At 66.3% G+C, this 56,385-nt stretch carries 54 protein-coding genes (2 of these 54 cut by a window edge); 23 read left to right on the top strand and 31 right to left on the bottom strand.

Going from position 1 to position 56,385, the window contains the following annotated elements:
• Positions 1-693: the 3' portion of a tryptophan synthase subunit alpha gene (trpA, locus tag AC6I6X_RS13020; protein ID WP_497930952.1), read on the top strand. It extends 207 nt beyond the left edge of the window; only the last 693 of its 900 coding nucleotides appear in the window; its start codon lies off the left edge, out of view; the stop codon is at positions 691-693.
• A gap of 24 nt (positions 694-717) precedes the next feature.
• The gene (locus AC6I6X_RS13015; RefSeq protein WP_497930951.1) at positions 718-1,518 is read left to right on the top strand and encodes a 2-amino-3,7-dideoxy-D-threo-hept-6-ulosonate synthase; all 801 of its coding nucleotides are present in this window, start codon (positions 718-720) and stop codon (positions 1,516-1,518) included.
• Positions 1,519-1,631: 113 nt separating this feature from the next.
• Here AC6I6X_RS13015 and AC6I6X_RS13010 read toward each other — a convergent pair whose 3' ends face one another.
• Complete coding sequence (locus tag AC6I6X_RS13010; RefSeq protein WP_497930950.1) at positions 1,632-3,089, bottom strand: amidase; 1,458 nt, start codon at positions 3,087-3,089, stop codon at positions 1,632-1,634.
• Positions 3,090-3,191: 102 nt separating this feature from the next.
• On the opposite strand from AC6I6X_RS13010, the gene AC6I6X_RS13005 reads away from it, so the two are divergent.
• Positions 3,192-3,788: a poly-gamma-glutamate hydrolase family protein gene (locus AC6I6X_RS13005; protein WP_497930948.1), complete on the top strand. Its 597-nt coding sequence runs from the start codon at positions 3,192-3,194 to the stop codon at positions 3,786-3,788.
• On the opposite strand, the gene AC6I6X_RS13000 is transcribed toward AC6I6X_RS13005, so the two are convergent.
• Positions 3,785-4,771, bottom strand: coding sequence for a phosphorylase family protein (locus AC6I6X_RS13000; RefSeq protein WP_497931291.1), 987 nt, complete (start codon positions 4,769-4,771; stop codon positions 3,785-3,787). The genes AC6I6X_RS13005 and AC6I6X_RS13000 overlap by 4 nt on opposite strands.
• 95 nt (positions 4,772-4,866) lie before the next feature.
• Between AC6I6X_RS13000 and AC6I6X_RS12995 the strand changes: the two genes are divergently transcribed.
• Both AC6I6X_RS12995 and AC6I6X_RS12990 read left to right on the top strand, forming a co-directional pair.
• Positions 4,867-5,436, top strand: coding sequence for a SprT family zinc-dependent metalloprotease (locus tag AC6I6X_RS12995; protein WP_497930947.1), 570 nt, complete (start codon positions 4,867-4,869; stop codon positions 5,434-5,436).
• A 61-nt stretch (positions 5,437-5,497) separates the two neighbouring features.
• On the top strand, positions 5,498-6,040 hold the full coding sequence (locus AC6I6X_RS12990; protein WP_497930946.1) for a hypothetical protein: 543 nt from the start codon (positions 5,498-5,500) through the stop codon (positions 6,038-6,040).
• A 39-nt stretch (positions 6,041-6,079) separates the two neighbouring features.
• On the opposite strand, the gene AC6I6X_RS12985 is transcribed toward AC6I6X_RS12990, so the two are convergent.
• Positions 6,080-6,751, bottom strand: coding sequence for an HAD family hydrolase (locus AC6I6X_RS12985; protein ID WP_497930945.1), 672 nt, complete (start codon positions 6,749-6,751; stop codon positions 6,080-6,082).
• A gap of 139 nt (positions 6,752-6,890) precedes the next feature.
• On the opposite strand from AC6I6X_RS12985, the gene AC6I6X_RS12980 reads away from it, so the two are divergent.
• On the top strand, positions 6,891-7,757 hold the full coding sequence (locus AC6I6X_RS12980; RefSeq protein ID WP_497930944.1) for an HFX_2341 family transcriptional regulator domain-containing protein: 867 nt from the start codon (positions 6,891-6,893) through the stop codon (positions 7,755-7,757).
• 114 nt (positions 7,758-7,871) lie between these two features.
• Here AC6I6X_RS12980 and AC6I6X_RS12975 read toward each other — a convergent pair whose 3' ends face one another.
• Positions 7,872-8,453, bottom strand: a complete 582-nt coding sequence (locus AC6I6X_RS12975; RefSeq protein ID WP_497930943.1) for a hypothetical protein — start codon at positions 8,451-8,453, stop codon at positions 7,872-7,874.
• Positions 8,454-8,672: 219 nt separating this feature from the next.
• Here AC6I6X_RS12975 and AC6I6X_RS12970 point away from each other — a divergent pair, with 219 nt between their 5' ends.
• On the top strand, positions 8,673-9,869 hold the full coding sequence (locus tag AC6I6X_RS12970; RefSeq protein ID WP_497930942.1) for a 3-dehydroquinate synthase II: 1,197 nt from the start codon (positions 8,673-8,675) through the stop codon (positions 9,867-9,869).
• A 215-nt stretch (positions 9,870-10,084) separates the two neighbouring features.
• Positions 10,085-11,314, top strand: coding sequence for an NADH dehydrogenase subunit (locus AC6I6X_RS12965; RefSeq protein WP_497930941.1), 1,230 nt, complete (start codon positions 10,085-10,087; stop codon positions 11,312-11,314).
• 100 nt (positions 11,315-11,414) lie between these two features.
• Here AC6I6X_RS12965 and AC6I6X_RS12960 read toward each other — a convergent pair whose 3' ends face one another.
• From AC6I6X_RS12960 to AC6I6X_RS12945, 4 genes are all read right to left on the bottom strand, one after another.
• Positions 11,415-11,576: a DUF7331 family protein gene (locus AC6I6X_RS12960; protein WP_497930940.1), complete on the bottom strand. Its 162-nt coding sequence runs from the start codon at positions 11,574-11,576 to the stop codon at positions 11,415-11,417.
• Positions 11,577-11,710: 134 nt separating this feature from the next.
• Entirely contained in the window at positions 11,711-12,148 is a 438-nt protein-coding gene (locus AC6I6X_RS12955; protein WP_497930939.1) for a zinc ribbon domain-containing protein, read from the bottom strand.
• A 187-nt stretch (positions 12,149-12,335) separates the two neighbouring features.
• Entirely contained in the window at positions 12,336-13,022 is a 687-nt protein-coding gene (locus AC6I6X_RS12950) for a type I 3-dehydroquinate dehydratase (protein ID WP_497930938.1), read from the bottom strand.
• Between the two features lie 79 nt (positions 13,023-13,101).
• Positions 13,102-14,082, bottom strand: coding sequence for a transcription initiation factor IIB (locus AC6I6X_RS12945; protein ID WP_497930937.1), 981 nt, complete (start codon positions 14,080-14,082; stop codon positions 13,102-13,104).
• 219 nt (positions 14,083-14,301) lie between these two features.
• Here AC6I6X_RS12945 and yjjX point away from each other — a divergent pair, with 219 nt between their 5' ends.
• The 3 genes from yjjX (at position 14,302) to AC6I6X_RS12930 (ending at position 16,044) form a co-directional block, all read left to right on the top strand.
• On the top strand, positions 14,302-14,820 hold the full coding sequence (gene yjjX / locus AC6I6X_RS12940; RefSeq protein WP_497930936.1) for an inosine/xanthosine triphosphatase: 519 nt from the start codon (positions 14,302-14,304) through the stop codon (positions 14,818-14,820).
• Between the two features lie 204 nt (positions 14,821-15,024).
• Positions 15,025-15,246: a DUF7123 family protein gene (locus AC6I6X_RS12935; RefSeq protein ID WP_497931290.1), complete on the top strand. Its 222-nt coding sequence runs from the start codon at positions 15,025-15,027 to the stop codon at positions 15,244-15,246.
• Between the two features lie 129 nt (positions 15,247-15,375).
• On the top strand, positions 15,376-16,044 hold the full coding sequence (locus tag AC6I6X_RS12930) for an HAD family hydrolase (protein ID WP_497930935.1): 669 nt from the start codon (positions 15,376-15,378) through the stop codon (positions 16,042-16,044).
• Positions 16,045-16,075: 31 nt separating this feature from the next.
• Here the strand turns inward: AC6I6X_RS12930 and AC6I6X_RS12925 are convergent, their stop codons facing one another.
• The 5 genes from AC6I6X_RS12925 to pyk all read right to left on the bottom strand — a co-directional run bounded on the left by AC6I6X_RS12925 (position 16,076) and on the right by pyk (position 21,053).
• On the bottom strand, positions 16,076-16,693 hold the full coding sequence (locus AC6I6X_RS12925; protein ID WP_497930934.1) for a winged helix-turn-helix transcriptional regulator: 618 nt from the start codon (positions 16,691-16,693) through the stop codon (positions 16,076-16,078).
• Positions 16,694-16,828: 135 nt separating this feature from the next.
• Positions 16,829-18,001 carry an SPFH domain-containing protein gene (locus tag AC6I6X_RS12920; protein WP_497930933.1) on the bottom strand — a complete coding sequence of 391 codons (1,173 nt, stop codon included), beginning with the start codon at positions 17,999-18,001 and terminating at the stop codon, positions 16,829-16,831.
• An 89-nt stretch (positions 18,002-18,090) separates the two neighbouring features.
• Positions 18,091-18,702, bottom strand: coding sequence for an NfeD family protein (locus AC6I6X_RS12915; RefSeq protein ID WP_497930932.1), 612 nt, complete (start codon positions 18,700-18,702; stop codon positions 18,091-18,093).
• Between the two features lie 56 nt (positions 18,703-18,758).
• Positions 18,759-19,181, bottom strand: a complete 423-nt coding sequence (locus AC6I6X_RS12910) for a DUF7312 domain-containing protein (protein WP_497930931.1) — start codon at positions 19,179-19,181, stop codon at positions 18,759-18,761.
• Positions 19,182-19,280: 99 nt separating this feature from the next.
• Positions 19,281-21,053, bottom strand: coding sequence for a pyruvate kinase (pyk, locus tag AC6I6X_RS12905; RefSeq protein WP_497930930.1), 1,773 nt, complete (start codon positions 21,051-21,053; stop codon positions 19,281-19,283).
• Between the two features lie 133 nt (positions 21,054-21,186).
• Between pyk and AC6I6X_RS12900 the strand changes: the two genes are divergently transcribed.
• Positions 21,187-21,474 (top strand): GYD domain-containing protein, encoded by a 288-nt coding sequence (locus AC6I6X_RS12900; protein ID WP_497930929.1) that lies wholly within the window; start codon positions 21,187-21,189, stop codon positions 21,472-21,474.
• A gap of 24 nt (positions 21,475-21,498) precedes the next feature.
• On the opposite strand, the gene AC6I6X_RS12895 is transcribed toward AC6I6X_RS12900, so the two are convergent.
• Positions 21,499-22,239: a potassium channel family protein gene (locus AC6I6X_RS12895; protein ID WP_497931289.1), complete on the bottom strand. Its 741-nt coding sequence runs from the start codon at positions 22,237-22,239 to the stop codon at positions 21,499-21,501.
• Positions 22,240-22,545: 306 nt separating this feature from the next.
• Between AC6I6X_RS12895 and AC6I6X_RS12890 the strand changes: the two genes are divergently transcribed.
• Positions 22,546-24,264, top strand: a complete 1,719-nt coding sequence (locus AC6I6X_RS12890; protein WP_497930928.1) for a formate--tetrahydrofolate ligase — start codon at positions 22,546-22,548, stop codon at positions 24,262-24,264.
• A gap of 4 nt (positions 24,265-24,268) precedes the next feature.
• Here AC6I6X_RS12890 and metG read toward each other — a convergent pair whose 3' ends face one another.
• Positions 24,269-26,365 carry a methionine--tRNA ligase gene (gene metG, locus AC6I6X_RS12885; protein ID WP_497930927.1) on the bottom strand — a complete coding sequence of 699 codons (2,097 nt, stop codon included), beginning with the start codon at positions 26,363-26,365 and terminating at the stop codon, positions 24,269-24,271.
• A 247-nt stretch (positions 26,366-26,612) separates the two neighbouring features.
• On the opposite strand from metG, the gene AC6I6X_RS12880 reads away from it, so the two are divergent.
• Positions 26,613-27,959, top strand: a complete 1,347-nt coding sequence (locus AC6I6X_RS12880; protein WP_497930926.1) for a sodium-dependent transporter — start codon at positions 26,613-26,615, stop codon at positions 27,957-27,959.
• A gap of 323 nt (positions 27,960-28,282) precedes the next feature.
• Here the strand turns inward: AC6I6X_RS12880 and AC6I6X_RS12875 are convergent, their stop codons facing one another.
• The 5 genes from AC6I6X_RS12875 to AC6I6X_RS12855 all read right to left on the bottom strand — a co-directional run bounded on the left by AC6I6X_RS12875 (position 28,283) and on the right by AC6I6X_RS12855 (position 33,157).
• A complete protein-coding gene (locus tag AC6I6X_RS12875; protein ID WP_497930925.1) occupies positions 28,283-28,618 on the bottom strand; it encodes a hypothetical protein in 336 nt (111 codons plus the stop codon).
• 140 nt (positions 28,619-28,758) lie between these two features.
• Entirely contained in the window at positions 28,759-29,844 is a 1,086-nt protein-coding gene (mfnA, locus tag AC6I6X_RS12870; RefSeq protein WP_497930924.1) for a tyrosine decarboxylase MfnA, read from the bottom strand.
• 160 nt (positions 29,845-30,004) lie between these two features.
• Entirely contained in the window at positions 30,005-32,338 is a 2,334-nt protein-coding gene (ppsA, locus tag AC6I6X_RS12865; RefSeq protein ID WP_497930923.1) for a phosphoenolpyruvate synthase, read from the bottom strand.
• Between the two features lie 398 nt (positions 32,339-32,736).
• On the bottom strand, positions 32,737-32,898 hold the full coding sequence (locus AC6I6X_RS12860) for a DUF7576 family protein (RefSeq protein WP_497930922.1): 162 nt from the start codon (positions 32,896-32,898) through the stop codon (positions 32,737-32,739).
• Entirely contained in the window at positions 32,891-33,157 is a 267-nt protein-coding gene (locus AC6I6X_RS12855) for a HalOD1 output domain-containing protein (protein WP_497930921.1), read from the bottom strand. The genes AC6I6X_RS12860 and AC6I6X_RS12855 overlap by 8 nt, the downstream gene beginning before the upstream one ends.
• Before the next feature lie 261 nt (positions 33,158-33,418).
• On the opposite strand from AC6I6X_RS12855, the gene AC6I6X_RS12850 reads away from it, so the two are divergent.
• Complete coding sequence (locus AC6I6X_RS12850) at positions 33,419-33,901, top strand: Lrp/AsnC family transcriptional regulator (protein ID WP_497930920.1); 483 nt, start codon at positions 33,419-33,421, stop codon at positions 33,899-33,901.
• A 105-nt stretch (positions 33,902-34,006) separates the two neighbouring features.
• Here the strand turns inward: AC6I6X_RS12850 and AC6I6X_RS12845 are convergent, their stop codons facing one another.
• The gene (locus tag AC6I6X_RS12845) at positions 34,007-34,906 is read right to left on the bottom strand and encodes a PhzF family phenazine biosynthesis protein (RefSeq protein ID WP_497930919.1); all 900 of its coding nucleotides are present in this window, start codon (positions 34,904-34,906) and stop codon (positions 34,007-34,009) included.
• A gap of 64 nt (positions 34,907-34,970) precedes the next feature.
• Entirely contained in the window at positions 34,971-36,404 is a 1,434-nt protein-coding gene (gene thiC, locus AC6I6X_RS12840) for a phosphomethylpyrimidine synthase ThiC (protein WP_497930918.1), read from the bottom strand.
• 175 nt (positions 36,405-36,579) lie between these two features.
• Here thiC and AC6I6X_RS12835 point away from each other — a divergent pair, with 175 nt between their 5' ends.
• On the top strand, positions 36,580-37,278 hold the full coding sequence (locus tag AC6I6X_RS12835; protein ID WP_497930917.1) for a phosphoribosyltransferase: 699 nt from the start codon (positions 36,580-36,582) through the stop codon (positions 37,276-37,278).
• Position 37,279: 1 nt separating this feature from the next.
• On the opposite strand, the gene AC6I6X_RS12830 is transcribed toward AC6I6X_RS12835, so the two are convergent.
• The 4 genes from AC6I6X_RS12830 to AC6I6X_RS12815 form a co-directional block, all read right to left on the bottom strand.
• On the bottom strand, positions 37,280-38,713 hold the full coding sequence (locus tag AC6I6X_RS12830; protein WP_497930916.1) for an MATE family efflux transporter: 1,434 nt from the start codon (positions 38,711-38,713) through the stop codon (positions 37,280-37,282).
• 305 nt (positions 38,714-39,018) lie between these two features.
• A complete protein-coding gene (locus tag AC6I6X_RS12825; RefSeq protein WP_497930915.1) occupies positions 39,019-40,059 on the bottom strand; it encodes a segregation/condensation protein A in 1,041 nt (346 codons plus the stop codon).
• Entirely contained in the window at positions 40,052-43,624 is a 3,573-nt protein-coding gene (smc, locus tag AC6I6X_RS12820; protein WP_497930914.1) for a chromosome segregation protein SMC, read from the bottom strand. Before smc ends, AC6I6X_RS12825 begins: the two co-directional genes overlap by 8 nt.
• Before the next feature lie 84 nt (positions 43,625-43,708).
• On the bottom strand, positions 43,709-44,014 hold the full coding sequence (locus AC6I6X_RS12815) for a DUF7518 family protein (RefSeq protein ID WP_497930913.1): 306 nt from the start codon (positions 44,012-44,014) through the stop codon (positions 43,709-43,711).
• 281 nt (positions 44,015-44,295) lie between these two features.
• Between AC6I6X_RS12815 and AC6I6X_RS12810 the strand changes: the two genes are divergently transcribed.
• The 5 genes from AC6I6X_RS12810 to AC6I6X_RS12790 are packed head-to-tail and all read left to right on the top strand — an operon-like array spanning position 44,296 to position 49,242.
• Complete coding sequence (locus AC6I6X_RS12810) at positions 44,296-45,624, top strand: ABC transporter substrate-binding protein (RefSeq protein ID WP_497930912.1); 1,329 nt, start codon at positions 44,296-44,298, stop codon at positions 45,622-45,624.
• 28 nt (positions 45,625-45,652) lie between these two features.
• Positions 45,653-46,573: a branched-chain amino acid ABC transporter permease gene (locus tag AC6I6X_RS12805; RefSeq protein ID WP_497930911.1), complete on the top strand. Its 921-nt coding sequence runs from the start codon at positions 45,653-45,655 to the stop codon at positions 46,571-46,573.
• Positions 46,570-47,712 (top strand): branched-chain amino acid ABC transporter permease, encoded by a 1,143-nt coding sequence (locus tag AC6I6X_RS12800; RefSeq protein ID WP_497930910.1) that lies wholly within the window; start codon positions 46,570-46,572, stop codon positions 47,710-47,712. The genes AC6I6X_RS12805 and AC6I6X_RS12800 overlap by 4 nt, the downstream gene beginning before the upstream one ends.
• 1 nt (position 47,713) lies before the next feature.
• Positions 47,714-48,487 carry an ABC transporter ATP-binding protein gene (locus AC6I6X_RS12795; RefSeq protein ID WP_497930908.1) on the top strand — a complete coding sequence of 258 codons (774 nt, stop codon included), beginning with the start codon at positions 47,714-47,716 and terminating at the stop codon, positions 48,485-48,487.
• On the top strand, positions 48,484-49,242 hold the full coding sequence (locus AC6I6X_RS12790; protein ID WP_497930907.1) for an ABC transporter ATP-binding protein: 759 nt from the start codon (positions 48,484-48,486) through the stop codon (positions 49,240-49,242). Before AC6I6X_RS12795 ends, AC6I6X_RS12790 begins: the two co-directional genes overlap by 4 nt.
• A 116-nt stretch (positions 49,243-49,358) precedes the next feature.
• Here the strand turns inward: AC6I6X_RS12790 and AC6I6X_RS12785 are convergent, their stop codons facing one another.
• Positions 49,359-50,075 (bottom strand): helix-turn-helix domain-containing protein, encoded by a 717-nt coding sequence (locus AC6I6X_RS12785; RefSeq protein WP_497930906.1) that lies wholly within the window; start codon positions 50,073-50,075, stop codon positions 49,359-49,361.
• A 252-nt stretch (positions 50,076-50,327) separates the two neighbouring features.
• Here AC6I6X_RS12785 and AC6I6X_RS12780 point away from each other — a divergent pair, with 252 nt between their 5' ends.
• Positions 50,328-51,185 (top strand): SDR family NAD(P)-dependent oxidoreductase, encoded by an 858-nt coding sequence (locus AC6I6X_RS12780; RefSeq protein WP_497930905.1) that lies wholly within the window; start codon positions 50,328-50,330, stop codon positions 51,183-51,185.
• Between the two features lie 5 nt (positions 51,186-51,190).
• A complete protein-coding gene (locus AC6I6X_RS12775) occupies positions 51,191-53,209 on the top strand; it encodes an AMP-binding protein (protein ID WP_497930904.1) in 2,019 nt (672 codons plus the stop codon).
• Positions 53,210-53,221: 12 nt separating this feature from the next.
• Here the strand turns inward: AC6I6X_RS12775 and AC6I6X_RS12770 are convergent, their stop codons facing one another.
• The 4 genes from AC6I6X_RS12770 to AC6I6X_RS12755 all read right to left on the bottom strand — a co-directional run.
• Positions 53,222-53,656, bottom strand: a complete 435-nt coding sequence (locus tag AC6I6X_RS12770; protein ID WP_497930903.1) for a PIN domain-containing protein — start codon at positions 53,654-53,656, stop codon at positions 53,222-53,224.
• The gene (locus AC6I6X_RS12765; protein WP_497930902.1) at positions 53,657-53,902 is read right to left on the bottom strand and encodes an AbrB/MazE/SpoVT family DNA-binding domain-containing protein; all 246 of its coding nucleotides are present in this window, start codon (positions 53,900-53,902) and stop codon (positions 53,657-53,659) included.
• 80 nt (positions 53,903-53,982) lie between these two features.
• Positions 53,983-56,214, bottom strand: a complete 2,232-nt coding sequence (locus AC6I6X_RS12760; RefSeq protein WP_497930901.1) for an LUD domain-containing protein — start codon at positions 56,212-56,214, stop codon at positions 53,983-53,985.
• Positions 56,207-56,385: the final stretch of an LUD domain-containing protein gene (locus tag AC6I6X_RS12755; RefSeq protein WP_497930900.1), read on the bottom strand. Its footprint extends 349 nt past the window's final position; 179 of the gene's 528 nt are visible here — the last part of the coding sequence; its start codon lies beyond the right edge, outside the window; its stop codon occupies positions 56,207-56,209. The genes AC6I6X_RS12760 and AC6I6X_RS12755 overlap by 8 nt, the downstream gene beginning before the upstream one ends.

Raw genomic sequence — 56,385 nt, 5'->3', positions numbered from 1 at the left:
GCGGCGATCAACCGGGCGCTGGAGGCGGGTACGACCCCCCAGGGCTTTTTCGAACTGGTCGATGACCTCGAGACCGAGGCGCCGCTGCTGGTGATGACCTACTACAACATGATCCTGCAGTACGGTCCCGAGGCCGACGTTAGGCCCTTCGTCGAGCGCGCGGCCGAGGCCGGCCTCTCGGGGATCATCGTCCCCGACCTCCCCGCCGAGGAGGCCGACCCGTTGCGCGAGGCCTGCGACGAGCACGGACTCGATCTGGTTTTCATCGTCGCGCCGACGACCGAGGGCGATCGGCTCGATCGGATCATGTCGCAGGTGTCGGGCTTCGCCTACGTCCAGGCCCGACTCGGAACCACCGGCGCGCGGGCGAACGTCTCGACGGCGACCCACGACAGCCTCGCGCGACTCTCGGCGTACGACGTACCCAAGGCGGTCGGGTTCGGCGTCAGCGAGGGCGAACACGCCGCCGAGATAATCGAGGCCGGCGCGGACGGCGTCATCGTCGGCAGCGCGCTCGTCGACATCATCGCTGAGCACAGCGCAGCAGGCTCTGGGACGGAGTCCCAGAACGTCGCCGAGCACGGCACAGAGGGGGACGCCGCGGCCGAACTCGAGGCCACGGCGGCGGAACTCAAACGCGGCGCGCGACGCGGCGCGACCGCGGAAGATGCACCGGAACCAGAACAGCCATAACTGCAAGCTTGCTACTGTCCCGCAATGACCACATCCACCGGAATCGACGCACGACTCGATCGCATCGGCACAGACGGTACCTACATGATCATCCCCATGGACCACGGCCTCACGATGGGCGCCGTAACGGGGCTCAAGGATATCGAATCGACCATCGACGGCGTCACCCGCGGCGGTGCCGACGCCGTCCTCACGCAGAAGGGGATCGCGCCCCGCGTCCACGACAACAAGAACGGCAAGGGCTACATCGTTCACCTCAACGGCTCGACGACGATCGGGCCCGACGAACAGGACAAGCGACTGACCGGGACCGTCGAAGAGGCAGTCCGCGTCGGGGCCGACGCCGTCTCCTTCCACATCAACGTCGGCTCGAACTACGAACCAGACCAGATCACGCAGCTCTCGGAGGTCACGCGGGAAGCCGAACGGTACGGCATGCCCGTTCTCGCGATGGCCTACGCCCGCGGCCCGGGCGTCGACTCGACCGATCCCGAGGCGCTCGGCCACGCGGTCCGTCTCGCCGAGGAAGTCGGCGCGGACATCGTCAAAACGGGCTACAGCGGCGACGCCGAGAGCTTCCAGCACGTCGTCGAGTCGACCCGGCTCCCCGTCGTCATCGCCGGGGGCTCGAAAGGGACCGATCGCGAGACGGTCGAGATGGTCCGCGGCGTAATGGACGCCGGCGGCGCGGGCATCTCCATGGGCCGATCGATCTTCCAGCACGAGGACCCCGAGGCGATCGCGACGGCCGTCTCGGGCGTCATTCACGACGACCTCTCGACCGACGAGGCGCTGTCGACGGCGGAACTGGCGATCGAGGCCTGAACGCCGCGCCCTGATTTCTCCGACGGCTCTCGGTCTCGGTGCTCTATAGCAGCAACTGAAAGTCACTGCACACCTGATCGCAGGGCGGCTGTGCGATCAGTGTGTAACTCGTTTCAGTTGCTACTATATTCGTCCGGATAGTGCCCGACCCAGGGCCGTTCGCGCTCGATCGCCGCGGCGACGGCCAGAACGTCGGATTCGGCGTAGCGGCGACCGACGACCTGGCAGCCGATCGGTACCCCGTCCGGGCTCAGACCGGCGGGAACCGACGCGGCGGGGTGGCCGGTCATGTTGAACACCCACGTCAGCATCGCGTCGGTCGGAATTCCGTCGACGGACTGGCCGTCGATCTCCGTCGGGTAGCGATCGCTGAGGCGCTTGCCGTACGGCAGAACGGTGAGCGTGGGCGTCACGAGGACGTCGTGGTCGCCACCCGCCGCCTCGATCGCGTCGTAGGCCGCGGTCCGGGGGACGTTCGCCAGCCGTTCGTCGATCGCGCTCGTGTCGTCGGCCAGTCCGATCGTCGACAGGAGCGTCTCCTCGACGTCGGCGCGCTCGAGATCGATCCCGAATCGCTCCTCGATCTGGGCGGCGACCGCGGCGAAGTAGCTCCCGACCTGCGTATAGTAGGCACTCCGGAGGTCGCGGTAGTCGGGAAGCGTGACGTCGACGCGCTCGACCGTCGCGCCTGCGGCCGCGAGGTCGTCGACGGCCGCTCCGACGGTCTCGCGGACGATCGGGTCGACGGGCTGGAGGTCCAGGTCCGGACTGTAGGCGATCGAGAGGTCGTCCGTCGGGCGATCGAGCGCTGCGAAGAAATCGTCGTCTCCGTCGGGGACGGCGAACGGATCGCGGTGATCCTGCCCCGACAACACGTCGAACGCGAGCGCGACGTCCGCGGCGGAGCGGCCGATCGGCCCGCCGACCATGAACGGCGCGTGGGTCCCGAACCGGTCGGTCCGGGCGTTGACCGGTACGCGCCCGAAGCTGGGTTTCAGCCCGATCACGTTACAGCAGGACGCTGGTACCCGGAGGGAGCCGCCGATGTCCGATCCGGTGGCGACCGTCGCGAGGCCGGCCGCGACCGCCGCCGCGGACCCACCGGAGGAGCCGCCGGCCGATCGCTCGTCGTCGAACGGGGTCGGCGTCGCCCCGACGAGGCGATTCTCCGTCTTGATCGTGTGGGCCAGCGCGGGCGTGTTGGTCGTCCCGACGATCACCGCACCCGCGGCCTCGAGCCGTTCGACGGTGATCGAGTCCTCGCCGGCGACGTTCTCCGAGAGCGCGGCGAGCCCCATCGTGTTCCGGACGCCCGCCTTGCGATCGCGGACGTCCTTGATCGCGACCGGGACGCCGTGCAGCGGTCCGAGATCCTCGCCGTTTTCGGCCGCGCGGTCGGCCTCGCGGGCGCGTTCGCGGGCTTTCTCTTCGAGTACCGTTACGTAGGCGTTCAGGTCGTCACGGGCCGCGATGCGATCGAGGACGCGATCGACGAGGTCGAGCGACGACCGATCGCCGTTCCGGATGGCCGACGCCAGTTCCCGCGCCGACGTCGTCTGAACGGGAGTCACGACCGGCTAGACCGAACAGCTGCTAATAAATTCCTGGGCCGGTTCCGGATCCCGGTCCCGGACGGCCAAGAGCTATTTTGGCTCGTGCCGTACCCCTGCGACGTGTCGGGATCGACGTTCCGAACCCACACCGTCGAGCGCACCGAGACCGGCGGACTCACCGAACTGCTGTACGACGACGGCGCGAACGACGAGGTGCTGGTCTGTGCGGCCCACGGCGGCCGCGTCGAACCGGGAACCGCCGAGCAGGCCGTCGACCTCGCCGCTCGGCTCCCGAACGCCAGTTGCTGGGCCTGTCTCGGCTACGACGAGGTCCATCGCGAGTTCGACCTGTGGCACCCGCCGTCGTCGGCCATCGCGCCCGACGAGTACCCCCTACTCGGGGAGGTCGCCGATCGCGGCTTCGAGACCGTGATCAGCCTCCACGGGCTCGGCGACGATCGCGTCGTCGTCGGGGGTGGGATCGACGACGGGAGCAAGGGACTGGTCGCCGATCGTCTCGAGGGAGCCGTGTCGCACCCGGTCGAGGCCGTCGACGGCGGCCCATACGGCGGAGTCAGCCCGAACAACTTCGTCAACTGGCTCGCAGCGGGCGATCGGGGCGGGGTTCAACTCGAGCAGAGCCTTCCCGTCCGGACGCGGGAGGCCGACGCCGTCGTCTCCGCGCTCGAATCGCTCGTCCGCGACGGCGTGCTCTAATCCGTCGCTTCGGGATCGGGCCCGGCGATTCCGAGCGGATCTGTCGTCACGAGCCGATCGACGACGGCCGCGCCGACCCGCTCGGCGTTGTCGATCGCCAGCGCGAGGCTCGCCTCGCTACCCTCGAAACTCTCCTCGACCGACCCGCCGGGCGGCGCTCGATCGTAGTTCGCGATCGCCCGCACGCTCAGGTAGCGATCGAGCAGACCGAACCGTTCGAGCGCGGTGGCGGTCGCGGCGTCTTCCATCTGGGTGGTCGCGTAGGGCGCGGCGTCGTACTGCTCGCAGAGCCACTCGACCTGCCGCGCGTAGCGGGGGCCGTGCCAGAACTCGTCGCCACAGACCGTCGTCCCGGTCGTGACCGTCGGATCCGAATCCGATGCGGTCGGGTACTCCCGCTGGTACTCCCGGGCGGCCGGATCCGCCCGGAGATCGGCCTCCCGGGCCGCGTCGATGCCCGCCTCCACCATCCCGTCGTCGAGGTGCCAGACGTTGTCCCACGGTCGGTAGGCGAGGAGGTCGATCGGCCGGTCGGCCTTCGCCTCGGGAGTCGTCTCGGCCCCGTCCGTTCCCGTGGTCGATCGATCCCAGCGGTGTTTCCGGTCCCAGTCGACGACGGCGTCGGCGACGACTACCGAACCGAGGGCGGCAGTGTCCGGCGATGCGCCCCCGATCCCCGCCGTGACGACGTACGCGGAGTCGAGATCGAGGCCGGGGGCCGCGAGCAGCGACGCCGTCGTCGTCGCGGCGTCGCTCTTGCCGAGACCGGTGGTCGTGAGGGCGATCCCCTCGGCCGTCAGGTACACCGGCGTCTCCGCGCCGGGGACCGCCAGCGCGTCGACGATCTCGTGGCGATCGAGCCACGGTTCGCGCTCGTTCAGCGGTGGGTCAGCGACCGCGGGCAGGACCAGCGCGGCCGGATCGACGGGATCCGCGGGGTCCGGGGCGCGCGGCTCCGGGAGACGTGGATCGCTCTGGGTCATGTCCGATCGATCGTCGCGGGTGCGCAAAGGGCCACCGGAGTCGGCCGACCCGTCGGACCGGAAGAATTTCGGTTCCGGTCCCCCTGGCTCGACCCGTGAGCGACGAGGGGTACACGCTCGCGGACGAGATCGTCGCGCGAGCGCGGATCCACGCCCGGGAGGTCCTCGCCGAGCACGACCTGCCGATCGATCGCGACGCCCTCGAGTGGACGGTCTCCGAGCGGGCCAAGCGACGCGCCGGCGCCTGCCGGTGGCGCCCCGATCGCGAGGCGGCCACGATCGTCCTCGCGCGGCGGGCCTACGAGGCGTACGACTGGCCGGAGTTCGCGGCGGTCGTCAGGCACGAACTCGTCCACGCCTGGGAGTTCCAGCAGTTCGGCGAGTCCGGCCACGGGCCGCGGTTTCGCGATCGGGCGGCGGCCCTCGACGCGCCGCGTCACTGCCGATCGTTCTCGGAGCCGCGGTACGTGCTCCGGTGTCGGGACCCGGACTGCGAGTGGGAAGCGACGCGCCACCGCGCCTCGAAGCCGGTGAAGGCGCCCGATCGGTACCGCTGTGGGGGCTGCGGCGGGACCTACGAGGTCGAACACGTTGCGAGCGGCCGAACGTGGACGACGGCGAGCGGCTACGGCGGTGCGAAGGCCGCGCTGGGCGCGGAGTGGTGAGCGACCGGGTGCGACGAAAGAGCACGGAACACTTATTCCGCCGTCGCTTGCAGGTCCATTCATGGGAATACTCGAGTTGATGCTGGGGCAGTCGTCGTCGGGTGACGGTGCGACCATGGCGAACTCGTACGTGCTCGCCGAGGAGACTCACGACGAGGTGTACCCGGTCGCCGCCCGTCGAGCGGAGATCGAGGCGCTTCAAGCGGCGAGCGACGCGCTGGAGGCCGCACCGTCGCTCGAGGCGAACAGAGACGAACTGGAGCAGGTGTTCGAGGGCTTCGGCGACGACGCCGCGATCGACGTCGACGACCTCGTCGAGCAGACCCGATCGCCGCGGCAGGCGATCGAGTCGCTGATCGAGACCTGGGACGAACAGGTCCCCGACGGGACGGACCTCGGCGTCGTCTACCTCCCACCGAGCGCCGTCGGCGACGTCCGGTCGTTCGTCGCCGTCTGCAAGCAACGCGCCGACCACGAGCACGACCCGTTCGAACTCCCGGACAGCTTCGGCCGCGTCGCGGCCCTGCTGAAGCGAATCGAGGACGTCGCGGCCGGCCAGTACCGGGCCGTGGTTCACGTCGACCTCGTCCCCGCGGAGGAGTAGGCGGTCTGCTGGCTGGGGTTCCGGTCGGTCTTCGACCACTCAGACGATCCGATCGAACGTCTCGAGCGACGCGAGTTCGTACGTCGGCTCGTGGGCGGCCGATCGGCCGTGTCCGGTGTCGATCCACGCCGAATCGATTCCCATCGCGTTCGCCCCGGCGACGTCGGCGTGCAACGAGTCGCCGACGTGGATCGCCCGATCGGGGCCTGCCTCGAGCGACGAGAGGGCGCGCTCGAACGGGGCCGTGTCGGGTTTCGGGAAGATCCCCGCACTCGGTTCGGTGAACACCCGGACGTCGAAGGCGTCCTCGATGTCCAGCGCCCGGAGTTTCTTCGTCTGGGTCTCCCGGCCGCCATTGGTAATGAGGCCGACCCGGCCGCGTTCGCGGGCGTGCTCGAGGGCGGCCTCGGCGCCCGGTTTGAACTGGACGGCGGTCGGATCCCGCAGTTCGAGATACCGGTTCGCGAGCGACGAGGAGACGTCGGGGTCGACGTTCGCCCTGCTCGCGACTTCGGCGAAGAGGCGCTCGTAGAACTCGCGATCGGTCTCGACCGTCGGCAGCGACGGCACGGCTGCCCGGAGTTCCGCCGACGTACAGAACTGGTCGACCCCGGCGCGAGCGAAGGTTCGCTCGAGGAGCGTCTCGGCGTCCCGGCTGGGTTCGCACAGCGTGCTGTCGAGATCGAAACAGATCGCGTCGTACGCGGCCATTCGTCTACCATAGGCGGGCGATCGTTCTCAAGCTTTCGCACGCAACGAAGGCCGTTCGTGACGGCGGGGGACGATTCGCTGACGTCCACGAGCGCTGACGTTTCGATGGCTACTATAGTCTCCCGTTCCCTGACGGCGTATGGACGTCGTCAAGCGAGTCCACGTCGTGCCGCTGGGCTACGAGTACGATCGGATCGTCGAACCGATCCGGGACCAGCGGGCCGATCTGGTCTACCTGCTCCAGGGCGAACACGCCGGCGGTGGGACCGGCGACGAACGTCGGGGCGAGACCGACGGGGGACACACCGAGGGAAACGCGACGGCGACCGCGGACTATCACGACGAGTTGCGCGAGGAACTCGCGTCGATCGTGCCGGAGATTCGAACCCGGGAGTGTGATCTGTCGGACGTTTACGCCGTCCTCGGGGACGTGACGACGATCGCCGACGAGCACGCCGACGACCAGGTGTACGTCAACGTGTCCGGAGCCGGGACGATTCCGGCGATCGGCGCGACGATCGCGTGCATGGACGTCTCGACGAACGCCCACGCCTACTACGTCGAACCGTCGACGTACGCCCACGACGGGACGACCGAACCGGTCTCGTTCGGCGTCGACGAGATCGAATCGGTGCCGACCTACCCGATCGAGTCGCCGACGGCCGACCAGGTCGCGATCATGGCGTTCCTGGCGGATCCAGCCGCCTGGGACGGGTACCACGACGATCGGACGGCCCCACCGAAGAAGAAGGACCTCATCGAGTACGCCCGGGACAACGACCTCTCCTTCATGGCCGATCGGCGCTCGCCCGACGAGCGCGCCGGCGAGGACAAGGGGGCGTTCCGCGTGCTGGATACGCACGTCCTCGACCCGCTCGCCGAGGACGGCTACGTCACGATCGAGTCGGTCGGCCGCCGGCGCGTCGTCGAATTGACCGAGCGGGGCGAAAACGCCTATCGGGCGTTCCGACACAAGATCGCGGACGACGCCGGCGAGCCACGGTAGGCGGCCGGTGACGGGGAGGTGGGCCGAAGGCGATTCGTACGGATTGCTGTACCGATAGATCGACGTATCCGCGTTCCGTTCGCGCGCGCCGGGACTGACGGACAGCAGTCCGTCTCAGTCGGCGTGAATGAGCGCGTACAGTTTCGTCCCCAGCCGAGCCAGTTCGAGGTCGGCCTCGAGGCGCTCGACGTGGTCGCGAAGCGCCGCCGCGTCGAGTCCCCGGAACTCGCGATCGGTGCGGGAGTCGAGGTGACTGCTCGCCCGCGCGAGCAGGAAGGGCGCGGCGTCAGCGAGGTGCGAGCCGGGGAGCTCGGGGCCAGCGGTGCGGTCGCGCTCGACCGCGGCCAGGACCTCGCGGGCCACGATGAGCGTCCGTCGCAGCGACCGGATCTCGTCGGCGTCGGCGGGCGGACTCAGGTACCGCGCCTGGAGGTCGTCAGCCGCGACGACCCGATCCGGGTCGACGTCGAACACGTCCGCGACCCGTTCGCGGTCGAGGTCGCCGACGTCGGTGCGGCGAGCGGCGAGCCGTACGGCTCCGAGCACGGCCGCCGTCCGACCGTACTCGATCGTCGCCAAGTCGCCCGCGTGGTCGAACACCGCGCGGGCGACGGCGGCCACGGGATCCACCTCGAGTCGGTGGGCGGCGCAGTCGATCGTCAGTTCGGCGTCCGGTTCGAGGTGGCGCTGGCCCATACTCGATCGATCGGCCGGGTAGATATTATCAACTTCTGTGAAAGTATCCGAACTATCGTTACTATCGTGGGTATCGATACTATATGTTCTAATTCGACAATACGGCGATCGATCAGAGTACCGGCACCTGCTGACGCCGATCGCGTTCCGGACCCCGCGGCGTCTGACGATCCTGCGCGATCCGCCACGTTCAAGCCGATTCCCTTCGAGAGTCGTGATATGACGAGAGCTGTCTGGGTCAAGGCCGACGACGCCGTCGGCGACTGGGACGATCGCCGGGCGCGGATCACCGCCGCGCTCGAGGCGGGCGCCGACTGGGTACTGGTCGACGAGGACGACGTCGAGCGCGTTCGCGAACTCGGCGACATCAACGTCGCGGCGTTTCGCACCGACGGCGACGTGACGCTGGTCGACGACATCGAGGACGCCGAGGCCGACGAGGACGACGAATCGGACGCACGGCCGGACGCGGTCATCGTCGGGAAAGATGGCGAGGGCGACGCGTCGATCGATCTTCCCGAGGACTTCTCGGGGTCTGCCGACCTCTCGACGCTGCGTCGCGACGGCGACCTCGATCGTGGTGCCTACGTCCGCATCCTCGGGAAAGAGTACGAGGCGTTCGCCGAGACGGCCGCCGAGGAGGCCGATCACACGATCGTCGTCGGCGAGGACTGGACGATCATCCCGCTGGAGAACCTGATCGCCCGGATCGGCGAGGAGACCGACCTCGTCGCGGGCGTGACCAGCGCCGAGGAAGCCAAGACGGCCTTCGAGACACTCGAGATCGGGGCCGACGCCGTCCTGCTCGACTCGGACGATCCCGACGAGATCCGGGGCACGGTCGAGGTTCGCGACGAGGCCGAACGCGAGTCGCTCGACCTAGAGTACGCCGAGGTGCTGGACGTCGAACGCGTCGGCAGCGCCGATCGGGTCTGTGTCGACACGGGCAGCCTGCTCGAACACGACGAGGGGATGCTCGTCGGGTCGATGGCTCGCGGCCTCGTGTTCGTCCACGCCGAGACGGCCGAGTCGCCGTACGTGGCCTCCCGACCGTTCCGGGTCAACGCGGGCGCGGTCCACGCCTACGTCCGCACCCCCGACGGCGGTACGAAGTACCTCTCGGAACTGCAAAGCGGCGACGAGGTCCAGGTGGTCGACACCGACGGTAACACCCGCGAAGCGATCGTCGGCCGGGTCAAGATCGAACAGCGGCCGATGTTCCGGATCGCCCTCGAGACCCAGGACGGCGATCGGATCGAGACGCTCCTCCAGAACGCGGAGACGATCAAGGTGCCGACGAGCGAGGGGCGGACGGCCGTCACCGATCTCGAGGCCGGCGACGAACTCCTGCTGTACTACGAAGACACCGCGCGCCACTTCGGCGAGGCCGTCGAGGAGAGTATTATCGAGAAGTAGTGAGGTCGCGCGACGTCTCGCTCGGCCAACACTGGATAATGATGTCATACCACATGCCTCTGGACTGGCTGACGAGTATCGCCAGTTCGAGTGATTCCTTTACGAATTGTTAGTCGATATCACAGCTAAAATCCTTTTAACGCGTAGTATTTTCAGTATTTTACGCCACCTGTTGGCAAATACTATGCCAATAGGTGCCGTTGAACACGGTGGCCATGAGCGTCACTCGAGACCGGCTTCGACAGCTGGAACTGCCCGAGTTCGCGGTGACACTCCGCAACGCCGGCCTGGCGGGTGCTGGCGGTGCTGGATTCCCCACGTACGCCAAGTGGGAGCGACTGGACGAGGTCGACTCGTTGCTGGTCAACCACCAGGAGAGCGAACCGAACTACTACATCGACAAGTGGCTGGGCCGCGATCGAACCGAGGAACTGGCGACGCTGTTCGACGGCCTGCTCGATCGGGCGTTCGATCGGATCGTGATCGCCGCCAAGGAGACGGACCGCGAGGCGTGGCTGGAACCGCTCGAGACCGCCACCGGCGCCACGGTCTACGAACCCGAGGAGTTGCCGCTCGACGGGGACGAGACGGGGATCGTCGTGGCCTACACCGACGACAGGTACGAGTACGGGATGGAGAGCGTCCTCATGCGCCTCGTCGCGGGCGTCGTCCTCGGTGGCGACGACCTCCCCATGGACGAGGGCTGGATCGTCCAGAACACGGAGACGCTGCTGAACGTCTCTCGGGCGCTCGCTGACGGCGAGCCGATGACGCGGAAATTCGTCCACGTCGACGGGCGGGTGCCGCGTCACCGCTTCCTCGAGGTCCCGATCGGGACGCCGGCGACGGACCTCCTCGAGGCCGCGGGCCGAACGGACGACCTCGACGAGAACGAGGTCCTGTTGGACGGCGGTCCGGGGTGGTCGTTCGAGATCGATCGCGCACCCGATCGGTTCGGCGTGCGCAAGCGGACGAACTGCCTGCTGGTGATGGAGGAGTCCGTCGTCGAGGAGAACAAACTCGGCGGGGGTCGGGTCAACGTCCTCGCGCCGGCGGCCTGGAAGGAGAGCGTCCACGAGACGGAGCCGACCGAGACGCTGGATCCTGATCGGGTCTCAGTTCCGCTGATCACCAACCCCGACTTCGAGGGCATCGTGACCCCGAGCGAACCGATCGTTCGCACGGGTGACGAACTCGAGGCCGGCGAGATGATCGCCCGACCGGGTGACGGCATCAGCGTCGCCCAGCACGCGCCGATCGACGGGACGGTCGCCAGCGTCGGAGACCGGTCGATCACGATCGACGGTCACGACGATCCGGCGTCAGCGGCGGACGAGGCGTACCGGATCTACTGGACGTGGTGTGCCGAGTGCGGCCGCTACCTGCCGGAACCGCAACTCGAGGCGACGGACTCGTCGACGTTCGTGTGCGGTCGCTGTCGGTGAGGCGGTCGCCGTCCGTGAGGCGGTCGCTCCTCGTCGCGCGTTCGGACGGCGATGGGCGCCACCGGGGGATCCGTCGAACGGGGAATTCCCCCGAACGGCACTACCGCCGGCAGGGAACCAGTTCGGTCGCCCGGATCCAGGCGGCCGGGTTCGATCGATCGCAGACGACCGTGCCGTCGTCGTCCTCGTAGGTCACGTACTGGTCGAACCGGACCGATCCCGCCGCGTGCTGGCGGTCCGGCGTGGAGAGGTGGTCAGTCATTGAATTCGTGTCGCGATGGGTGTCGCTGGTCCCGGTATCCGCGGACCGCGGAAAAAGCCTCCGTGGAAGTACTACTAGTGTGATTATATCCCGCGACTCGCGTTCGCAGCCCCCGGTAGTTCACCGATCGCCGGCTAGGGCTGGGTCGGTTCGTCCTCCCGGTCGTCGACTGCGGGCCGTTCCAGCCGCGTCGTACACCAGTGACAGAACGTGAGATCCTCGTCGAGTTCCTTGCCACACTCGGGACAGGTCGGGCCGTCGGCGGGATCACCCGCGTTCGGCGGGAATCCCATCGCCCGGAAGGCCGCGTCGATCGTGGCAAACAGCACGATAAACGAGAGGACGAACCGACTCAGCGTACTGGTTTCTTCGGTCATGACGTCCATCCCCTCCGTTACCGTGCCAGCAGCGACGAGCTGTTCGGTGGGGAAAAGAATCACGAACGCCGAGAGGAAGAGACCCGAGAAGACCAGCGCACGGATCCAGTCCCGGATGAGAGCGTGACCTGCGCCAGGCATGACCACGGAGAGACCGGCAGCGGCGAGCGCACGAAGCCACGTCGTCCACGTCATTGTAGGGTGGTAGGGGACCCGCGCCCTTAACATTCCGATTTCGATTGCAGTTTCGAAATCTGTCCAGTGAGACGGACTCCTGCTCGTCAGTTCCGGTACAGCCCCTGGACGGTCGCCGTTTCACCGGTCCCTCGGCACGGCAGACTGTCTGCGGGCCGGCCCCAACCCCGAACCGTCGTCGTCCCGATCACGAGAGCCGATCGACGAGTCGCGAGAGCGTCTCGAGGTCGTACTGTCCGGGCGCGGTCGCGTCGGACGGATCGACGGGCGCGTACCCGATTCGGGAGCCGTACACCGGTGCCACGGCCCGCGTGTGACGTCCCGCCTCCCCCATCGCCATCGTCGCCACGGTGTCGCCGTGGGCCGTCAACTGTTCCGTCGCCGAGAGCAGGGCGAGCGTGTCGGCCCTCGATTCCGCGGTCACGGCCAGTTTCGCGACGTCGCCGTACTTGCCGGCCTCCGTCAGCGTCCGAACGAGTTCCGGGCGGGGCGGCGTTCCCTCGAAGTCGTGGGCCGAGACGACGATCGAGACGTCCCGATCGCGCGCGGTCTCGAGGAGGTCCTCGGCGTCGCCGTCGAGGACCGCGGCGAGTTCGACGTCGATCGCGTCGACCGCGTCGATCGCCGTCGCGTCGGCGAGCGCGTCGAGCCGATCGTCGTCGCTTCCCGCCCACTCGCCGCCCTCCCAGTCGGCGCGGTTCGTCGCGAGGATCGGCAGGTCGCCGTCGTACGCTTCGAGTGCGGCCAGGGGGTCGTCGTCGAGATCCATCCGGTACTCGATCGCGTCGGCGTGCTCGCGGGCGATCGGATCGGCCGCGTCCGCGAGATCGGCGGTCGAGGCGGCACAGACGAAGGTGTCGAACGAAAGCGTCATTGCTGGTCGATACTGTGGCCGACGGCGCGAAAAACGGTGTCGTTCCGGCGAGTTCCGCGGGGACCGGGCGAAACGGCCGTTACGCGAGACCGAGCGTCTCTTCGGCCTCGAGCAGTTCGTGGTAGCGGTTCCGGATCGTGACCTCGGAGATGTCCGCGACGTCGCTGACGGCCGCCTGCGTGGTCTTCTCGTTGGTCAGCAGGGCGGCGGCGTAGACCGCTGCGGCGGCCAGACCGACCGGCGACTTGCCGCTATGGACACCCTTCTCCTTCGCGTTCTGGAGCAGGCCGCGCGCGCGGTGTTCGGCCTCGTCGGAGAGGTCGAGTCCCGACGCGAACCGCGGCACGTAGCTCTCGGGGTCGGCGGGCTGGACCTCGAGGCCCAGTTCCCGCACGACGTAGCGGTAGGTGCGGGCGATCTCGTTCTTCTCGACGCGGGAGACGTCCGCGATCTCGTCGAGCGAGCGGGGGACGCCGGCCTGGCGCGCGGCGGCGTAGACGCAGGACGTCGAGACGCCCTCGATCGATCGACCCGGGAGGAGGTCCTCGTCGAGCGCCCGGCGGTAGATGACGCTGGCGGTTTCGCGGACGTTCGTCGGGAGGCCGAGCGCGCTGGCCATCCGATCGATCTCGCCGAGGGCCTGTTTGAGGTTGCGCTCCTTGGAGTCGCGGGTGCGGAAGCGCTCGTTCCACTTGCGCAGGCGCTGCATCTTCTCGCGCTGGCGCGAACCGAGCGAGTTGCCGTAGGCGTCCTTGTTACGCCAGTCGATGTTCGTCGAGAGCCCCTTGTCGTGCATCGTGTTCGTCGTGGGTGCGCCCACGCGGGACTTCTCGTTCTTCTCGGTGGCGTCGAACGCGCGCCACTCCGGCCCGCGGTCAACGGAGTCCTCCTCGACGACCAGGCCGCAGTCCTCACAGACGGTTTCGCCGTGCTCGTCGTCGACGACGAGGTTGCCCGCACACTCCGGGCAAACGAGGGCGTTTTCCTCCTGCGCGGTCGTTTCGTCCGTCGTTTCCTGTTCGGTACGCCGTACTCTGGTGTTCGATGGTGCGTTTGTCATTGCGATGGCGAGTGCTGTCCGGCCGAACCACGCGCAAAAGCCGGACGGATTCGTTATCTACCTCGTTCAGACAGCCACGGTTTAACAGTTTCGAAATACCGGCCCGACAACGCTCGAAAACGGGTAATTCGTCGGAACTGGCATGAAAGATGCAAACATTCAAGCAAGGGAGCGAGCGCGAAACGAGGCAGTCAAACCGTCCCGGTGGGAACGGCGACCATGCACGTCGCCGTCGGGAGCACGAACCCGGTCAAGGTCGCAGCCGTCGAACGGAGACTCGAGCGATTCGATCCGACCGTCAGCGCCGTCTCGGTCGACTCCGGCGTCCCAGAGCAACCGTGGTCGATCGAGGAAACCGTCACGGGCGCGGAGAACCGCGCCCGACGCGCGCTCGATCGGACGGACGCGACGTACGGCGTCGGCCTCGAAGGCGGTGTCGCCCGACTCGACGGGGTGAAGGGCGTCTCGCTGATCATGTGGGCTGTCGCGACCGACGGGCAGCGCATCGAGCGCGCCGGCGGCCCGACGCTTCGCCTCCCCGATCGTATCGCGTCGCGACTCGAGGCGGGCGAGGAACTCGGGCCGGTCATGGACGACGTCCTCGGGACCGAGAACGTCGCCGAGGCCGAGGGGGCCGCCGGCGTACTCACCGACGGCCTGACCGATCGGACGCAGGCGCTCGGCGAAGCCGTCGCCTGTGCGTTCGGGCCGCTCGTTCGATCGGGCATCGAGCCGTAGGTAGGCCGGCATTACACGCCGAAACAGTTCCGGAAATCGGAGTGTCGTCGGTCCGGACGAATTAACCGGTCGTACCAACGCCACCTTTCGGATCGATTATTCCACGATTACTGGCCGGGAAAACCGCAGGACAGCGCCGGGTTAACTTCCCGTACCAAACCCCCTAAGGGTGACGCCGTCGTTGCAACGAGTATGAGCACTGCAATGGCCCCCGACCTCACGAGCAAACAGCGGCAGATTCTCCAGTACCTCCGGGAGAACGCGGCGACGAAGACGTACTTCAAGTCGCGGCTCATCGGGAAAGAGCTCGGGATGACGGCCAAGGAGGTCGGTGCGAACATCACCGCACTCCAGGAAGGTGACTACGAGATCGAGATCGAAAAGTGGGGTTACTCCTCGAGTACGACCTGGAAAGTCGACGTGTAATCGGCCAGCACGCGCGCTCTCTTTCCCCTTCTCCACGACGTCACGGCCGCTGTGCAGGAGTCACTGCTCCGCACACCCCCGACAGCGATACCGAACCGTCTTTTTCGCGGGCGTCCACAGTGTGGCGACATGGAACCGGTCCTCTTCGATATGGACGGGGTCATCCTCGAGGGTCCCCGGACCGACCCGCAGGTCTACGACGCCGCCGCGGACGCCGCCCTCGCTGACCTCGGTGCCGACCCGACGCCAGTCCAGCGGCGGACCCTCCGGCAACACGATCTCGAGGGCATCGAGGCGACGTGTGCGGACCTCGGAATCGACCCCGATCGCTTCTGGGGACTGAAAGAGCACTACGCCTCCGCGGGGACCCACGAGCGGATCCGATCGGGCGACCGGGAACTCTACGACGACGTCGACGCGATCGCCGATCTCGGAGGCCGAACGACGATCGGACTGGTCACCAACAACCGCCACGAGACGGCGTCGTTCGTCGCCGAGTACCTCGAGAGCGAATTCGGGATCACGTTCGACGTCGTTCGCGGGCGAGAACCGACGTTCGAGGGCTACCGGCGACGGAAACCGGATCCCTACTACGTCGAGCGCGCCCTCGCCGACCTCGGCATCGATCGAGGCATCTACGTCGGCGACTTCCCGAAAGACGTGACGGCGGGCACTGCGGCCGGACTCGAGACTGCCCTCCTGCGTCGTCCGCACAACCGGGGTCTCGAGCGTCCTGCGGACGCGACCTACGAACTCGAGTCGCTCGCGGCGCTTCTGGATACCGTGTCGATCGACTGACCGCGTGAGAACAACGCGTTCGAAGCGATTCCTAGCCGGTGTACTCGAGGTGGTCGTTCGCTTCGCGGGCGAGCGTCATCGCCCGCTCGCCGAAGGAGTCGGCGTGGCGGACGATCAGGAGCAACACCGTTTCGGGCCGCTCGACCGCGTAGCCGTCGTCGCGCGAGAGGAGGGACGCCTCCTCCAGTTCGCCCGCGTACTTGCTCACGGTCGGCGGTGACACCTCGAGTGCCTCCGCGAGGTCGCCGGCGGTGGCGTCGGGATCCAGGAGGAGTTCGATCAGCATGCCCCGGGGCGTCGATCGGCGCAGATAGCCCAGCGCGTCCTTTTCGAACTCGTCGAACCGGTCCGCCAGGACGAACCGCTTGTAGTCGCCGTCGCTGTATCGCTCGATCGCCCCGGCCTCCTCGAGTTGGCGGAGGTGGTGCTGGGTTTCACCCGTTCCGAGCCGGAGGTCGTCCCGGATCTTGGAGAAGTGTGCCCCGGGCGTCGTCGAGAGGTAGCCCGCGATCGCGTCACGGGCGTCGCTCTCCCCCGTCTCGGCGCTCGCCGTTTCGGAAAACCGGGAGAGTGGAGCAGTGGCCCCGAGGGCGGCGAATCGCCGCAGGGTTGCCCGTTTGTCGTCATCGACCCCGTCGGGCGATACCATCGTGTCTCTACAGTCGGGGATGGGCCGAGTCGTAAAACCGGTTTCGCTCCGCTTCGCTCACCGAATCGTGACTGTTACGGCCGACGAAAAATCACCGGTTCGTCCTCGAGGACGGCCGATCCGGGAACCGGCCGATCAGTCGTTCGAACTCGATTCGTCGGCGTCGCTCGCCGACGCGTCGGTTCCGCCGTCGGTCTGACCCTGGAAGTCCTGGTCCATCTCCTCGATGACCTCGTCCGGGTCGGCGATGGTCGACGGATCCTCGCCTTGCTTGATCGCCTGGGCCTCCTGTTCCATCGCTTCGACGTCCATCTCCGCTTCCTGGTCGATTTCGCCGATGATCTCGGCGATGTCGTCCAGGCCGATCAGTTCGCGGGTCTCCTCGTCGAACTCGAGGCTTTCGAGTTGGTCGCCGTCTTCCTTGACGTCGCTGCCCGAGAGGTGCTTGCCGTAGCGGCCGACCATCGAGGTCAGTTCCTGGGGCATGACGAACGTCGTGGATTCGCTCTGGCCGATTTCGGTCAGGGCGTCCATCCCCTTGTCGATGACCGCGCGTTCGCCCATCGATTCGGCCGAACGGGCGCGCAGGACGGTCGAGATGGCGTCACCCTGTGCTTCGAGGATCTGGCTTTGCTTTTCACCCTGGGCGCGGATGATCTCGGACTGTTTGTCACCCTCGGCCTTCTCGACGGCGCTGCGGCGTTCACCCTGGGCCTCGAGGATCATGGCACGGCGTTTCCGCTCCGCGGAGGTCTGTTGCTCCATCGCGCGCTGGACGTCCTTCGAGGGGTTGACCTCGCGGACCTCCACGCTCTCGACGCGGATCCCCCACTCGTCGGTGGGTTCGTCGAGTTCGGTGCGGATCTTCGCGTTGATCTCCTGGCGCTTGTTCAGGGTGTCGTCGAGTTCCATGTCCCCCAGCACGGCACGCAGCGTCGTTTGGGCGAGGTTCGAGACGGCCTTCTTGTAGTCGTCGACTTCGAGGAACGCCTTCTTCGCGTCCATCACCTTGATGTAGACGACCGCGTCGGCGGTCACGGGGGAGTTGTCCCGCGTGATCGCCTCCTGGCGGGGCACGTCCAGCGTCTGTGTCCGCATGTCGAACCGGTACGTGTTCGAGACGAACGGCGGCACCCAGTTGATCCCGGGTTCCAGCAGCTTGCGGTACTCGCCGAACACCGTCAGCGCGCGCTTCTCGTAGGCGTTGACGATCTCGATCGCGCTGAGAAGCGCGGCGATGACGACGACGAGGAGGAGGGCACCGATGAACAGCAGGGCACCACCGGTTTGCAGTGGGAGTAGCTCCATGTTTCAGTGTTACGGTGGGGGGATGAAAAGGGTTCCCTTGTTTCACTGACAAGAAACTTGATCCCGATCGGCCGGTCCGGCGGGGGCGATCAGTCGGACCGACTCGATTCCGTTTCGGTCGCCGACTCGTCGGACTCGTCGGACCCGTCGCGTGCGGTCGACGCGCCGGCATCCGCGTCCCGATCGGCGGCGGCCGACTCCTGTGCGAGCGCGCGATCGATCTCGTCCTCGCCGATCGCGCCGAGCGATTCGACCGTCAGGACGTTCCCGCCACCGGGGTCGAGGACGATGATCTCTTCGCCCTCCTCGATCGTCCCGCTGGTCGTTCGGGCGCTGTAGTACGGTGCGAAGCCGCCGGCGTCGAGTTTGACCTCGCCGCCGCGGGCCGTGACGGTCTCGGTGACGTAGCCCGTCGACCCGGCCAGGGACTTCGAGTCCGACGTCTGTGCCGTCCCCTTCCCGCCGTAGAAGTCGAACTCGCGGTAGACGTAGGTCGCCGCGATCCCGATCACGAGCGTGAGCGCGGCCAGCGCCAGCGGGCCCACCGTGCCGGGAAAGACGATCCCGACGAGGCCCGCACCGACCAGTGCGATCCCGATGACGATGAGGTGGGCTCCCGGCGAGAGAGCCTCCAGCCCCATCAGGACGAGCCCCGCCGCAAGCAGCGCGAGGGCCATATTTTCCACGAGGAGTTCGAGCATACGAACAGCTAGGGTCTCAGCCCGATTAAAGGTTTATTGGCCAGCGAGGGTGGATTTCAACCAAGTGGAAGCGCCAGCAGTCGGATAATGACCAGTATCATCGCGATCGCGCCCAGCAGGACGAAGATCGCGTGCTCGAGGGTCGGATCGCCGGCCTCGATCGGGGTCGAACTCGGCTCCGGGACGTATCCGTCCTCGTCCGTGTCCCCGGACTCGTCGCCCCGCTCCCCATCGTCGCCCGGCCCCGAGAGATCGATCGGAATCCGATCGCGCTCGGCCCGATCGTCGCCGACACCGACGCGACCGGAGTCGTCGTCCCCGTCACGCCGGGCCGGTGTGTCAGCCAGGGCGTCCGCGCCATCGTCGGGCGTCCGTGCGTCGTCGCGATCGGTCTGCCAGTCTTCCGCCGTGACGTCTCGCGGTCCGTCCGACTGGCCGTTCCGTCCGTCGCGGTCGTCACCGGACGCGTCCTCTGCCATACGTCACATCAGAACGGCCACGGCCAAAAATCCGCGGTCCGAGCGCGACGGGGCTCGAGCCGACGTGCCGCGAGGGAGTCGACGCCGCGACGCGCGAGTTCAGGCCCGATCGCTCCCGTCGCGGGTGTCCCCGCCGTAGACGACGCCGCGCTCGGCGTCCAGGGTCACGGTCCGTCCGTCGGCCTCGTCCACGAGGTCCGCGCCGCTGATCATCGGGATCTCCATCTCGCGGGCGACCAGCGCGGGGTAGCCGGTCATGCCCCGCTGGGCGTCGACGAGACCGCCGATCTTCGTGAGGTCGCCCTCGAACTCGTCGTCGAACTCGGCCGGCAGCGCGAGGATCGCGCCGTCGGGAACCCCCGCGAGATCCCCGTCCCGGATCGGAACGAGCGGCCCGGAACTGCGTCCCTCGACGACGACGCGGCCGGTCGTCAGCGCCTCCGCGGCGACGTGGACCTTGAGCATGTTCGTCGTGTTCGCGCCCTCGAGTTCGGTCATCATTCCACAGAGGACGACGACCGTATCGCCGCTTTCGGCTACCCCCGCGTCGAGCGCCGCCTGGACCGCTTTCTCGACGACGGCGCCGGCGCCCTGATCGGAAACGTTGGCGTACAGCGGCGTCACGCCCCACGAGAGCGCGAGTTGCCGGCGGACGCGGTGGCTCGGCGTCGACGCGACGACCGGCACGCCGGGTCGGTACTTCGCCGTCTTCAGCGCCGTGTAGCCGGACTCGGTCGCGGCCACGACGGCGTCCGCGCCGATGTCCCGCGCCAGGAAGCGGGCCGATCGAGCCAGCGCGTCCGTCCGCGCGTCGCCCGACGCGGGCACGCGCTGTTCGAGTAACTCGTCGTACTCCGCGGAGCCCTCGACCTCGCGGATGATGCTGTCCATGGCGCCCACGACTGCGGGCGGGTGGTCGCCGATCGCGGTCTCGGCCGACAGCATGACCGCGTCGGTGCCGTCGAGGACGGCGTTCGCGACGTCCGAGGCCTCGGCCCGGGTGGGACGGCGCGCGTGAACCATCGAGTCGAGCATCTCCGTGGCCGTGATGACCGGCTTGCCCGCCTCGTGGCACTTGCGGATGATCCGCTTCTGGATCATCGGGACGTCCTCCATCGGACACTCGACGCCGAGGTCCCCGCGGGCCACCATGATCCCGTAGGAGGCGTCGACGATCTCGTCCAGATTGTCGACCGCGCCGGCGCGTTCGATCTTCGCGACGATCGGAATCTCCGCGCCGAGGTCCTCCAGGACCTCGCTGACCTCGTAGACGTCCTCGGCGTCCCGGACGAAACTCGCCGCGACGAAGTCGACGTCCTTCTCGGCGGCGAGTTCGAGGTCCTTCCGATCGGACTCGGTGACGACGTCGAGATCGAGGTCGACGCCGGGAACGTTGACGCCCTTGCGACCGCCGAGGTTGCCGCCGGTGTCGACCCGGGCGCGGATCCCGTCGTCGTCATGCTCGATCACGGTCGTCTCGATCACGGTCGTCTCGATCAATCCGTCGTCGAGCAGGATGCGATCGCTCGCCTCGACGGCGTCGATCGGCAAGGAGAGGCCCACCCGATCGGGAGTCGCGTCCTCGCCCTCGGCGAAGACGATCTCGGAACCGGTCTCGAGGCGGACCGTCTCGCCCTCGGGAAGCGGTGCGGTGCGGATCTCTGGGCCCTGCATGTCGAGCATCACCGCGACGGGTTCGTCGCGTTCGTCGTCGACGGCCCGGACCCGATCGATCAGTTCGGCCCGGTCCTCGCGGCTGCCGTGGCTCGCGTTCAGGCGGGCGACGGACATGCCCGCGTCGGCGAGGTTCCGGATCGCCGACCTGGTGTTCGAGGCCGGCCCCAGGGTACAGACGATCTTGGCGTTTCTCATGTCGTCCCCTATCGCGGGCACCGGCAAAAAGATGGGTGACTTACTCGTTCTAGAGTTTATTTTTGATCTATAGTTTCAGCGCCCGTCCTGTGCCACGTCAACCGTTTTCCGAGTGCCGTCCGTCCCGTCGGACGTGCCCACCTACGCCTCGCTCATCGACCTCGCCGATCGGGACGTCCAGAACGCACAGGAGATGGCCTCGATCTGGGGAGCGGTCAGGACCGAGTTCGAACAGCACAACGCCGAACTGCTGGACTCGTACGCGATCCTCGGGGAACGGGATTTCCTCGCCCTGTTCGAGGCAGGTGACAACGAGGCGGCGTTCAAATGCGCGCTCACGCTCCGTCGTCACGGCCTCGACGGCCAGACCATGGAGGTCGTCGACACGGACGACTTCTCGACCCTGGTCGACGAGGTCTGATCCGTCTCGCCGTCGAGGCGAGTCTCACTCCGACGACTCCTCGAGCAGTCGAGTTATCTGTTGCCCGCTGACAACCTCGGGGATGACGACCTCGTCGGCGCCGGCTTCCCTCGCGACCGACTCGTACATCTCTTCGCCGACGCGGACGAGCAGTTCCGGCGTGTTCTCCGCGGTCCCGCTGACGATCGTGATCTGGATCGTGATGTTCGAGTCGTCGATCGCGGCGACGAGTTTCGACGCGCGATTGATCCCCGCGTCTCGTAGTACGCCCTCGCGTCTAGCGTCGCCCTCGACGAGCAGGTGGCCGTCGTCTCGCACTCGACGGGCGGTGTCCTCGTCGAATTCGACGACGACGACGTCTCGCCCGCCGTCGGTGAGACGGTTCGCGATCGTTCGTCCGAACATCCCGTAGCCGCAGACGATAACGTGATTTTCGAGTTCAGAGATCTGTCGACGCATTGTTGCTCGTGTCACCTCCGCTCGAATCTGTCCGCCGAACGCCGCAGTGAGCACCGTTTCGCCGATCCACAGGCCCGAGAGGACCAGTCCGACCGTAACCAGGATCGCGTACGCCTTGACGGCCCGGACCGGTCCATCGTGCTGTTCGAAGTGAAGTTCGATGCTCGTCGGATCGATCAGCCAGAACGCCGCCTCGACGAGTCCGACGCCGTCGAGAGTCGCGTATCCGAGGACGCCGGCCGTGACGATCGCGACGAAACCCACGATCGGCGCCAGCGTCCGTCGTAAGATCGGTCGATCGGCCATCGGGGAGCCGAGCGCTGATCGCACAGGCGACAGTAGGAGGGAGCACGTATAGACGTGCGGGTTGCTGCAAAGCGGTCTCGGACCCGTCGCGACGCGACCGATCGGAACGCGACAAACGGCTGGCCCGGGGAGAATCACACGACGCTCGACGACACCGCCCCGGTACCCGTTACCGGACCTTCTCGCCGATCGTCGTCTTCGTCACTTCGCCCTCGTCGGCGGGCGCGACCGACGTCGCTGGCCGTCGTTCCCGCGGCGTGGTAATCGTGACCTGGGTTTGACCCCCATATCAGCGTATCGGCTCCTATGAGCACACATTCTCCCGACGAACCGATACCATCGGACGCGGAGATCGCGCGCGCGGCGACCGAACGGCCGATCGAGGACGTGGTTTCCGCGCTCGGTCTCGAACCCGACGACCTCGATCCGTACGGAGAGTCCGTCGCCAAACTCACGGCCGAGACCACCCGACAACTCTCGGAGCGATCGACGGCCGACGCCCGGTACGTCCTCGTCACCGGCATGACGCCGACGCCACGCGGTGAAGGGAAGACGGTGACCAACGTCGGCCTCGCACAGGCGTTCGATCGGCTCGGCAAGACCGCAGTCGCGGCGATCCGCGAGCCCTCGCTCGGGCCGGTGTTCGGGCTCAAAGGCGGCGCGGCCGGCGGCGGCTACTCCCAGGTCCTCCCGATGGAGGACATCAACCTGCACTTCACGGGGGACCTCCACGCTGTCACGGCCGCGCACAACGTGATTGCGGCGACGCTCGACAACCACGTCCACCAGGGGAACGACCTCGGCGTCGATCCCACCGAGGTCGTCTGGCCGCGGGCGATAGACGTCAACGATCGCGCGCTACGCGAACTCGTCGTCGGACTCGGTGGCTCGGCCAACGGGCCGCCACGCGAGGACGGGTTCGTCCTGACGGCGGCCTCGGAGCTCATGGCCGTGCTCTGTCTGGCCGACGGGATCGCCGACCTGAAAGACCGGATCGGGAGCATCATCGTCGCCTACGACGCCGCGGACGACCCCGTCACCGTCGACGACCTCGGCGTAACCGGCGCGGTCGCCGTGTTGCTCAAGGACGCGTTCCGGCCCAACCTCGTCGGAACGATCGAGGGGACGCCGGCGTTCGTTCACGGGGGGCCGTTCGCGAACATCGCTCACGGCACGAACTCGATCGTCGCGGACCGGGTCGGCGGCGCACTCGCCGACTACGTCGTAACGGAGGCCGGTTTCGGTGCGGACCTCGGCGCCGAGAAGTTCTTCGACATCGTGGCTCCGGCCGCCGGCATCGAGCCCGCGGCCGCGGCGCTGGTCGTCTCCGTCCGCGCGCTCAAGTACCACGGCAAGGACATGTGGCCCGTCGAGTTCGACGCCCTCGAGGAACCCGACGTCGCCGCCGTCCGCGCCGGCTTCGAGAACCTCGATCGGCACGTCGCGATCCTCGAAGCGTTCGGCGTTCCGGTCGTCGTCGCCGTCAACCGGTTCCCCGGGGACGCTGACGCCGAAGTCGACGCGATCCTCGATCACTGTCGGGGGAGCCTCGGCGTTCGGGCCGCCGAATCGACGGTCTACCGGGATGGCGGCGACGGTGGGATCGAACTCGCGACGGCGATCGACGACGCCGTCGACGAGCACGACGAACCGTTCGAACCGATATACGACCGCGACGCGCCGGTCACCGAGAAGATCGAGACGGTCGCGACCCGGGTCTACGGTGCGGACGGCGTCACCTTCACGGACGACGCCCGCGCCGATCTCGATCGACTCGAATCGATCGGGCTCGCGGACGCCCCGGTCTGTCTCTCGAAGACGCCGTACTCGTTCAGCGACGATCCGTCGAAAAACGGTGTGCCGGAGGGATGGGAGCTGACGGTCCGGGAACTCCGACCCTCGGCAGGCGCGGGGTTCGTCGTCGCGCTCACCGGTGACGTCCTCACGATGCCCGGACTCCCGTCGGAGCCGGCTGCACTCGAGATCGACCTCGAGGCTGACGGGACCGTGACGGGACTGTTCTAGGTCGCTATCGGATTTTCTCGCCGATCGCGGCGTCGCCGTGGGTCGTCAGCAGGTCGGCCTCGTCGCCGGCCGCGAGGATCATGCCGTTGGACTCGACGCCGAACAGTTCCGCGGGTTCCATGTTCGCCAGCAGGACGCACTTCTGGCCCGGCAGTTCGTCGAGGTCGTGCAGTTGCTTGATCCCGGCGACCACCTGGCGAGTCTCGAAGCCGATGTCGACTTCGAGGCGCGCGAGGTCGTCGGCGCCCTCGATCCCCTCGGCCGATTCGATGCGGCCGACGCGGATGTCCAGTTCCTGGAAGTCTTCGAAGCCGATGCGGTCCTCGAGTAGCGGCTCGAGATCGTCGGTGTCTGCCATGCCTGCGGATTCGTCCGCGGCGGTGTCGTCGCTTTCGGTTTCCGCCTCGTCGTCATCGTCGGCTGCGTCCGCCACGCGTTCCTCGAGCTTCTCGTTCAGTTCCGCGACGCGATCGTCCTCGATCTTCTCGAAGAGTTCCCCGGGTTCGTCGAAGGTCCGCGGCGGCGCCTCGAGGGCGTCCTCGAGGTGGGCGTCGGCGATGTCGCCGTCCTCGCCCAGCTGTTCCCAGAGGCGCTGGGCCTTGTCGGGGGCGATCGGCTCGAGCAGGACGGCGACGGCCTTGGCGATCTGGACGCAGTCACGGATGACCTGCGCGGCTTCCTCGGGGTCGTCGTCGGTGAGCTTCCAGGGCTCGTTGCGCTGGATGTACTCGTTGCCGAACTGCGCGAGTCGCGTCGCGGCCTGCCCGACGCCGCGAAGCGAGTAGTCGTTGACGCTCTCGCGCACCTCGCCGATCGCGCCCTCGATGCGCTCGCGGACCTCCTCGGAGACGTCGGCCTCCGGCGTCCCCTCGTAGTTCCGGTAGGCGAAGAGCAGCGATCGGTACCAGAAGTTGCCCACGGTGCCGACGAGTTCGCCGTTGACCTTCTCCTGGAAGGCGTCCCACGAGAAGTCGACGTCCTGCTGGAGGCCGCCCGTGGTCGTCAGGTAGTACCGGAGCAGGTCGGGGTGGAATCCTTCGTCGAGGTACTCCTTGGCCCAGATAGCCCGATTCCGACTGGTCGAGAGCCCCTTCCCGTTGATCGTGATGAAGCCGGTCGCGGCGACTCCCCGGGGTGCGTTGTAGCCGGCCCCTTCGAGCATCGCGGGCCAGAAGATGGTGTGGTGCTGGATGATGTCCCGGCCGATGACGTGGACGATTTCGCCCTCCTCTCTCCAGACCTGCTCCCAGTCGTACTCGTCGCTCCCGACGCGTTCGGTGTACTGTTTGGTCGAGGAGATGTACTCGATCGGCGCGTCGACCCAGACGTAGAGGACGAGGTCCGACTCGCCGTCAGGGTAGTCGATCCCCCAGTCCATATCGCGCGTGATACACCAGTCCTGCAGGCCGTCCTCGATCCACTGGCGCGGCTGGTTCCGGGCGTTCGAGGTTCCCTCAAGGTCGTCGAGGAACTCGGTCAGGTAGTCCGCGAACGCCGAGACCTCGAAGAACTTGTGGGTCCGCTCGCGGTACTCGGCCGGGTTCCCGGTGATCGTGCTGGTCGGGTCCTCGACCTCGCCGGGTTCGAGGTGGCGCTGACAGCCCTCGTCGCACTCGTCCCCGCGGGCCTTCGCGCCGCAGTAGGGGCAGGTCCCCTCGACGTAGCGATCGGGCAGGTACTGGTCGGCCTCGGGGTCGTAGGCCACCTGAATCTCCTTCTCGTAGATGTACCCCTCCTCGTCCAGCGTGCGGACGATGTCCTGCGTGGTCTCGACGTTGGTCTCGTCGTGGGTGTGGCCGTAGTTGTCGAACTCGACGTTGAACTGTGGGAACGTCTCCTCGTACTGGCGGTGCCAGTCCAGGGCGAACTCTTCGGGGTCGACGCCCTCTTTCTCGGCGTTGACGGCGACCGGTGTGCCGTGCATGTCCGATCCGCAGACGTAGGCCGTCTCCTGGCCGAGCGTCTCGAGCGCTCGTGCGAAGGCGTCGCCGCCGACGTACGTTCGAAGGTGGCCGACGTGCAGGTCGCCGTTCGCGTACGGCAACCCGCAGGTCACGACCGCGGGTCTCTCCGTCGGAAAGTCGTTGCTCATATGCGTCATGAGTGGGTGCCGGGCGTAAAACCCGCCGGTTTTCGATCGATAGGAAGCTGCCGGTCGCCGCCGACCGGGAGCCGGATCGGCAGTCGTTACCGATCGATATAGTCTCGCCCGATCAACTGAACCGTATATTATATTACATAATGCATTTCCAGAAACGTGTGGTATACCTCACATAACGCGTGAATACGGCGATTACTCGCGCGGACGATTCAGTGGACTTTTGATAAATACGGTGAAAGCGGGTGGTATGAGTTCAGTCGATATTCCGCGCGAACAGTGGGCGACCCGTGCAGGATTCATCCTGGCCGCCGTTGGTAGCGCAGTCGGACTCGGAAACATCTGGCGGTTCCCGTTCCTGACGGCCGAATCGGGTGGCGCAGTGTTCGTGTTGGTCTACCTGTTCCTCGTCGCGCTCATCGGACTCCCTGTAATGCTCGTCGAGTTCGTGATCGGCCGGCGGTCGGAGCGGAACCCGATCGGCGCGTTCAGACGCCTCGGCCACCCGTCGTGGAAGTTCGCCGGGGCGATAGGCGCGGTCGCCGGCTTCATCATCCTCTCGTACTACAGCGTCGTGGGCGGCTGGGTGCTCCAGTACATCGTCGCCAGCTTCACCGGCGGCTACGGTGGCGACGCGGAGGCCTTCTTCCTCGAGACCGCGACCGGGACGAACGCGATCATCTACCACGCTGTCTTCATGGCGTTCGTGGCCGGCATCGTCTCCCTCGGCGTCCGCGACGGACTGGAGCGGGCGGCCAAGCTGATGGTGCCGAGCGTCATCGTGCTCCTCGTCGGCCTCGCCGTGTACGCCGCGACGCTCCCGAACACGGGCGCCGGGTACGAGTTCTACCTCTCGCCCAACGTCGACACGTTCGTCTCCGACGCCGTCGACATCCTGCCCGCCGCGGCCGGACAGGCGTTCTTCACGCTGTCGCTCGGCATGGGCGTGATGATCACCTACTCCTCCTATCTCGGCGAGAACCGGAACTTGCTCAACGATTCGCTCATCATCGTCGCGATCGACACGTTCATCGCGATCCTGGCGGGCTTCGTCGCCTTCCCGTTCCTCGCCTCACAGGGCGTCAACCTCGAAACCGGCGGCGGCGGCGCGGGCGCGGTCTTCATCAGCCTCGCGACAGCGTTCGAGACCATGCCGGCCGGAACGATCGTGGGTGGCATCTTCTTCATTATGCTGTTGATCGCCGCGCTGACCAGCGCGTTCAGCATCCTCGAAGTCGTCGTCTCGTTCGTCGTGGACACGTTCGACGTCGATCGCGTTCCGGCGACGCTCGGACTGGCGGCGATCATCTTCGTCGTGGGCATTCCGACCGCGACGAACCTGACGTACCTCGACACCTACGACCTGTTCGCGAACAACATCCTGCTCATCGTCGGCGGGCTGGTGCTCTCCATCTTCGTCGGCTGGATCTACGCCCCCGACGCCCTCGACGAACTCGGGCAGGGACGCGGCGGAAACAACGGCTTCGACGCGTACTGGATCAACGTCGTCCGGTTCGTCGTCCCGGTGGTGCTCCTCTACACGGTGTACCTCGCTATCCGGGAGTACATCACGTTCCTGCAGGGAACGTTCTTCTGATTCGGTAGACCGACCGAGTCCGATCGTCACCGCCCGCCCGATCGCGACGGGCGGAATCACAACCGATTCTCTCCGTTCGACGTCCTCAAACAGAAGCTATAGTAACAACTGAAACGAGTAACACATCGATCGCACAGCCGTCGTGCGATCGGGTGTGCACTGACTTTCAGTGGCTACTATAACAGTACGGGCAGACCAGTCGACGGTGCGAATAGCCGTCAGCACCGACGGCCGTCACGCCGCGTTCTCGTTCACGTTTCCGATCGTTCCCCGGCGATCGACGTTTACGGGCCCGTCGCCGCTTTCGCCGTCGGCGTTCTACTCTACTCGCCGGTCGGACCTCGATCGGCGTCCCAGATCAGCGGGAGGAGATCGCGGCGGCTGGCGAAGAGCAGCCCCACTCCGGCCAGTAGCGGTCCGAAAACCAGTATCGCGAACGCCGCTCCGCCAGGCGCGAGGACGAGCGCGACCGCGGCCCCGACCCACGCGAGCCAAGCCAGCGCCTCCCACGGCCGCCCCTCGTAGAGTCGCCAGACCGAGATCGAGAGGAGGAACCCGCCGAGGGCGGCCGAGAGAAGCGTCGGTTCGGCCACGAACGAGAGGGCGACGATCGTCGCGAAGCCGACGACTGCGACCCCGTCGTGTCGATCGAAAGTCATGCGCTCACCTGGGGTGGTGAGTCAAAAACGCGTATCGGTTTCGCGGCCCGGTCGTCGTTCATACGGACTGTCGCCCGTCAGTTCCGGCGCATCGGCGACCCGTCTGCGGGTGCGCCGAGACCTCGGGTCAGCAATCCGTCTCAGTCGTCGCAGACGACCGGGACGCTCGCGCGTACCTCGAGTCGATCGAGATCGGCGACGAACGAGGCGAGCAACTCCCGGGTGACGTGGGGCATACAGACGACCCGGAGTTCGCCGGTCCCGGTCCGGGAGATGCGCCAGCCCCGGTCACGGAGCGCGTCGAAGGTCGATCGGGGGACGTCCGCCGCGACCAGCGGCAGGGTGGGATCGACGACCTCGTACCCCCGCTTTTCCAGCGCGTCGGCGAGCCACTCGGCGTTGTTCTGCGAGCGGACGTACTGCGTCCGGTACCCGGTGGGCCACAGTTCCTCCATGGCCGCGACGGCGCTCGCGACCCCCGCACCCGATCGGGTTCCGGTCAGCGTCGCCTGGGCGGTCGACTCGAGGTACGGCGTGTCGACGGCGAGTTCGTCCAGCAGGTCCGCGGAGCGGACGAGCAATCCGCCGGCCGGGACGGCGGCCTGCCCCATCTTGTGGGGATCGATCGCCATCGTGTCGACCGGCGCGTGCGAGAAGTTCCACTCGTGGTCCGTAAAGGGGAGGACGAACCCGCCCCACGCGGCGTCGACGTGGAGCATGGCGTCGACCTCGCGTGCGACGCGGCCGAGTTCCGGGATCGGGTCGACGCGACCGTACTCGGTCGTCCCCGCGACGCCGACCACCAGCGCCGTCTCCGCGTCGACGCAGGAGTGGACGGCCTCGAGGTCGACCCGGTGGTCCGCGTCGGTCGGGACGATCCGGAGGTCGACCCCGAGCACGTCGGCCGCCTTCCGGAAACTGAAGTGGGCGGATTCGGGCATGACGACGTTCGGCGTCGCCGTGTCCGCACGCTCGCGAGCGATGCGGACGGCCTGGAGGTTCGCTTCCGTCCCGCCGCTCGCGACGTACCCCGACGGATCGTCCAGCCCGGCGATCTCGCCGAGCATCGCGATCGCGTCGTCTTCGAGCGCCGTGACGGTGGGATACGTCCCGGGATCGCCGGGGTTCGTCGCGAGAAATCGTTCGGCCGCGTCGCGCGCTACCGGGTGTGGCTCCGTACACATCGACGAGAGCACCCGATCGAACGCTTGCGGCTCGGCTTGCATATCACGTGCGATGACGGTCAACGGTTTATTACTTGCGTTTACCGGCCGATCGTACCGCTGGAACGACGGGCGTGGCCGGTCTCGTCGTTGCCGGACCGACGTCCGTTCCGCGTCGGCCGTCGGCACGGGACGGCGAGCAGTCGCCGGTCGGGACGACGCGCTAGCGGACCGAATCGAGGAGCAACTTCTGCTCGACCCGCTTGACCTCGTGCTGGACGTCGCGGACGGCGTCGATGTTCGCCGAGATCGAACTGATACCCTCGTTGACGAGGAACTGGACCATCTCGGGTTTGGAACCGGCCTGTCCGCAGATGCTCGTGTCGACGTCGTACTCGCGGCAGGTCTCGATGACGTCGCCGATCAGGCGCAACACGGACGGGTGGAGTTCGTCGAAGCGATCGGCCACGTTCTCGTTGTTCCGGTCGACCGCCAGCGTGTACTGGGTGAGGTCGTTCGTACCGAACGAAGCGAAGTCGATGCCCGCGGCGGCCATCTCTTCGATCGCGAGCGCCGACGCGGGGGTCTCGACCATGATGCCCCACTTGCGCTTCTCGGGGTCGATCCCGGCTTCCGTCATGCACTGTTTGGCGCGGTAGACGTCCTCGGCGTCGTTGACCAGCGGGAACATGATCTCGACGTTGTCGTAGCCCATCTCGTACAGGCGGCGGAACGCCTCGAGTTCGTGGGCGAAGACGTCCGTCCGATCGAGCGAGCGGCGGATGCCGCGGTAGCCGAGCATCGGGTTGTGTTCGGTGGGTTCGTCCTCGCCGCCCTCGAGCTGGCGGAACTCGTCGGTCGGGGCGTCGAGGGTCCGGACGCGAACGGGTCGCGGGTAGAACTCGTCGGCGACGCCGCGGATCCCGTCGATCAGTTCCTTGGTGTAGGCGTCGGCGCCGTTTTCGTCGATAAACTTCTCCGGCGTCTGGTTCAGCGAGAGGATCATGTGCTCCGTCCGCAGCAGTCCGACGCCGTCGGCTCCGGTCGCGGCCGCGCGCTCTGCGGCCTCGGGGATCGAGACGTTGACCTTGACCTCGGTCGCGGTCATCGGCTTGACCGGCGATTTCGGCCGGACCTCCTCGACGGGTTCGGTCTCCTCGTCCGGTTCGACGGCCTGCCCTTCGAGCACCGACCCCTTGTCGCCGTCGAGCGTGACGACTTGGCCGTCCTCGAGGACGGTCGTCGCGTTCGTGGTCCCGACGATCGCCGGGACGCCGAGTTCCCGCGAGACGATCGCGGCGTGGCTGGTCATGCCGCCCTCGTCGGTGATGATCCCCGCGGCGCGTTTCATCGCGGGCACCATGTCCGGCATCGTCATCTCGGTGACGATGATGTCGCCCTCGCCGACCTTGGCGAGGTCGTCGAGTTTCGTGACGATCCGAGCCTGGCCGCTTACCGTGCCGGGACTCGAGCCGAGTCCGTCGACGACGACCTCGCCGGTCTCTTCCGGCTCTGTGGCGCTTCCGGCCTCGGCGGCCTGGACGCTGCCGCTCCCGTCGGTGAGTCCGGCCGTCGCCTCGGCGTCGCTCTCGCCTGGATCGTACCCCTCCCCGGTGTCGTCGATCGTCGTGATCGGTCGGGACTGGAGCATGTAGACCTCGCCGTCGGCGATCGCCCACTCGACGTCCTGTGGCTGGTCGTAGTGGTCCTCGACGCGCTCGCCGAGGTCGAGGAGGGCGTCGATCTCGTCGTCGTCGATGACCCGGGCGTTCCGTTTGTCCTGGGAGACCTCGCGTTCGACGGTCTGCCCGGTCTCCTCGTCTTTGACGTGCATGACCTTCTTCTCGGCGACGGTCACGTCGATCGATCGATCGTCGCGCTCGACGACGTAGTTGTCCGGCGAGACGGCGCCGGAGACGACGGCCTCGCCCAGTCCCCAGGCGGCCTCGATGATCATCGTCGGATCGCCCGTCGACGGGTGGCTGGTGAACATGACGCCCGACTTCTCGGCGTCGACCATTTGCTGGACGACGACCGCGATGTTGACGGCTGAGTGGTCGAAGCCCTGCTCCTGACGGTAGTAGATCGCCCGCTGCGTGAACAGCGACGCCCAGCACTCCCGGACCCGATCGAGCAGGTTCTCCTCGGTGACGTTGAGGAACGTCTCCTGCTGGCCGGCGAAGGACGCGTCGGGCAGGTCCTCGGCCGTCGCGGACGAGCGGACCGCGACGAACGCCTCACCGTCGCCGATTTCGCGGTAGGACTCGACGATCTCCTCGCGGAGGTCGTCGGGGAAGGGCGTCTCGAGGATCAGTTCCTGGGCGCGCTCGGCGGCGTCAGCGAGCGCGCTCGAATCGTCGACGTCGACGTCGACGGCGGCGAACAGTTCCTCGTCGATGTTCGCCTCTTCGATGAACGAGCGGTACGTTCCCGCGGTCACGACGAATCCGGGTGGGACGGGGAGCCCGGCACCCGTCAACTCGCCGAGGGACGCACCTTTGCCGCCGACCGTCTCGAGGTCGTCGGCGCTGATTTCCTCCAGCCAGAGTACAGCCATTGCTATCTGGTGGGTCACTCGACCGAATAAAGAAGGTTGCGAACGGCCCCCACGAGTCGCAACTCACGTGTGAATGAGTTTTCCCAATTTGGTGGCAATTTATGGTACGATCCGCGATCGATCGGATCGAATCGGGCGGCCGATATCGTACCAGCTGTCGCCTCTTCGGCCGGTCTCCGGTCGAGAGTGTAACGATTGACACATGTTCGTAGTCGAGTACGTCACTCGCGGCGAATAGACACTTCCGATGACTGGTTCGCGGTGGATACGGGCCGTCCGGATAGCGTTCGTCACGTCGCGCAGAGGATGCACGTGCGATACGCGCAGGAAATCTCGTAACGGGAGTGACGGATGGGGTGTCCGGAGCGATTTCGAACACGGACCGGCACCGCAACCTGTTACGCGCTGTCGTTCCACGCTCTCTTGCACTCGTCGTCACAAAACGACTGGATGAGCGTTTCGTCGCCGTCGGTGGTCGCTTCGACGACCGGCGGCCAGTCCGTGATGCCGAGCGTCGCCCCGCAGTTCACACAGTACTTCCAGAACCCGTCGTCAGTCATCACGAACCTCTACAGCGGCGTGGTCGTCGCCGCACACACGGACTCGGTGCCCGTGATAGTGAAACGCAACGCTCACTCCGCTTTTGCTGTCTCGAAAGAGGGCAGCCAGGGCGTCCGGGTCGATCACCGTGGCCAGCGGGCGCAACTCCAGCGGTGAGGCCCCTTCTGCGTCGGCGACCGCACTGACGATGGCCTCGGTGATCCTGTCGGGTTCGTACGTGTCCATCGTCGAGACCGTGGTGTGCTCTGCGTTGTTCACACGGAAGCGTGGTTGCCCGTGCGTAAAAACCCACGGTTGGTGGATTCGATATCTCCACAGTTAGACGATATTATGTGTATTATCGAGCTAAAATTCCATAATAGGGAAAATCATTCCACTAATTTCCGAGATCACTTAGTGAATAGCACTGGGTAGTTCGACTATTCCTAGTCAGCCGCCGGCTTCCAGAACTATCGAGATTCGATCCCGAGAAATGTGGACTATCAATAAGCAAAAGGGTGCGGCCCACCACGGGCACCTGTGACGGCGTACCAGCTCGACGACGTAGACAGGCAGTTGCTCAACCTGCTGCAAGAGAACGCTCGGTACAAGGCGATCGAACTGGCCGAGAAGATCGGCGTCTCCGACAATACCGTTCACAATCGCATGGAACGATTGGAAGCGGCGGGCGTAATCACCGGCTACGCGGCGTCGACGGACTTCGATCGGACGGGGCTCCGCCTCTACTTCCACTTCAGTTGTACGGCGTCGATCAGTGATCGCTCCACCGTGGCCGAGGAGGCGATGGCACTGCCACAGGTCGTCGAAGTGACCGAACTGATGACGGGCCACGAGAACCTCCTCATCAAGGCGGTCGGGGCCGAAGACGAGGACATCACCGCCGTTGCCGAACGGCTCGACGGTCTCTCCCTCGAAATCAACGACGAGAACCTCATTCGGACCGAGGAAACGAACCCCCTCGACTACGTGGAAGTCTCGAAGCTGGTAGACGAGGCCCAGTAGGGTTTCGACCGCGACGGACGTCAGTACCGAGAACCGAGGCCACCGTCGGTCCCGGCGAACGCGTTCTGCGCGACGAAGTCACCCGATCCGCTATCGTCGGTCGTCTCAGGCCTCGAGTATCTCGTCCTCGTCGTCCTCGGGGACGACGATCGAGCCGTCGAGCACCGTCACGCCGCGGCCGCCGACCTGGACCGTGCCCCCGACGCGAACCCGGACGATCCCCGGTCGATCGACGTAGTGGCCCTGCTCCAGCCGCAGTTCCTCGGGAAAGTCGTCGTCGAACGCGCCGAACCGATCGAGGTAGGCACCGGCGGCCCCGCTCGCGGTCCCCGTCACGGGGTCTTCCGGGACGCCTGCTCCGGGGGCGAACATCCGGCCGTGGAGCGTCGACTCGGCCTCGAGCGCGTCGAACGTGAAACAGTAGATCCCGGTCGCGTCGACGTCGTCGGTCAGGGCATCGATCGCCCGCATGTCCGGCTTCGCACTCCCGAGATCGGAGAGGTAGGTGATCGGGACGATCAGGAACGGGAGTCCGGTCGAGGAGACCGCCAGCGGAAGGTCCGCGCTCGCGCCCTCGAGCGCGGCCCGGTCGACGCCGAGCGCGTCCGCGACGCGATCGTAGCCGACGTCGACCTCGCGAATCGTCGGCGCGTCCTGGGTCATCCAGACCGCTCCGTCGGCCTCGACGTCGATCTCGAGGACGCCGACGTTCGTCTCGAGCGTCGTCGTACCGGGTTCGAGCCCCACGTCGTAGAGGTGCGCGAACGAGCCGATCGTGGCGTGGCCACAGAGGTCGACCTCCTGGGTCGGCGTAAAGTAGCGAACGCGGCGGTCCGCGGCCTCGCTGGCGCGGAGGAACGCCGTCTCGCTGAGCGCGAGTTCGTTGGCGATCGACTGCATCTGGTGTTCGGAGAGACCGTCGGCGTCCGGCACGACGCCAGCCGGGTTCCCCGTGAGCGGTTCGTCGGTGAACGCGTCGACCTGGAGCGCGCGAACCGTATCCATACCGTCGCCGTTGGACGGAGGGTGTATCAATCCATCGTCGACGCCTTCGCGATCGACCGGGGAATCAATCGTCCTCGGCGGGGTCGGCCGCGGATTCGCCGCCGTCGACGGTCGCGTGTTCGCCCGCTTCGTGGGTCCCGACAGGGGGCAGATTCACCGACGCGGCCGGCGATCGATCGAGGTCGGTCGTCGCCCGCAGGCGCTCCATCTCGCCGTCGACTCTAGCATCCTGATCGATCCGCATCGAGCAGAACTCCGCGCCGCACATCGAGCAGAAGCGGGCCTCCTTGTAGTTGTCTTCGGGTAACGTCCGGTCGTGGAACGAGCGGGCGCGGTCGGGATCGAGCGCGAGTCGGAACTGTTCGCGCCAGTCGAACGCGTAGCGGGCTTCCGAGAGGGCGTCGTCCCAGTCGCGCGCGCCGGGGCGTTCGGTCCCCACGTCGGCGGCGTGGGCGGCGATCCGGTACGCGGCCAGGCCGTCGCGGACGTCCTCCGCCTCGGGGAGTCCCAGGTGTTCCTTCGGGGTGACGTAACAGAGCATCGCGGCCCCGGCCTGGGCCGCAATCGCGGCACCGATCGCGCTCGTGATGTGGTCGTAGCCCGGCGCGATATCGGTCACGAGCGGGCCGAGGACGTAGAACGGTGCGCCGTCGCAGACCGTCTGTTGGCGCTCGACGTTCTCCGCGATCCGGTGCATCGGGACGTGGCCCGGCCCCTCGACCATGACCTGGACGCCGTGGTCCCACCCCACTCGAGTCAGGTCGCCCAGCGCGTCGAGTTCGGCGTACTGGGCCTCGTCGCAGGCGTCGGCCAGACAGCCCGGTCGCAGGCTGTCCCCGAGGCTGACGGTGACGTCGTGGGCGGCGAATATCTCACAGATCTCGGGGAAAACCTGGTACAGGGGGTTCTGTTCGCCGTTCGCTTCCATCCACCTGGCCACAATCGACCCGCCACGGGAGACGATCCCGGTCTTCCGGCCGTCCGTCAGCGGCAGGTGCTCGGCCAGAATTCCCGCGTGGATCGTCATGTAGTCGACGCCCTGCGCGGCCTGTTTCTCGACGATCTCGAGCAGCAACGCTTTCGTGATCGCGTCGGGACTGCCGGCCCGTGTGACCGCCTCGTACAGCGGTACCGTCCCGATCGGCACCGGCGAGTGCTCGACGTGCATCTCCCGGATCTCGTCCAGATCGCTTCCAGTGCTCAGGTCCATCACCGTGTCCGCGCCGTAGTGGACCGCCGCGTGGAGTTTCTCGAGTTCGGTCTCGCGATCGCTGGTCGTCTCGCTGTTGCCGATGTTGGCGTTGACCTTGGTCGCGAACTCGCGGCCGATGATCATCGGATCGAGCGCGTCGTGGGCCCGGTTCGACGGGATGACGGCCTGTCCGTCTGCAACCTGCTCGCGGACGAACGCGGGATCGCGGTTCTCGCGATCGGCGACGCGGCGCATCGCTTCCGTTACGTCGCCGTTACGGGCGGCCTGGAGCTGTGTCGGTGGCATCAACAACTAGGTTATACTACCCAGTTATAAATTTGGGGAGTGGCGTCACTCGATCGGCCCGCACCGCCGAGTCGAGGCCGATCCGTCGACGGACGACGAGATCGATCGCCTCGGCGGACGGGATTCCGCCAACTTATGAGGATCGGGCTGCAGTCTCTCGAGTAGGTGCCACCAGATGTCCGACTTGCCGGACGATTTCGACTGTACGGTCACGAACTGGGAGTATATTTACGGCCTCTGTCGCGACGTCGGCGACGAGGTTCGACGGGACGCGTTCGAACCCGACGTCATCGTCGCGCTCGCTCGCGGTGGCTGGTTCGCCGGACGGTGTCTCTGTGACTTTCTCGGTCTCGACGACCTGACGAGCCTGAAGATGGAACACTACGTCGGCACCGCCGAGAAGAGCGGCGAACCGACGGTCCGGTACCCAATGCCCGAGGGGAGCGTCGAGGACAAGGACGTCCTCATCATCGACGACATCGCCGACACCGGCGGCTCGATCGAGCGCGCCCACGAGTACGTCGACGAGCGCGGTGCCGGCGAGGTCCGGACCGCGACCCTCCAGTTGCTCGGGACCAGCGAGTACCAGCCCGATTACGTCGGGGAACACCTGGACGACTGGACCTGGATCGTCTACCCCTGGAACTTCATCGAGGACATGATCGATCTCGTCTCGGGGGTCATGGCACAGGCCGACCAGGAGACGTTCACGCAGGAGGAGATCCGCCACTACCTCGCCGAGTTCCACGGCATCGATCGCATCGAGATGGAGATCGCCCAGCCGAACCGGATCCCCGAAGTCGTGACCGAGATGGAACGGCGCGACGTCATCGCGTCGGAGGGGCCGGGCGAGTGGACGCTGGCCGACGACTGAGCTACTCCGTTGCGGCTGCGTCCTCCGGCGTCTCACAGGCGACGGGTTCGTCGTCGACGATCGATCCCTTCCACGTCCCGCGGGTGAACCACGCGACGGCCGCGATCGCGCCGACGACGTCGCCGAACACGACGCCCGCCCAGATCCCGGTCGTCCCCCAGTCGGCGACGAAGATGAGGTAGTACGTGACCGGCACGCGGACGATCCAGAGGCCGAGGACGGCGAAGACGAGCGCGGTCTTCGTGTTCCCCGCGCCGCGGAACGCCCCCTGGATCACCTGCAGGACGCCCATGAAGACGAACGCGAACGCGGCGAACTGGAGATACGTGACGCCGTAGCCGATCGTCGCCGCGCGACCCTCGGCCTCCGCCGTCAGGAACACCGAGACGAACGGCTCCGGGAACAGGAACGCGACGGCGGCCGCGACGAGCATGATCGCGGCGATCACCCCCGCCGCGATCCACGTGGCTCTCTCCGCTCGATCGGCCCTGTCGGCCCCGAGATTCTGGCCGACGATCGTGTCCGTCGCCTGTCCCAGGCCGAGCGCCGGCAGGAACGCCAGCGAGATGAGGCGGTTTCCGAGGCCGTAGGCCGCGACGACGGCCGGCGGGAAGGTGACGACCATCGCCGTCATCGCGATCATCGCGAGCGCTGTCATCGACTGTTCGAGGGCCGTGGGGACGCCCAGCCGGGTGATCTCGCCGACGTACTCGAGGCGCGGCACCAGGTGCTCGGGCTGGATGTCGGGCCCCACGTCGGTGTAGTAGAGGATGTAGAACCCGATCGCGGTCGCGAGCGCTCGCGAGAGGACGCTCGCGACGGCGGCACCCTGGACCTCAAGACGCGGGACGGGACCGACGCCGAAGATGAACACCGGGTCGATGACGAGGTTAAGGAACACGCTGATGGCCATCACCCGCATCGGCGCGCGGGTGTTGCCGTACCCCCGCATGAGCGAGACGAAGACGAAGAAGCCAAAGAGGAAGGGCAGGCCGAGGAAGAACACCCGCAGGTACTCGGCCGCGAGCGGGATGATCGCCGCCTGCGTGTCGCCCTGGGCCGGGAGGAGCGCGAGCATCGGATCGGTCGCGGCGTACCCGAGGAGACCGAGTCCGATCGCGACCAGCGAGACGAACGAGAGCGTCTGCCCGGCGATCAGCCCGTCCTCACCGCTCTCGGCGCCGGTGTGCTGGGCGACGAGGATGGCCCCCGCCGCCGTGAAGCCGCCGCCGACGGCGATCAGCAAGAAGAGGAGGGGAAAGGCGAGACTCACCGCGCCGACGGCGTCGGGCGAGAGCGCCCCGAGCCAGAACGTGTCGCCGACGTTGTACGCGACCTGCAACAGCTGGATGACGACGAGCGGCCACGCCAGCCTGAACATCGGCCGAACGAGGGTCCCCTCGGTGAGGGTCCCCTCGGCTACCTGGTCCGACATACCACCATCCAGTCGCTCCGCCCACTTGTGCGCTCGTGAGATGTGATAGCTGGTATCATTCCAGATCGGTGACCTGTTCCCCGACGATCCTGCTCGAAAAACCGGATCGTCGGATATCGTGGGCGACGAACCGTATATCGGCCGATACCGGACGGTTCGACGATCGTTCCCCGGCCAGCATCGGCCGGTTCCGACGGCGACCGTCGGAGCGCGACTCGGATCTCATACGGTTTACCGTAAGTCATTTCCGGCGCGACCGCCGCCCGGATCGCGGTTGCGCCGGTACATCGTTACAGCAATCCGTATCAGTCGGCGATCGCTTCCCTCGCGTCCGCCTCGACGGTGGCGTCCTGGATCCAGAGGTCGCCGAACAGTTCGTCCTGGTCGAGACGGATCCGGCCGCGGTGTGCCAGAAAGAGCAGGGCGAGATAGGTCATCACGCGGGAGCCCCCCACCTCGTCAATCTCGGCGTAGAGGACTTCGTCGCGCCCCTTCTCGTACTGGTCGGCCAGCACCGTCTCGACATCCTCGATCACCGTCTCGATGTCCTCCTCGTGGGTCGTGTGCGTGACGTCGTCGCTGGTCGGCTCGTCGTCGACCCGGAAGTCGTCGTCGGAGTGGTAGTGCAGTTCCTGGACCCCCCGATCGTACCCGCGAGGCGAGTCGCTGGTGTCGTAACTCCGGGAGTCTTTCCACCAGCTGCCGCGCTCGGCCTCCCGGAGATCCCGGACGAGTTCGTCCAGCGTCTCGGGTTTGCCGCGGGCGTGTTTTCGTTCGAGTCGTCGCTCCATCTCCGCCTCGAGGCCTTCGACGGGGTCGAACCCGGGTGCCGGCCCGTCGCCGTCCGCCCCGTCCATCGGCCCCTCGTCGGCGAACGGGGCCTCCCACGGCGGGAGTTCCTCCTCCTCGGGTTCGTCCGGCGCGAACAGTTCGTCGCTTTTCATCCGCAGGAGGACGCTCGCGTAGAACAGCGCCCGCCCCGACGTGCGGAGGTCGACGTCGTCCAGCGCCTCGAGGAACTTGTCCGTCACCCGCACGACGTCGATGTCCCACGGGTCGATCTCGCCGTCCTTGGCCAACTGGACGAGCAGTTCGACCGGTTCGACTTCGTCCTCGTCCCCGTCTTCGTCGTTTGCGTCACGTCCCTTCGGTCCGACGTCGAACTCGTCGTCGCCGTCGGCGAACTCGAGGACAGCGTCGTCCTCGCCCGGCCGATCGCGATCCTCGTGACCGGCGATGTTCAGGGGGATGTCGTCGTCGGACCCGCCGTCTCGCGGGCCGTCGCGCCGCCCGTTCCCGCTCGACGCGTCCGGGTCGCGTGGGGGCTCGCTCCCCTCGCTAGTCATCGGCCGGTACCTCCTCGGTGCTCAGGTCGATCCCGGTCACGGCGCTCACGTTGTCCTGTTGCATCGTCACGCCGATCGCGCGCTCGGAGCGATCGAGCATCGCCGAGCGGTGCGAGACCACGACGAACTGCGCCTTCTCGGAGAGTTCCTCGACCATCTGGCCGATCCGCTCGGCGTTGACGGCGTCGAGGAAGGCGTCGACCTCGTCCAGCGCGTAGAACGGGGCCGGGTTGTGCCGCTGGATCGCGAAGATAAAGGCCAGCGCGGTCAGCGACTTCTCGCCGCCCGACATCGCGTCGAGGCGCTGGATCGGCTTGTCGCCCGGCTGGGCCTTCATCGTCAGGCCGCCGTCGAAGGGATCGTCCTCGTTCTCGAGGTGCAAGGTCCCGGTCCCCTCCGAGAGCTGTTCGAAGATCTCGGTGAAGTGCGCCGAAATCGCCTCGTAGGCGTCCATGAACGTCTGCTTCTTCTGGGTCTCGTACTGCTCGATCCGATCGCGGATGCCGTCGGCCTCCTCGACCAGCGTGGCCTTCGCGTCCTCGAGTTCCTCGAGGTCGCTTCGCACCTCGTCGTACTCGTCGATCGCCAGCATGTTGACCGGCTCCATCGCCTCCATGTCCGCGCTCAGGAGGTCGATCATCTCGAGGACGGTGTCGTGGTCGGGGACGTCCTCGGGGTCGTAGTCGCCGACCTCCGATTCGAGCGAGTCGATCTCCCACTCGAGGCTGCTCGCCCGTTCGCGACTGTCCTCGAGTTTGCTCTCGACGGTGTTGACCCGGTCCTGTTGCTGGTCGCGCTTCGTCCGCGCGTCGGCGAGTTCCTCCTTGAGGTCGCTCCGCTCGGCTTTCAGCTCCGTGAGTTCTTCCTCGAGTTCCTCGACGGCCTCGTGTTTCGCTTCGAGCGTCTCGCGCTTCTCGGCGATCGTCTCCTCGTACTCCGCGATTCGCTCCTCGTGTTCGGCCGTACGGTTCTGTGCGGCCTCGATGTCGTCGTGGAGGTCCTCGATCGCGTCCTCGGCGTACTCCTTCTCGAGGCCCAGTTCGTTGAGTTTGCTGTCGAGCTCGTCGATTCGGTCCTCGCGATCGTCGATCTCGGCCTTCAAGTCCTCGATCTGAGCGGTCAACTCGGGGATCTTCGAGTCCGCGAGTTCGCTCTCTAACTCGTCGATGTCGGCCTCGATCGACTCGACCTCGGTCGTCTTCGTCTCGATCTGCTCGCCGATCTCGGTCATCCGCTCGTCGACCGACTCGCGTTCCTCGTTCAGCTCCGCGAGTTCGTCCTCGAGCGTCTCGATTTCGGTCTCGATCGAGTCGCGCCTGTCGTCGAGTTTCTCGATCTCGGTCTCGATCGATCGGACCTCGTCGGCCGCGTCGGTCTTGCGGTCCCGGGCGTCGTCGAGTCGCTCCTCGACGTCCCGGAGCTCCTCGCGCAGCGACTCGCGTTCTTCCTGCAGATCGGTGATCTGCTTGGCGACGCGCTCGAGTTGTCCCTCGCCGCCGCCGGTGAAGGAGTAGCGCGACCCCTTGCCGGAGCCGCCGGTCATCGCGCCGCTTTTCTCGACCAGATCGCCGTCGAGGGTGACCATCCGGTAGTCGCCCATGTACGATCGGGCGGTCTCGATGTCCTCGACGACCAGCGTGTCGCCCAGCACGTACGAGAAGACGCCCGCGTACTGCGAATCGAAGTCGACGAGGTTGTACGCGAAGTCGACGACGCCCGGATCGCTGGGGGCGTTCGGGAGCCGGCGCTGGCTCATATCCGTCAGCGGCAGGAAGGTCGCGCGGCCGGCGTTGCGCGACTTGAGGTGTTCGATACACTGCTGGCCGACGACGTCGTCTTCGACGACCACGTTGGCCAGGCGACCGCCCGCGGCGGTCTCACAGGCGACCGCGTACTCGCCGGGAACGTTCCCCAACTGGGCGACCGCGCCGTGGACGCCGCCGATCCCGGAGTTGAGGATCGTCGTCACCGCGCGCCCGAACGAGGAGTCGCCGCTCTCGCCCGCGTTGGCCTCGAGTTCGGCGTACTCCTGCTGTTTCGCCTGGATCTCGTCGTCGAGATCGTCGACGTCGGACTGGATGCGCCGCTTCTCGGCCTTCAGGTCGTCGACCACGTCCGCGATGTTCTCGCGGTTCTGCTCGGCCTTCTCCAGTTCGCGTTCGAGATCCGATCGCCGGCTCTCGATCTCGGGAATCTCCTCGCGGCGCTCCTCGATCGTCTCTTCTGTCTCGCTGATCGCGTTCGATCGGCGGCGAGCCTCGTCGAGCAAGCGGTCCTGCTCGCGCTGGAGGTCGTTCTTCTCGGTCTTCGCCTCCTCGAGGTCGTCCTTGCGCTCCGCGAGTTCGGCCTTGAGTTCGTCGAACTCGGTGTCGACGGCCTCGATCTCGGCCTCGAGCTCGTCGCGTTCGGCCTCGCGCTCCTGGATCTCCGTCTTGATCGAGGCCTTCTCGAGTTTGTGCTCGCGCATCTCGTCCTCGAGTTCCTCGATCGTCTCCTGTTTGCGATCGATCTGGACGAACGCCTCCCGGCGCTTCGATTCGGCGTCCTCGATCTGCGCCTCGCTGGCCTCGATCTTGTCCTCGAGCCGCGAGATGTCGCCTTTGATCTCCTCGATCTCGCTTTTGATCCGGAGCTGTTCGTCCTCGCCCTTGCGCTCGATCTCGGCGTGTAGGTCCTCGAGATCCTCCTGTAAGCGGACGACCTTGCCCTCGCGTTCGTCGAGTTCGCGCTGGAGGCCGTCGAGTTCGTCCGCGAGGTCGTCGGCCCGGTCCTCGACGCCCGCGAGTTCCTCGCGCTTCTCCTCGAGTTCGCTGGCCTTCTTGTACCCCTCGTACTCCTCTTTCTCGCGGCGGAGCCGGCGGTAGCGAAGCGCCTGCTGGCGTTCGTCCTCCAGCTGGGCGAGGCGATCGCGCTTCTCCTCGATCCGCAACTCGGCCTCGTCGATCCGCTCCTGGACGACCTCGAGTTCCTCGAAGGCGTCCTCTTTCTTGGCGTCGAACTCCGCGACGCCCGCGATTTCGTCGATGATCTCGCGGCGGGCGTGGGGCGTCATATTGATGATCTCGGTGACGTCGCCCTGCATGACGACGTTGTACCCCTCAGGAGTGACGCCCGCCTGGGCCAGCAGGTCCTGGATGTCCGAGAGGTTGACCGAGCGATCGTTCAGGTAGTAGTAGGAGTAGTAGTTGTCCTCGGTCTCCTTGACGCGCCGGCGGATGCGGATCTCGTCGACGTCGCCGACGTCCTCGCTGCCGGCGGCGTTGACGACCTGCGACCGAGTCAGGGCCCCGTCGGCGTTGTCGAGGATCACCTCGACCGTGGCCTCTCGCGGCCCGCCGGAGGCGGATCCGTCCTCGTGACCGGGGTTGTAGATGAGGTCGGTCAGTTTCTCGGCGCGGATGCCGCGAGTCCGGGCCAGTCCGAGGGCGAAGAGAACGGCGTCGATGATGTTCGACTTGCCGGAGCCGTTCGGCCCGGTGACGACGGTGAAGTCCTCGTAGAACGGGATCTTCGTCTTCCGGCCGAAGCTCTTGAAGTTGTCCAGAACGAGCGCCTTGATATACATACCCTTCTCGAAACCTCCGTCGGCCTGATCGAGACGGCCGCGGGCCGATGCCGCGGTGCAGTCATGCGGTTCGCGGTCGTGCGGTTATGCGACTATAATGTCGTCGCTACCTGAGTCTTCCGCTTCGTCGCCGGTAGAGTCGTCGGCGTCGGCTGTTGCCTCGGCGACGTCGTCCGGATTCGCTTCGGTCGTCTCCGCTTCCGCGGCCTCGTCGAGGTCCGCCTCGGTGTTGCGGCGCTCCGGGACGCGCGTCGGCGTGTCGGCGTCGAGTTCGGCCTCGAGGACGCGGATGCGCTCTTTCGCTTCGATGAGTTCGTCCGTCAGTCCCGCTATAGTCGACTCGAGTTCCGCCACCGTCGATTCGAGCTGCTCGACGCGGTTTTTCGACATACGTCCTAGGGATCTGTCCGGCCACATAAACGTACGTCAGACAAGAATAACCGTTCTGGTAACTCACACGTTTATCGAACGCGCTTCTCCCCGGTAACTCAGACGCTCATCGAACAGTCCGTCGACGACCATCGGATCGAGACGACGCGTCTCTGCATTCCGCCATCCGATCGGGTTCGGAAATCAGCCGATCACGGTTAACATGTATACATTCGCCTATTTGGCTCTGTAGTGACTTTCAGGTGTATGGCGAAACAGCCACGGAACGGTGTATACTGACCATGACAACAGGACCAGACGCAGGGGCAGACGCAGGGGGGATCGACAGGCGAACGTTACTGAAAACCGTCGGCGGTTCGGCGATCGCGATCGCACTGGCCGGCTGTACGGAACTACTCGAAGGCGAGCAGGAGTCGCTGGAAGACGCCGACGTTCCGGACGAGCCGATCGAGTCCGGGCTGCAGACGTTTACCGAAGGTGCACCGGCGGTGCTCGGCAAGCAGGCGGAGTACGGTGCGGAAACCGCGGTCCGTCGGATCAACGAGAACGGCGGGATCGCCGGCCGCGACATGAACCTCGACGTCGTCGAGGAGGGCGGCGCGCATCTCACGAACTACGAGCAGTTCGTCGACGAGGGGAAAGACGTCACCTTCGGCCCGATCTCGAGCAGCGGCCACGCGGAGATGGTCCCGGAGATAGAGGCCAAGGAGGTCATCAACGTCTCCACCGACGGGACGGTGACGACGCTGTACGAGGAGGATTTCCCGGACGTCACCTACTCGTTCCGGTTCCAGAACCACGACGTAATGGAAGCGCTCGCGGCGGTCCAGCAGGCGGTCGAAGTCCTCGGGGCGGACTCGATCGATACCTACGCCGGGATCAATCCCGGCTACGCGTTCGGCCAGGACGAGATGGAACTGTTCTCGAAGGGGATCGAACAGCTCACGGGAGCCGAGGAAGTATACAGCGGCTTCCCGGATCTGGGAGCCGACGACATGTCGACACACATCACCGAGATCAACAACGAGGAACCCGACGTCGTCTTCTCGAGTTGCTGGGGCGGCGACGCGACGCTGTTGCTCGAGCAGGGCCACGCTAACGGCATGTTCGACAGTACCGAACTGCTGGTCGGCCCGGTCCTCTACGGCTCGGCAAACGACCTGACCGAGGACCTCGTCGATGGGCCGATCTACTCGGGGTCGCGGAACTTCTACTGGGGCGAACCGTCGACGGACCAGTGGAGTCCGGCCGCCGATCTGGTCGAGGAGGTCCAGAGCGAGTACGGCGTCGTGCCGACGGCTCACTTCATGAGCGGCTACGGTGCGGTGACGGCGTGGGCGACGGCCGCAGAGAAGGCCGTCCAACTTCTCGGCCGGTGGCCCGAACAGGACGAACTCGCGACGGTCCTCGAGAATCACGGGTTCTTTACGCCGGCCGGCTACCACACGATCGGGGCGGACCATCAGGGGTACTCCAACGCCCACTTCGGCGAGTTGACCTGGTCGGACGAGTACGACGCGGCTGCGCTCGCCGACGTGAACGTCTTCGCTGCGAAGAACGTGTCGCCGCCACCGGGCGAGGTCTCCGCCGACTGGATCGATAGCTGGTGAACAACGTGCGAAACCGAATCCAGTAATTATGTTGGAACACGTACTCAACGGCCTCTACTACGGGTCGATCCTGTTTATGATCGCGTCGGGGATGACGATCATCTTCGGCGTGCTCGGGATCCTCAACCTCGCGCACGGAGAGCTGTACGCGCTGGGCGCGTTCTGTGCCTTCAGCGTCGTCGGCTTCTTCGTGGGCCAGGTTGCGTCCCCGACCGGACCCGTGACGGCAGTGATCTTCGGCGTCGTCGTCCTCGCCGGCTCGCTCGCGGCCGCCGCCGTGTTGCTGCCGGTCGGCGGCGCGCTCGAGGCCACGTTCATCAGGCCGATCTACGACCGAAACGAGGTCTACCAGCTCCTGTTGACCTACGGATTGTTGCTCGTCCTGACCGACGTGATGAAGGTCGTCTGGGGACCGTCGCCGATCGACGTCGGCGTCTACAGCGGCATCAACGCGATCCCGACGACGGAACTCGTCGGCGTCAGCTACCCCTCGTACAACGTCCTCGTGATTCTGATCGGCGTCGCGGTGTTCGCCTGGCTGGTCTGGTTCTTCGATCGGACGAAGACCGGCCGCATCGTGCGAGCGACCGCCATCGATCGGGAGATGTCGACGGCCATCGGGGTCAGTACGGACCGCATGTTCACTCTCGTCTTCGCGATCGGCGCGTTCTTCGCCGGGTTCGGCGGTGCGATGGTCAGCATCGGTCCGAATCCGGCCTCCCTCGGTATGGGGCTCGACTGGCTGGTCCTGTCGTTCGTCGTGATCGTCATCGGCGGACTCGGCAGTCTGAAGGGGGCGTTCGTCGGCGCGCTGTTGGTCGGCGTCTCCAGCCGGGTCGTGACGCCGTACTACCCGGAACTCGAACTGGCCGTCCCCTTCCTCCTGATGGTGCTCGTCTTGCTGATCGAACCCGAGGGAATCTACGGGACCTGGGGTGAGATCCAGTGAGTCGCTTCCTCGTCGAACGCGACGGCGAGACCCACCTGCGCCTCTCGGAGGGGATGGAACTGAGCAAGCGCCGAACGGTCCTCGCGGCCGTTGGACTCGTCGTCCTCTTTCTCGTTCCCGATATCACGCGGCTTACCGGCATCTCGTTTACCGCGATCCACCGCGGAATCCTGTTCGGGCTCGCGGCAGTCGGGTTGAACCTCATCCTGCGCCACACGGAACTCGTCTCGTTCGGTCACGCGGCGTTCTTCGGCGTCGGCGCCTACGGCGCCGCCGTGCTGGCGTCGTACTTCGACGTCTCGAGCGGGCTGGTACTGCTCCTCGGAGGCGTCGTCGCCGCGACGACGATCGCAGTGCTGATCGGGTACTTCGTCGCCGGTTACCTCGACATCTACTTCGCGCTGCTGACGCTCGCGTTCAACCAGGTGTTGTACGCGTTCGTCCTGCAGAGCAGCTACTTCAATTCGAGCGACGGGCTCAGCGTTCGCCCCGACGGGCTGAACCCGCCGACGCTGTTCGGCTTCCAGTGGACGACGTCGGGGTACGATCTGATCCTGTACTACTTCACGGTCGTCGTGCTCGTCGTCTCGTTGCTGGTGATGTGGAAGCTCGTCAACTCGCCGTTCGGGCGGGCACTGGACGCCATCGGTCAGAACCGGACGCGCGCCAGGTTCGTCGGCATCCCCGTCGAGAAGTACGTCTGGATCGCGTTCGTGATTTCCGGCATCTACGGCGGACTCGCCGGCGGACTGTTCGCGCTCCTCCAGTTGCACGTCAGTCCGGAGCCGACCCTGTACGCGTTCGTGTCGGGTGAGATCCTGTTCATGGCGATCCTCGGCGGGTACGGAACGCTCGTCGGTCCCGTCATCGGTGGGATCGTGCTCGTCTACCTGTTGATCCAGGCACCGTTCTACGTGGAGTACTACAACGCGCTGACCGGACTGCTGCTGGTCGCGGTCGTGCTCTTCCTGCCGGAGGGGATCCTGGGTTCGATCCCCAAAATCGGTGCCGAACTGGCACGACGGCGTCGCGATCCCAGCGTGCTCAGAGACGACGTCGCCACGGTCGGCTCGTCGCTCCGTCGGGGATTGACTCGCGCCGCAACCACCGTTCGAATCATCGTATTCGGGGTAAACTGATATGCTCGAAGCACGAGATCTTCGCAAGGAATTCGGAGAACTGCGCGCCACAGACGACGTTTCGCTGGAGTTCGGACGGACCGACGGCGAGATTGTGTTTATTGTCGGCCCGAACGGGGCCGGCAAGACGACGCTCATCAACCTGTTGACCGGACTGCTCGAACCCGACCGGGGATCGGTCGTCGTCCACAGGCAAGAAGACGGCTCCACCGTCGAGGAGGAGATCACGGACATGGCTCCCGAGGAGCGCGTCAAGGAGGGGCTCGTCAGGAGCTTCCAGATCGTCCACGTCTTCGAGGAGATGACCGTCCGCGAGAACATCCGCATCGCGGTCCTCTCCAGACAGGACAAAACGCTGAGCATGCGGTCCGTCGACGACGGCCACGAGGAGGCCGAACGCGATATCGACGACCTCCTCGCTCAGTTCCGTCTCACGGACGTCCAGCACGAGGTGGCCGAGACGTTGCCCCACGGCGATCGGAAACTGCTCGACGTGGCGATGTCGTTCGGACTCGACCCGACCTACCTGTTGCTCGACGAGCCGACGGCCGGCGTCGCGACCCGGGAGAAGCAGTACGTCATCGAGACGATCGTCGAGGCCAGCGAGGCCGACGGCGTGACGACGGTGACGATCGAACACGACATGGACCTCGTCAAGGAGTACGCGGATCGCCTCGTCGTCCTCCACGAAGGCGGCGTCTTCCGGGAGGGCGACCCGTCCCTGCTCGAGACCGATTCGGAACTCCGCCGGGTCCTGCTGGGGGTGGACGAATGAGTACAGTCGGCCCAGGATCCGACGCCTCGAATCCGCTGCTCGAGGTGTCGAACCTCTCCGCGACCGTCGAAGGATTCGAGGTCACTCACGGGATCGATCTCGAGGTCAACGAAGGTGAGGCCGTCGCGCTCGTCGGCCGCAACGGGGCCGGAAAAACGTCGACCTTCCGGTCGATCATGGGGCTCACGCCGGTCGCCAGCGGTTCGATTCGGTTGCGCGGCGAAGAACTCCTCGATCTGCGGCCCGAACTGATCCCCAAGCGGGGGATCGGCTACCAGCCGGAGAACCGCGACCTCTTCACCGGGATGACCGTCGAAGAGAACTTCCGGCTCCCGATCTGGACCGCCGGCACGGCGCGGGGTATCGAGGACGAGGACGCCGTCGTCGAGGATATCTTCGCCCTCTTTACCGAACTCGAGGAGCGGCGCGACGCCGAAGTCCAGAACCTGAGCGGCGGTCAGGGGAAGATGACCGCGATCGGACGGGCGCTTGCGCTCCAGCCGGACCTGCTCATCCTCGACGAACCGCTCGAGGGGCTGGCCCCGGTCGTCGTCGAGAACGTCAAGTCCCACATTCGCGAGATCATCGATCGAGACATCTCGGTGTTGATCGCCGAGTCGAACGCGAGCCACGTTCCGGAGATCGTCGACCGAATGCTCGTGATCGAACGCGGCGAGATCGTCGACAGGGGCGATCCCGACCTGCTCGTCGAGGACGAGGAAATCCAGATGCTGATGCAGGGCGGCGGCGAATAACCGTCGCTCGGCCCCGGTTTCGACGACCGACGGATTCAATCCGTCCGGTTCGACAAAATCTGGCTGACGAGCGCGTGTTACTGGCGGTTAGAGCCGCCGACCGATCGGCTCCCGCCTCAGAACTCTTCAGTGCCGCCCAGCTGGTTCAGTGCGTACAGAGCCGCGTTCAGAATCTTCCGTTCGCCGCGGCGCAGGTTCATCGAGACGGCCGTCTTCGAGACGTCGAAGTGGTTCGCCAGTTCGTCGAGCGTCGTGTCGCGCGGCGTCTCGTAGTACCCCTTGGCCGAGGCAACCTCGAACGTTTCGCGTTCGGTCTGGGTCAGGGATCGACAGCCCTCGAGGAGCGTGGATGCGCTGTCGGAGTTCTCGAGCAGGTCGAACAGCGTCGCCGGGCCGAACTGGTCGCGTCCCTCGACGTCGTAGTCGTTGTGTCGATCGAGTTCGGCGAGGGCGCGGTCCTCGTCCCGGTCGTCGTCGAACCCCACGTGCCAGCTCTCCCGCCCGTTCTCGATCTGGAAGGGGCCGGTGATGTAGCCGCCGTTCTCCCGGATCGTCTCCATGGCGTTCGTCTGCTCGATCTTCGTCCCGATCTGGGCGACGGTGTCTCGCTTCGAGAGAATGTAACACTCCGTCATGTTCGGGTGGTCCCGAAGCGTGTGGAGTCCGTCGTCGAGCGCTCCCGGCGAGTTCCCCTGCGCGATGAGCCGCGTCTCGAGTTTCTCGTCGTCCGTATCGAGTTGCCACTGGACGGCCGAGAACGCGATGTCGACGTCATCGGTCGTGTCGATGAACGGGCAATCGTATTGCCGCATGTCGAGATCGATATCGATCATCGCTTGATAGGTAACAACCATCACAGGAGGAATTAATTGTTTGCATTTTTCATGAGTCAGCACGGCGGGAGACGGCGACGCGGTCCTGCGAACGGTTCCCCGATTCCGGGCCGTTCCCCGTGGTGAGTGGACCGCCGCTCGGCGCTTCTACCCGACGGACCCCGGAATCCGGGCGTGACCCCGCGCTCGCCGTTGATATGTTAACGACTCCGTTTTACCGTCCCCCGGGCGAACGTTTCTCGTGTTCGAGCCATGTCTCAGGACCAGGTTACACCGCCGACGGTAACGCGGGACGACATTCACACGTTCGACGACGACTCGTTTACCGGGCGAAACGTCTGTATCGTTACGGGGGCCGGATCGGGAATCGGGCGTGCGACCGCGCTCGCGGCCGCGGGCAACGGACTCACCGTCGCGGCCACAGACGTCGACGAGGATGGCCTCGAGGGCACTGCCGATCGGGGCGCGGACCTCGATCTCGCGGGGTCGATCGAACCTATCGCCGGGGATCTCACGGACGACGACGACATCGAGCGGATCGTCGCGGACGCCGCGGAGCTGGGCGACGTCAAGTACCTCGCGAACGTCGCGGGGATGCAACACATCGACTCGATCGACGAGTTCCCGATGGCGGCCTACGATCGGATGCACGACGTGATGCTTCGAGCGCCGCTGTACCTCTCGAAGCTGTGCATTCCGCACTTTCGGGAGACCGAGGACGGCCAGGGGTGTATCGGCAACATGGCCTCGGTCCACGGCCACTACGTCACCAGCGACAAGGTCGGCTACAACGTCTCGAAGTTCGGCCTGCGCGGCCTCACCCAGTCGATCGCCGCCGAGGGCGACGGCGAGATCCGCTCGTTCTCGGTCAGCACCGGCTACGTCCAGACGCCGCTCGTGACGAACCAACTGGAGGACACCGCCGAACAGCGGGGCATCAGCGTCGACGAGGTGATCGAGGACGTGATGCTCGGCCAGTCCCGCGTCAAAGAGATGATGGACCCGATCGACGTGGGGAACCTCTTCCTGCTCGGCTTCTCCGATCTCGGGCGACACCTCGACGGCGGAGACCTGTTGTTTGATGGTGGAATGACGCTTACGTACGAGTGAGTTCCATGTCCGCAGACACCAGCCTGGAAGACGTCGACGAGATCGTCCACGAACCGAGCGAGGAGTTCGTCGAGTCGACCAACGTCTACGAGTTCATGCAGGCGTACGACATCGACGACTACGACGAACTCGTCGATCGGACCACGACGGAGATCGAGGGCGTCGAGGCGTCGGGCGTCGACTGGTTCTGGGACGAACTGGTCGACTACCTCGATATCGAGTTCTACGAGGAGTACGACGCGGTCAGAGATGACGGCGAGGGGCCGCAGTTCACCGACTGGTACCCCGGGGGCGAACTCAACGTCGCCCACAACGTCTGCGATCGCCACGCCGCCGTCGACGAGGAGCGACGCAACAAAGTCGCGACCATCTGGGAGGGCGAAGACGGCGAGGTTCGCGAGGTGACCTACCACGAACTCCACCGCCAGTCGAACAAGGTCGCCAACGCGCTCGAGGAGCGCGGCATCGAGACCGGGGACACCGTGGGCCTCTACATGCCGATGGTCCCCGAGGTCGTCTCGATCCTCTACGGCTGTTTCAAGGTCGGCGCGATCGCGGTGCCGATCTTCTCCGGGTTCGGCGTCGACGCCGCCGCGACCCGGATCGAAGACGCCGAGTGCTCCGTCCTCCTGACGGGCGACGGCTTCTACCGGCGCGGCGATCCGGTCTTCCTCAAGTCCGCCGCCGACGAGGCGATCGAGGAGGCCGGTCACGTCGAGCACACGATCGTCTTCGACCGACTCGGCTCCGGCGACCCGACGAGCGAGCACGAGATCCCCTGGGACGACGGCCGGGACGAGTGGTGGACCGACGCCGTCGAGACGAAGGACGACGCGTACGAGACCAAGTCCCTCGATTCGAGCCAGGAGTCGATGCTCCTGTACTCCTCCGGAACCACGGGCAAGCCGAAGGGGATCGTCCACACGCACGCGGGCGTCCAGGTCCAGTGTGCCAAGGAACTCTACTTCGGCTTCGATCTCAAACCCGCCGACCGGTTCTTCTGGGTCTCCGACATCGGCTGGATGATGGGACCCTGGACGCTGATCGGGACCCACACGTTCGGCGGCACCGTCTTCATGTACGAGGGTGCGCCCGACCACCCCGAACCCGATCGGTTCTGGGAGATGATCGACCGGCACAAACTGACGCAGTTCGGCATCTCGCCGACCGCCATCCGTGCGCTCCGCAAGCACGGGGACGACTGGCTCGAGGGCCACGATCTCTCCTCGCTCCGACTGCTGGGGTCGACGGGCGAACCCTGGGATCCCGAGTCCTGGCGGTGGTTCTACGAGAACGTCGGCGGCGGCGAGGCCCCGATCATCAACATCTCCGGCGGGACGGAGATCTGTGGCTGTTTCCTGATGCCGATGCCGACCGAACCCCTGAAACCCTGTACGCTCGGCGGGCCCGGTCTCGGGATGGACATCGACATCGTGGACTCCTCGGGCGAGTCCGTCAAAGCGGACAACGAGCGGGGCTTTCTCGTCGCGAAGGACTCCTGCCCGTCGATGACGAAGTCGCTCTGGTCGGGCGACGAGCGCTACCTGAACGAGTACTGGTCGACCTTCGACGACATGTGGGACCACGGCGACTGGGCCCAGAAGGACGCGGACGGGTTCTGGTTCCTCCACGGCCGCGCCGACGACGCGCTCAACGTCGCCGGACGCAAGGTCGGTCCGGCGGAGGTCGAGGGTGCGCTCATCGACCACGACGCGGTCAATCAGGCCGCGGCGATCGGTGCGCCCGACGACACCACGGGGACGGCGGTCGTCACCTACGTCATCCTGGAAGACGGCGTCGCGGAGTCCGACGACCTGCGCGAGGAACTGCGCGCCCAGGTCGGCGAAGAACTGGGCAAACCCTTCCGGCCGCGCGAGATCCTGTTCGTCGACGAGTTCCCGAAGACCCAGTCGGGCAAGATCATCCGCCGCGCGATCGAGGCCACCTACACCGGCGAGGACCTGGGCGACATGAGCAGCATCGAGAACCCCGCGGCGCTCGATCGGCTCGAAGACGCCCGCTGAGGAGCAGCCCCCTCACCGCGGTGAGTACGGGTTCGTCGGCGTTTCGAACCGGACGACGTCTTCGACCCGATCGAAGTCGTCGTCGAACGCGTACAGGTACTCGACGCCGTTCGACTGCATGTACGCCACGATGCAGGCGTCGACGAACGAGAGCGGTTCTACGCGGCGGAACGCGGATTTCGCCGTCGCCAGTTCGTTCGGTTGAATCGTCTGGACGTGGAACCGCGCGTTCTCCTCGATTCGATCGAGAAAATCGACGGCGGCGTCGTGGCCGGCGTGCGTCATCAGCCCGTTGAGCGTCTCCGCGAGGACGTAGTCGAGGACGACGGCTTCGGGGAGTTCCCCTTCGTCGATGCCCAGAAGGATCGGGAGCGCCGCATCGTGCGCACCGTCGCGCCGATAGCTCGCGGCGAACAGCACCGACGTATCGACGACTGCCTGCGGCATTCACTCGACTCCCCAGGTATCGTGATCCGTCGTCGCGTCGGTGTCTTCGTCACCATCGTATCCCGCGAAGTCGGCGAACGAACCGCCGCGGCGGTGAACGACCTCGACCTGTAGCGTTCCATCCTCTGTGACGCTCCATCGAAGTCGATCACCATCGTCGATATCGAGTTGGCGACGGATCCGGGCGGGAATGTTCGCCTGATTCCCGGACACCTTGCTTTCGGCGTCGACCCGGTCAGTGCTCATACCCGGACCAAGACGCCCGACGTATAAATATAGTGTGGGGGCACACTACGACAGCTACGTCGAACGAAACGGGACTCGCTTCAGGTTCCGGGACGGCGGGAGCGCGGATCGAGCACTTCGACCGGGTGGATCGCGTCGCGTTCGAGCAGGTCCCCGAGTTGCTCCTCGCAGGAGGTCCCGCTGGCGACGACCAGCCGATCACGCGCGTCGGGCGCGGTGAACTGTGTCGCGAGTCGATCGCCGACGTCCATACTCAGGTCGTAGTACTCGCGTTTGTAGCCGAAGCTTCCGGCCATGCCGCAGCATTCGACGTCGCTCTCGACGACGTCGTAGCCGAGGTCGTCGAAGACCGCGGACGTGTAGCGATCGAGTTCGAGCGTTCGTTGCTGGCAGTGGGCGTGATAGGCGATCGGCGGGCCGTCGGTGCCGGATCGGAGTTCCGCGGCGTCGCCCCCGTTCTCGAGCACGCCGTAGACGTACTCGAGGATCTCGTAGCTGCCGTCCCGGAGTCGCTCGAACGATCGCTCGGGCAGGAGGTTCTCGTACTCGCGCCGGAACATCGCGAGATCGCTGGGTTCGATCACGACGACGTCCCGGCCGGCGTCGAGGTGCTCCGCGAGCGCGGCGTAGACGCGACTCGCCTGTTCGTCGGCAGTAGCGATCATCCCCTGCGAGAGCGGTGCCCGCCCGCTCTCGCCGACGTCGGGGATGCGGACGTGAACGTCGAGCGCCTCGAGGACCCGGACGGCCGCCGTGCCCCGATCGACGTCGACGTAGTTCGTGTACGTGTCGGGGTAGAGGACGACCTCGCGATCCGCGTCGGCCGGGTCGATCCGCGACCCCCGTTTCTCGTACCACTCGCGAAGCGTCTCGCGCTGGAACTCGGGGAAGTCCCGACGGCTATCGATGCCGACGACGCGCTCCAGCAGTCTCCTGACCGGGCCGAGACCGGCCACCCAGTTCGAGACGGGTGCGGTCGCGCTCCCGAGTTTCGCCAGCGTCTCGTAGTTCCCGAACAGTCGCTTCTGGGGGTCGAGGCCGCCCGGTTCCTCGTCGGGAACCAGTTCCTCGTAGACGAACTCGAACTGCCCATCGTCGCCCTCGCGGTTGATCCGATCGCGGACGACCGTGTTGAGCCACGGAATGCCGATCTTCACGGGGCAGGCGTTCACACAGCGGGTGCAGCCGGTACAGAGGTCGTTGAACTCGGCCGCCGAATCCTGCCCGTGGACGCCCGCTTCCCACCCGGTCGCGATGCCGCCGGTGTAGGTCTCGCCGCCGAAGGCGTGGCCGCCGACGCTCTGGAAGTTCGCACACGAGTTCGCACACGCCGAACAGCGGATGCAGTACAGCGTCTCGCGAAGCTGCTCGTCCTCGCGCATCGCCATGCGGCCGTTGTCGATCAACACGAGGTGGAACTCGCGGTCGTCGTCCCGGTCGGCGAACGCGACGTCGGGCTGGTCGAAGTCGACGACGGGCGACTCGACCGGCGGTGTCAGCAACGAGACGTAGGACGTGATGTCCTGGCCCGTTCCCGATCGGCCGATGAGTTCGACGAACGGCGCGAGGTCCTCGACCGAGGGCACGATCTTCTCGACCCCGGCGACCGCAACGTGCGTATCCGGGACGACGGCGGACTTCCGGGCGTTCCCCTCGCTCGTCACCAGCATGATCGTTCCCGAATCCGCGGTGATGAAGTTCGCCCCGGTCATCCCGACGTCCGCGTCACGGATCAGTTCGCCCAGCCGTTCGCGGGCGAACTGCGTGAGTTCCTCGGCCGTTTCGAGGGGTTCCTCGGGGTCGAATCGGGCGTTGAAGAGGCGGGCGATCTCCTCGCGGGACTTGTGGATCGCCGGCGCGACGATGTGCGACGGTGCCTCCTCGGCGACCTGCAGGACCCACTCCCCGAGGTCGGTCTCGACCACGTCGACGCCGTCCGCCGCCAGCGCGTCGTTGACCTCGAGTTCCTCGCTGGTCATCGACTTCGACTTGACGACCCGCTCGGCGTCCTTCTCGCTCGCGACGTCGCGAATGTAGCGGTTCGCGTCGGCCGCGTCGTCGGCGAGGTAGACCGTCCCGCCGTTTTCCTCGACGGTCTCGGTGACCTCGTCGATCAGTTCCGGGAGGCGCTCGATCGCGTCCTCCTTGATCCCCCGCGCCTCGTCTTTCAGGGCCTCGTAGTCCTCGAGGTCCGCGACCGAGTCGTACCGTCCCTGGTTGAACCCCAGCGTGTTCGCCTCGACGGCCTCGCCCTCGGTCTCGAGGAGGTGACGGATCCGGTCGGCTTTCGCCCCGCGGTCTGTCTCACTCACCGGACCCACCCCGCGTCTCGAGAACGACGACGTGGACGTCTTTCGGCCCGTGTGCCCCCTTCACGAGCGCCCCCATGTCGGCGGTCGCGCTCGGTCCCGTCGCGACGATGGCGCTGCCGCCGTCGCGCAGCGTCGGCCCCAGGTGAGCGATCGCCGTCGACATGTCCGCGA

It is taken from the genome of Halosolutus sp. YCN4 (assembly GCF_059736495.1).
This window is presented reverse-complemented; position numbering and strand designations above follow the sequence as displayed.

Excerpts from the sequence above, each read along its gene's own strand:
- AC6I6X_RS13015 (WP_497930951.1), top strand. The coding sequence starts at position 718 with ATGACCACATCCACCGGAATCGACGCACGACTCGATCGCATCGGCACA.
- AC6I6X_RS13000 (WP_497931291.1), bottom strand. The coding sequence starts at position 4,771 with ATGACCCAGAGCGATCCACGTCTCCCGGAGCCGCGCGCCCCGGACCCC.
- AC6I6X_RS12990 (WP_497930946.1), top strand. The coding sequence starts at position 5,498 with ATGGGAATACTCGAGTTGATGCTGGGGCAGTCGTCGTCGGGTGACGGT.
- AC6I6X_RS12985 (WP_497930945.1), bottom strand. The coding sequence starts at position 6,751 with ATGGCCGCGTACGACGCGATCTGTTTCGATCTCGACAGCACGCTGTGC.
- AC6I6X_RS12980 (WP_497930944.1), top strand. The coding sequence starts at position 6,891 with ATGGACGTCGTCAAGCGAGTCCACGTCGTGCCGCTGGGCTACGAGTAC.
- AC6I6X_RS12975 (WP_497930943.1), bottom strand. The coding sequence starts at position 8,453 with ATGGGCCAGCGCCACCTCGAACCGGACGCCGAACTGACGATCGACTGC.
- AC6I6X_RS12970 (WP_497930942.1), top strand. The coding sequence starts at position 8,673 with ATGACGAGAGCTGTCTGGGTCAAGGCCGACGACGCCGTCGGCGACTGG.
- AC6I6X_RS12965 (WP_497930941.1), top strand. The coding sequence starts at position 10,085 with ATGAGCGTCACTCGAGACCGGCTTCGACAGCTGGAACTGCCCGAGTTC.
- AC6I6X_RS12960 (WP_497930940.1), bottom strand. The coding sequence starts at position 11,576 with ATGACTGACCACCTCTCCACGCCGGACCGCCAGCACGCGGCGGGATCG.
- AC6I6X_RS12955 (WP_497930939.1), bottom strand. The coding sequence starts at position 12,148 with ATGACGTGGACGACGTGGCTTCGTGCGCTCGCCGCTGCCGGTCTCTCC.
- AC6I6X_RS12950 (WP_497930938.1), bottom strand. The coding sequence starts at position 13,022 with ATGACGCTTTCGTTCGACACCTTCGTCTGTGCCGCCTCGACCGCCGAT.
- AC6I6X_RS12945 (WP_497930937.1), bottom strand. The coding sequence starts at position 14,082 with ATGACAAACGCACCATCGAACACCAGAGTACGGCGTACCGAACAGGAA.
- yjjX (WP_497930936.1), top strand. The coding sequence starts at position 14,302 with ATGCACGTCGCCGTCGGGAGCACGAACCCGGTCAAGGTCGCAGCCGTC.
- AC6I6X_RS12935 (WP_497931290.1), top strand. The coding sequence starts at position 15,025 with ATGGCCCCCGACCTCACGAGCAAACAGCGGCAGATTCTCCAGTACCTC.
- AC6I6X_RS12930 (WP_497930935.1), top strand. The coding sequence starts at position 15,376 with ATGGAACCGGTCCTCTTCGATATGGACGGGGTCATCCTCGAGGGTCCC.
- AC6I6X_RS12925 (WP_497930934.1), bottom strand. The coding sequence starts at position 16,693 with ATGGTATCGCCCGACGGGGTCGATGACGACAAACGGGCAACCCTGCGG.
- AC6I6X_RS12920 (WP_497930933.1), bottom strand. The coding sequence starts at position 18,001 with ATGGAGCTACTCCCACTGCAAACCGGTGGTGCCCTGCTGTTCATCGGT.
- AC6I6X_RS12915 (WP_497930932.1), bottom strand. The coding sequence starts at position 18,702 with ATGCTCGAACTCCTCGTGGAAAATATGGCCCTCGCGCTGCTTGCGGCG.
- AC6I6X_RS12910 (WP_497930931.1), bottom strand. The coding sequence starts at position 19,181 with ATGGCAGAGGACGCGTCCGGTGACGACCGCGACGGACGGAACGGCCAG.
- pyk (WP_497930930.1), bottom strand. The coding sequence starts at position 21,053 with ATGAGAAACGCCAAGATCGTCTGTACCCTGGGGCCGGCCTCGAACACC.
- AC6I6X_RS12895 (WP_497931289.1), bottom strand. The coding sequence starts at position 22,239 with ATGGCCGATCGACCGATCTTACGACGGACGCTGGCGCCGATCGTGGGT.
- AC6I6X_RS12890 (WP_497930928.1), top strand. The coding sequence starts at position 22,546 with ATGAGCACACATTCTCCCGACGAACCGATACCATCGGACGCGGAGATC.
- metG (WP_497930927.1), bottom strand. The coding sequence starts at position 26,365 with ATGACGCATATGAGCAACGACTTTCCGACGGAGAGACCCGCGGTCGTG.
- AC6I6X_RS12880 (WP_497930926.1), top strand. The coding sequence starts at position 26,613 with ATGAGTTCAGTCGATATTCCGCGCGAACAGTGGGCGACCCGTGCAGGA.
- AC6I6X_RS12875 (WP_497930925.1), bottom strand. The coding sequence starts at position 28,618 with ATGACTTTCGATCGACACGACGGGGTCGCAGTCGTCGGCTTCGCGACG.
- mfnA (WP_497930924.1), bottom strand. The coding sequence starts at position 29,844 with ATGCAAGCCGAGCCGCAAGCGTTCGATCGGGTGCTCTCGTCGATGTGT.
- ppsA (WP_497930923.1), bottom strand. The coding sequence starts at position 32,338 with ATGGCTGTACTCTGGCTGGAGGAAATCAGCGCCGACGACCTCGAGACG.
- AC6I6X_RS12860 (WP_497930922.1), bottom strand. The coding sequence starts at position 32,898 with ATGACTGACGACGGGTTCTGGAAGTACTGTGTGAACTGCGGGGCGACG.
- AC6I6X_RS12845 (WP_497930919.1), bottom strand. The coding sequence starts at position 34,906 with ATGGATACGGTTCGCGCGCTCCAGGTCGACGCGTTCACCGACGAACCG.
- thiC (WP_497930918.1), bottom strand. The coding sequence starts at position 36,404 with ATGCCACCGACACAGCTCCAGGCCGCCCGTAACGGCGACGTAACGGAA.
- AC6I6X_RS12835 (WP_497930917.1), top strand. The coding sequence starts at position 36,580 with ATGTCCGACTTGCCGGACGATTTCGACTGTACGGTCACGAACTGGGAG.
- AC6I6X_RS12830 (WP_497930916.1), bottom strand. The coding sequence starts at position 38,713 with ATGTCGGACCAGGTAGCCGAGGGGACCCTCACCGAGGGGACCCTCGTT.
- AC6I6X_RS12825 (WP_497930915.1), bottom strand. The coding sequence starts at position 40,059 with ATGACTAGCGAGGGGAGCGAGCCCCCACGCGACCCGGACGCGTCGAGC.
- smc (WP_497930914.1), bottom strand. The coding sequence starts at position 43,624 with ATGTATATCAAGGCGCTCGTTCTGGACAACTTCAAGAGCTTCGGCCGG.
- AC6I6X_RS12815 (WP_497930913.1), bottom strand. The coding sequence starts at position 44,014 with ATGTCGAAAAACCGCGTCGAGCAGCTCGAATCGACGGTGGCGGAACTC.
- AC6I6X_RS12810 (WP_497930912.1), top strand. The coding sequence starts at position 44,296 with ATGACAACAGGACCAGACGCAGGGGCAGACGCAGGGGGGATCGACAGG.
- AC6I6X_RS12805 (WP_497930911.1), top strand. The coding sequence starts at position 45,653 with ATGTTGGAACACGTACTCAACGGCCTCTACTACGGGTCGATCCTGTTT.
- AC6I6X_RS12795 (WP_497930908.1), top strand. The coding sequence starts at position 47,714 with ATGCTCGAAGCACGAGATCTTCGCAAGGAATTCGGAGAACTGCGCGCC.
- AC6I6X_RS12790 (WP_497930907.1), top strand. The coding sequence starts at position 48,484 with ATGAGTACAGTCGGCCCAGGATCCGACGCCTCGAATCCGCTGCTCGAG.
- AC6I6X_RS12785 (WP_497930906.1), bottom strand. The coding sequence starts at position 50,075 with ATGATCGATATCGATCTCGACATGCGGCAATACGATTGCCCGTTCATC.
- AC6I6X_RS12780 (WP_497930905.1), top strand. The coding sequence starts at position 50,328 with ATGTCTCAGGACCAGGTTACACCGCCGACGGTAACGCGGGACGACATT.
- AC6I6X_RS12775 (WP_497930904.1), top strand. The coding sequence starts at position 51,191 with ATGTCCGCAGACACCAGCCTGGAAGACGTCGACGAGATCGTCCACGAA.
- AC6I6X_RS12770 (WP_497930903.1), bottom strand. The coding sequence starts at position 53,656 with ATGCCGCAGGCAGTCGTCGATACGTCGGTGCTGTTCGCCGCGAGCTAT.
- AC6I6X_RS12765 (WP_497930902.1), bottom strand. The coding sequence starts at position 53,902 with ATGAGCACTGACCGGGTCGACGCCGAAAGCAAGGTGTCCGGGAATCAG.